This window comes from Leptospira mtsangambouensis (assembly GCF_004770475.1).
In the GTDB taxonomy this organism is placed as follows: domain Bacteria; phylum Spirochaetota; class Leptospiria; order Leptospirales; family Leptospiraceae; genus Leptospira_A; species Leptospira_A mtsangambouensis.
In genome coordinates this window covers 1211101-1268771 of the sequence record NZ_RQHK01000017.1, presented here as the reverse complement: position 1 = coordinate 1268771, position 57671 = coordinate 1211101, and the positions used below count along the sequence as shown (strand labels likewise).

Here is a 57671-nt window from a genome sequence, read left to right as displayed (position 1 = left end):
TTCCGCCGTCACAGGATCATAAGTTTTCAGTTGAGAAACAAGGCCATACCTAGGTTCTTGTTTTTCTTCACAAAAAGTTCCAAAGAGACGATCCCAAAATATAAACACTCCTCCATAGTTTCTATCAATATATTCTGGATTCATTGCGTGGTGGACCCTATGATGAGATGGTGTCACAAATATAAATTCAAACCACTTGTTGAGTTTTTTAATGGTGCGAGTATGAACCCAGAATTGGTATGTACGATTTAATGCATCAATGATCAAATAAGACTCAACTGGAAAACCAAGAAGCGCAAGTGGCAAATAAAAAAGTCCGATTCCTATATTACGAACAAATGACTGCCTAAGAGCAACAGACAAATTAAATTCTTCACTTGAATGATGCACTACATGAGAGGCCCACAATACTTTGATTTCATGGCTATATCGATGAGCCCAATAAAACAAAAAATCAAGGATTATAAAAAGGAGAATCCAATGCAAAGGAGAAGAAGTTGATAAAAAGATTTTTGAAAGAAAAGTTTCTCCCCAAGAAATTTTGTATAACTCACTGTATACAAAAACCAAACCCAGTAGGATTACACCGTCAAATATTCGGCTGAGAACTCCCAAACTCAAGTCCACCAAAGAATCTTCGTAAAAATAATAATCCTGCTTTTTAAAACGAGTATAAAGTACCTCGAGTAGCAGAAGTAGAATATAAAATGGTGCAATCGATTCGATGAGTCTCATAGTACGTCCTTTAAGATCTTACTATTGACACTAGTTTTAATAGAAAAGCAACCTCCTTTCCGATATGTATTTTGTATCTTTTAAAGAAAAAAATACAGTAAAGAAGAACTGTTACTTTATGAGGTATTTGAATTCTAAACTCATTTTAACCGAGTGCTTAGATCAGCATTCAACTCATTAAATGTATTGGTAAGACCAAGATTCCAACCAAGGACCAAAGCTTCGGGATCTTTTTTTTCAATGAGTTGGATTTGTTTGTAAGTTTTTCTGAACACTGGTGTAGAAATTGAATCCTTATCTTCATATACCACAATCTCAAACTCTAGAACCGCTTTTGGTTCTTTGGTACGAAAGTCTCCATACATTTGAGAAAGGTTTAGTTCAATAAAATGTGTAACATTGATTCTGGTGTTCATACTCGCATCCCATTCAAAGTTACCGGATTTTAAAAGAGAACGAACAAACTCTTCTTTAAAGTTATGGGCCGGAGGGATAAAAAAAACATTATAAAAATCGGATTCGTAAACAGCATTTTCTTTGCGATATACAAATTCTTTTCCTTCAAATCTTTGAGAAATAAAAACCTTTCGAACGACAAAAGTCCTTGGTTTCGGAACAGCAAACAATTGTTTGATTTCACCAACTTCGATTAAAAAAAATCTTTTTTCAGGAAATGTTTTACTAACTCCAAAACACTGGGCGAAAACAAATGTGAATCCAATTAAAATGAAAAAACGGGTCAAAGCTTTCATACTTTTATTTCCAAAGTTTAGACTTGTTTGGTGCTTCTCCGAAAAGAAACTGAGAAGGATATTTTTTCGCATTCGAAGTTACTTCTTTTAAATCTTCTGAAGCGATTCTTAAATTTTCAATTGATGTAGATATATCACCTTGATTCGAAGCAAGAAGTGTATCCAATCGTTTTAATGTAGTTTGTAACTGCGTCACTGATGCATCTAATTTTTTAGGCAAACCTTGCGTTTCAGGACTAGCGATGAGTGCTTTTACTTCTGCATTTGTTTTACGTAGGTCAACGAGAAGCCCAGTGGATTCACGTGCCAAATCTCCCAACTTTGCTTCCTGGATGGTTTGGTTTAGATTTCGAATGAGTTCACCCACACCTAATAGAATTTTATCAACATCTGCTTTTTCTACTTTGTCGAAAAACTTATCTACGGATGCAGTGAAACGAGAGATGGTACTTGGGGCCGAAGGGATATAAATTGTTTTTGGTTCCCATTCAATTGACAAAGGAGGATTTTTTTCAGGATTTAAATAGTCAACTTCAAGGTATGCTGTTCCAGTTAATCCTTGTGAGGCGAGGCGAACACGAAGACCACTTTGAATCATTCTCTGAACGGTTTTTTTTAAATCATTCCCGTATACACCCTTTACAAAATCAGGAACAGACATTTTAATCAAAACATATCTTCCATAACGAAGTTCTGTATCTTCTGTGAGTTTATCCGAATATTCATTTTGAACAAAAGTAATCTCTTGGACTGTCCCAACTTTTACGCCACGGTGTTTCACTGGAGAACCAATGTCCAAACCTTGGACCGATTCATCGAAATACGTCTCAAGGCTAACTGATCTTTGAAAGATATTCCCAGCAGTGAAAACAATTAAAAACAAAATCAGTGTAAAAAAACTAACTAGGACAAAAACCCCAACTTTGAAATATATTTTATTCGATTGGTTCATAATTGAGAACTCTCCTGAGGGATACGATTGAAGAATTGTTTTACAAAAGGGTCTTTTGATTTTTCTTTTAAATCTTTCGGTTTGCCTTCTGCAATGATTCCTTTTTTGCTTTTGTCTAAAACAATCACTCGATCTGCCATAGTAAAAACAGAGGGAAGTTCATGAGTTACGATCACAAAAGTAACTCCTAATGTTCTCGACAAACGAATGATTAGGTGGTCTAACTCCACACTAGTGATAGGATCTAGACCTGCACTCGGTTCATCCAAAAAAAGAATTTCTGGATCCATTGCCATAGCACGGGCAATGGCTGCACGTTTTTTCATACCGCCCGAAAGTTCAGCAGGATACAGATGAGCAAAAGGGAAAAGCCCAACCATTTTTAATTTGGTCATAGCTATTTCATTCATGATAGCCAAAGGAAGTTTTGTAAATTCTTCTAAAGGAAGTCGAATATTTTCTAATAAGGACATGGAACCAAACAAAGCACTTTGTTGGTACATCACTCCAATTCGATTCCAGATTTCTATTTTTTTCTTTCCTTCTGCCAAAACGATGTCATCTTCATCAATCCATATACGGCCGCTAAATGGTGAAGTGAGACCAATCATATTTTTTAATACAGTAGATTTACCGCAGCCGGAACCACCGAGAATTCCAAATATTTCGCCTCGGTTCACTTCAAAGGAGATATCTTCCATAATGACTGTATGGCCGTATCCCGTTGTTAAATGTTCCACTCGAATGATTGGTTTTTCTTTCATATTCGTAGATAAAAGTATAAGACGGAAAAAATTCCATCTAAGATGGAAACAAGTATGATGGAACCAACAACGGCTGAGGTAGTAGATTCCCCAACAGCCCCTGCACCTGATGCTGTTTTTAGACCTCGGTAACAACCAATGGATGCAATGATCATCCCAAAAAAATAAGATTTTAAGAGCCCACCTAAGATATCGGACAAACCCACAGCCAAATTCACTTGGTTGATGAAAGTAATGAGTGGAAAACCAAAACTAATCAACACTACTGCCCCACCGATCAGTCCGAATAAATTAAAAACAATGGTGAGGAGAGGAGTCATAAGTAAGGACGCCACCAAACGAGGGATAATGAGAAATTGAACAGGAGGAAGACCCATCGTAGTCAGTGCATCAATTTCTTCAGAAACCTTCATGGTGCCGAGTTCCGCAGCAAAAGCAGAACCAGACCTTCCCGAAAGAATAAAAGCTGTCATCAGCGGACCAAGCTCCCGAAACAAAGAAAGGCCCACAAGATTGGCGACAAAAATTTCTGCTCCAAACCTTCGCATCGGAATTGCAGATTGAAAGGACATGATAAGACCAAGTAAAAATCCAATCATCGCTATGATAGGGAATGCATTGACTCCCATGGATTCCGCTACACGAAAGGTGTCTTTCCATCGGATTTTTGAAGGATGCAAAAAAGAACGCCAAAAAGAAACCGTAAGTTCACCAGTGAATGTAATCAGATATTTGAATTCTAACAAAGAATCAATGGTTAGTTTCCCGATTTTTTCTGACCTTCTTAAAGAATTAGAATGTGTTTCCTTATTCTTTTTGCTATCGTCTTCGGAAACACTTAGGCGGTATCGAAATTGCTCACCTAATCCATACAAGGCGAACTGGATTTTTCTTTGTTCACATTCCAATCGAATTAATTTTAAAAATGAAATCCCTGAAGAATCTGCTTCCTCCAAATTACCTGCATGTACAACGATTGTGCGAGGGGGATTTTTTTTTAAGATATCGAAAAAGGCAGTCCAATCTTTTCCCGTTTCCGAAGCAGTAAGAACCGCCGGGAGATGGATTTCTAAGTTGCTTCCTTCCCAAAGAAAGGAGGATTGTCGATGAATGGTATCCACGTTTCAAACGTAATTCTATTTCAGAACGAACCCGAGGCAAGTGATTTTATTTTACAATCCAATCGATTGATTCAAATATGAACCACAATGTGGAATATCACAAGTCATTTGATTGTTTTTTCTGCCGGACTTTCCCTGCTCTTTGCCTGGGGAGAATTTCTTAGAAAAAACTCGAGTGGGCAAACCAAAGTGCAAGGGTTATTATTTCTCTTTGCCGCAATGTTCCAAGCGCATACCTTTTTGACAACCAGTGGACTTTACCAATTTTTTCCGCATTTTTATTTGGTCCATTTGCCTTTCACGGCTTGCATTGGTGCCCTTCTCAAACGATATTTTTCAGAACTTTGGGACGAAAGCCCAAACAGGAATCAATTTTCCTTTTGGGAACTGGTGCCCGCTGTCATTGTGACCATTCTATTAACTCCTTTTTACCTTTCTTCTGCTTCCGAAAAAATTGCTCTGCATACAAAATATTTGTTAGAAGGAGTTCCACTTAAGTTTCAAATCACAATTCTTTTCGCAGTTTTACCTATATTTTATGCTGCTTTTTATGTTTTTACACAAATGGCAAAATACATTCGTTTGGAACGATTTAAAAGTTCGGCTCATCTTCATTTGGTGGGAATTGTCGTCGGGATTGGAGCTTTTTCGAGTTTAGTGGGAGTGTATACTTTATTTTTCCACCAAAGGCATGGATTAGAACTTGTTTCGACACTCATCGCGTTCCTTCTCATTGGCATATATCTTTTGCGACAAAAAAGCCCAGAATTATGGGGTGAAGTTCAGAAGATAGTCATCGAAGAAAAAAAATACCAAACCTCCCAATTAGGCGGTTTCAATTTAGAGACTCTTCAAAACCAACTTCTCCGTTTGATGGCAGAAGAAAAAATCTATCGGGATGACAGTATCAATTTAGAAAAATTAGCCAAAGAGATGAACCTTTCAGAACACCAACTATCCGAGTATTTGAACCTACACCAAAAGAAAAATTTTTTTCAATTGGTCAATCACTACCGCATCAAAGAAGCCAAAGAATTGTTTGCCTCCCATCCAGAAAGGAACATACTCACGATTGCTTACGACGTTGGGTTCCCTTCCAAATCCACTTTCTATGATGCCTTCAAACGGGAAGTAGGTACAAGTCCTAGCGAATTTAGAAAATTGCTTGGGAAATGATCCGGATGGACCCGCTCGGAATCTTTTTTTATTCCGACTTTACCGATCCGGTCGATTTGGGTTTTGTTTTTTGTTAGAATGGTTTCATTCTCAGGGCAAAGGGTTAGGAGAGTTCTATGTTTGGTGGACCAGTTGAGTGTGATTTAGTTTTAGATTGTGTTACCAAAATTGGTTTTACGCAAGGTGTTTTAAATTTCTTACGTTATTACCCAATTGCAGGGTTAGCATTTCTATTATTCTATGTTTGGCGAAAGGATTTTTTTGAAACCTATCGCATCCAAAAAGTTTATCCCAAGGCTGAAAAAGTTTGGAAAGAGTTTCGTCAATCCGCAGTGACATTACTTGTTTTCACATTAGTGGCAGTCACAAATATCACCTTGATGAAAGCAAAAATTGTCCCAAGTGCAGTGTACTTTGGGCCAGTTACCAGTTGGTCAGGAATCGGATATATTTTCCTTAGTTTCGCACTTTTTACGATTTGGCATGAAACTTGGTTCTATTGGATGCATAGGTTCGCTCATATCAAAAAAGTTTACCCACATGTCCATTCGGAACACCACCAATCAGTCAATCCTTCTCCACTTGCTGCTTACCGGTTCCAAGCCACTGAAGCATTTTTAGAAGCTATCTACATTGTTCCTTTTGTTATGTTTGTTCCTGTCCATTTTTATGTAGTCTTATTCCATACTTTTTATGCGATGATCCTGAATATTTGGTGGCATTTAGGATATGAGTTTTTCCCAAAAGGTTGGGCATCTCACCCCATAACCAAATGGATCAATACATCCACTCACCATAACCTCCACCACCAAAAATTCCAAGGCAACTACTCTCTATATTTTAATGTATGGGATCGTCTCATGGGAACCAACTTTCCTTACTATGAAACTTATTATGAACAAGTCACAGAAGAAAGAGATAGAAAACGAAAAGAACAAAAACCAAAGAAAAAAGCCGGAGCTGAAGTTTTAGTTTCTTAAAACAAATTCGGGGTCGTTTGTTTATTCAAGAGATAACTCTCGACCCATCTATTTTGAACTTTTTTTTACAATTACCTCAATGGAAACTGGTATGGATGAGATTTTTTTCAAATCCATGTCCCCATTTCCAAAATGGAAACGTTATTCATTTGAGGTAAAAAATGAAAGAGTTCACATTAATTTTTCGAAATAGCAACCAAGAGGGAGAAAGACCATCCCCTGACCAAATGCAAAAAGTCTTACAAGAATGGATGGCTTGGATGGCAAATTTATCGGCTAAGGAACAATTGGCTGACAAAGGAAACCGTTTGGCGATTTCAGATGCAAAAACAGTTCGTCCGGGCAATTTGGTGACAGATGGACCTTACACAGAAATCAAAGAATTCATCAATGGTTATATCGTTGTTAGGTCAGAATCACTCACTGGTGCTGTTGAAATTGCGAAAGGTTGTCCAATTCTAAAAATCGGAGGGAATGTCGAAGTTAGAAAAGTCGTAACTCCTGATGACCATAGTTAATCAAGAAACCAAAATCCTATCGGATTTGTTTCGTAGAGAACAAGTAAAGATGACGGCCGTTTTGTGCCGTCATTTTAGTTTGAAAGACATTGATGTAGTTGAGGACATTATTGCAGAAACATTTTTACGAGCTACCGAAGTTTGGCCACAAAATGGAATCCCAGAAAATCCTTCTGCATGGCTTTACACTGTTGCCAAAAATATCGCAAAAGATGGTTTTAGAAAAAAAATATCTGAAACGAAAAAAATAAATCATGTTCTAAACTCAAATTTTGAAGAACCACAAGACATTAGTTTTGAAGAAAGTTTAATTTCCGACAGTCACCTCGCAATGATCTTTGCAGTTTGCGAAAATACGATTTCTCCAAAAAGTAGAGTTTGTTTAAGTTTACAAATTTTATGCGGCTTTAGTGTTGAAGAAATAGGATTTGCTCTTCATTCAAACAAAGAAGCTGTAAAAAAAATTTTATTCCGCGCACGCGAACAATTACGCCAATCAAAATTTGAAATCAAAGATCTTACAATTGATGAAATTAAATTGAGGATGGACTCAGTCCTTTTAACAGTTTATCTTCTTTTTAACGAAGGTTATTCGTCAAAAACAAAAGATTCAGTGATTCGTATCGATTTAATCAAACAAGCGATGAACCTGGGACTCTCCTTAACTCTTACAAAATCGACTAAAACACCTGAATTGTTAGCACTCATGTCTCTTTTTTGTTTTCAGGCATCTCGACTCGACTCTCGCACAAATACGCAAGGGTCAGTTGTGATTTTTACTGACCAAGATAAATCTAAATGGGACCAAAACTTGATTCAGAAAGGAAACGAATATTTTTTAGAGGCATTTAGTACAACCTCACGATCAAGATACCATTATGAAGCTGCCATTGCCTATTGGCATACGCAAGAAGAGTCCTTAGAAAAATGGAAATACATCTTAAACATATATGATAACTTTTTGGAAATTTACCAATCTCCGTCTGTTTTTTTAAATCGAGTTTTCGCCTATTCAAAAGTTAACGGAAAACAAAAAGCATTGGATGAAATGGAAAATTATAAAGATTATAAAAATCGTGATTACCATTCATTACTTGGATATTTATATTCTAATTCCAATAGCGAATTGGCTTCTCTACATTATCAGAAGGCAATTCAAAAAACAAAATCCAAAAAAGAAATCGCACTCTTAGAACAAAAAATCAAAGAATTAAACTAAGAAATATTTCGAGAGTAGAAACCTACTTATATAACTTGCGTTCTTCTTGTATCCATTGTAATCATTTTCCCTTTTCTTTTTTTAGATCTATAAAGAAACAAACTCGCCTTTTGGTTCTTTTTGAATAAGAAGTTGACTATTGATCTAAACCATTACCCTAACAGGACAGAAGGTGTCATATGGCTTATCATCTACAAGATAAAGTAGTTCTCATCACAGGTGCAGCCGGCGGAATTGGAACCGCTTGCGCAAAAGAACTGTATGCAGAAGGTGCCAAACTTGTATTAACAGATGTATCTCAAAAATCAGTGGATACATTGGCAGCTGAGTTTGCAAAAGAACGAGTATTAGCAAAAGCAATGGATGTTACTGATTGGAAATCCATAAAAAAAGTAACCAATCTATCCGTTTCTACTTTTGGGAAAATTGATATAGTTTTTGCCAATGCAGGAATTTCTTGGAAAGAATCCGCTTATACTGTTTTTAATAGTGATGAATCTGAATTTGAAAAAATTTTGGAAGTGGATCTGTTAGGTGTTTGGCGCACAGTCAAATCATCTTTACCTGAAATTGTAAAAAACCAAGGACAAGTGGTTGTTACCTCTTCCATCTATGCTTTCACAAATGGAATGTGCAATGCACCTTATGCCACTTCCAAAGCGGGGATTGAAATGTTTGTCCGTTCTCTTCGGGCAGAACTTGCAGGCAAGTCTGCAAGTGCCAGTGTATTGTATCCTGGTTGGATTACGACTCCACTGACAGAGGGTGTTTTTGGAGGAGATCATTTAACAACAACCATGCGAGAGATCGGATTTCCACCTATTTTAAGAAAAGCCATTCCTCCTGAAAAAGTGGCAAAGGCATTGGTGCATGGTTTGAAACAGCGAAAACCAAGAATCATCGTACCGGCTCGTTGGGTTCCCATCCAACTCTTCCGAGGGATTGTTGGGATTTTTTCTGATTGGTATCTCTCAAAACACTCCCGCGTCCAGTCCTTACTTTTGGAGTTAGAAAATAGAACTAAAAAATAAACATAGAGAAATTGATTCAAACAGAGAATTGGATGGCTAGATCGAATGGGTTTCGATTGGCACTCGGTGGATAAGGAAAGTGACTTACTTTTTTCAGTGATTTTCATTCGACAGTCACTTACCTTTTTCAATGACTTTCAAATTCCATTCACATCCTGAAATTACCTGATTCCAGAATCTTTCAACGGGATCTCTCCTTCCATCCCAATAAATAAACGCAACAAAGTTGCATTTATTTATTGCAACACAATTGCGTTTACGGAAATTGGCAAACGGAGGGTATTATGTTTAAATATTTTGTAAGTTTCCTTTTGGTGTTTGGTGTGGTTCGTTGCGGCACTGATAAAAATGAAGAGGGGAAAGATTTTTTCTTAGGCTTAGCTCTTATCTCTGCTTTTTCCAATTATGGAACGATTGCTTTTGCTTTTGATCCAGATAAAGATGATGAAATTTATCTTTATGGCCTAAAAGAAAATCGAACCATCAATGTAACAGAAAATGTTGGTAGAGATTTAGCTCCTCGTTGGAGCCCCAACGGTAAGAATCTTGCCTTTAATAGTCGCCGAACGGTTCATGGGCACAATCGACCAGAAATCTACACGATGGATTTTCCCTCTCGCGAAGTAAGGCGTATCACTAACACTTCTGCCCCGGATGAAAACCAACGAGCCGCTTGGTTTCCCGATTCCTCCTCAATTGTTTTTCAACGAGGAACCTATTTTGCTCCCTCCAAACTTAGATTGATGAAACATGATTTGAAAACTGGAACAGAGACTACTCTCTATGAAGCAGGAGATAAATTACATGCTGCTCCCGGGATTTCACCTAACGGAAAATATATGGTATTTCAATCGAATCAAGATTTTGCGGGAACCTTTCCCTCTCGATTGTACATGATGAATTTATCCAATTCCCAAATTTCAAATTTTGTGCATCCAAGTGTGGACTTAGGATCTGATGCCGATCCCAAGTGGTCACCCGATGGAAAATGGATAACCTTTACCTCAGCAAGAAATGGTTCAGGTGAATACAGTCATATCTACACTGTGAACTTTGAAACCAATGAAGTTTCACAAATCACATTTGGTAACTATTCTGATTCTTCCCCTGACTTTTCCCCCAACGGAAAAGAAATCGTATTTCAATCGAATCGATATAGAGAGTATGGCCTCCATATTGTTTCCTTAGAAACAAAGGAAATACGATACTTACGAGAAGGAAGGACTCCCGTTTGGTCCTCCCAATCCCTCCAAGAACTCGGATTTTAGTTCCATAACCTGCGGCAGGGATCGAGCGGAAATCCCTCCCCAGAACCTTGGGGAGGATTGGAGGGAGAGCCCGACCCTTCCTGCTTCTCCGTTTGGTTTTAGAAACCATTGGGGCCGCCCCAAAAAAATCAATGGAGGCGACATAAAATGCTTTAGGGGGAAGAAAAACCGACCGAAGGGGAATGTAGAGAGGAAGAGAAATATGTTTGAAGCAACACATTTCATGAAAACTCAAGACCTTTTGGAACGTGGCCTTGGTGCGGCGACCCAGAGGCGTAAAGTGATTACAGATAATATTGCCAATGCGGATGTTCCTAATTTTAAACGTTCGGAAGTGGTGTTTGAGTCTATGCTGAAACGCGCCATCGAATCAGAAAAAATTGAAAAGGACAAAGCAGTTCCGACTAAAATCACTAACGATCGTCATATTGAATTTTTTAAACCGCTAGATTATCGGGATGCCAAACCCAAAACCAATTTGGATTACCTCACAACGATGAGACCCGATGGAAACAACGTAGACATTGAAAAAGAAGTGGTAGAAGCAAACCAAAACCAAATGAGTTACAGCCTTATGATTGATCGCCTCAACCAAAACAACCGCCTTCTCAACATTGTGATGAGAACCAACTAAGGAGTAAGTTATGGGAATGTTTGATTCGATTAATATATCTGCCACTGGCCTTTCTGCCCAAAGACTCCGAATGGATGTTATTTCGAATAACATCGCCAACTCGACAACCACGAGAAATACTAATGGAGATGGCCCTTTCCGTAGAGATCGCGTCATCCTAACACCGATTAACCTAAGAACTAATTGGAAAAGCCCTGTGTATCCTTTTGGAGTCGCTCCCGGCGAAGGCAAAGGGGTAAAGGTAATGAAAATCGAAAAGGATATGAGTCCTTTACGACTCACTTATGACCCAACCCATCCCGATGCCATCCAAACTGGCCCGAAAAAAGGATACGTGGAACTTCCGAACATCAATATCGTCACGGAGATGACAGATATGATTTCTGCTTCTCGGTCCTATGAGGCCAATGTCCAACTCATCAATGGGTCCAAAGCCATGATGAATAAGGCAATGGAAATCGGTCGGGCGTAAAACCCGTCCAAATCCTCCGTGATTTTCCTTTTTTTTAATGTGACATAATTTTTTTATTTAGGTTTTCTGAATTTGGTCGATGTTTAGAGTGAGGAAAGACCCAATGTCCATTGATCGCATTTCCAATAGTAGTTCCCAAACTTACAAACCACATTCCCTACTCCCACAAGGTGACAAGGTAGGAATCTTTCGCTCTAACGAACGTCACTATGGCAAAACCAATGAAGCCAAGTCTCCCGATGAAGTGGCTGGAACATTTGGAGATGCCTTAAAAAAAGCATTCGAACAAGTGAATGACCAACAAGTAGAAGCAGATGAACTCACTCAAAAAATTGTTTTTGATCCAAATTCTGTAGAACTTCATGATGTGATGATTGCAGCAGAGAAGGCTCGGATCTCATTGACATTTGCAAAAACAATGTCTGATGGATTTGTCAGAGCTTACAGAGAACTCACAACGCTTAGATAAAATTTAAAGCACTGGACCAATCGATATTGGCTCGATGGTTTTTTTTGTTAAAATCGTTTCGATCAAAACATTGGACTATGAGGTAGGACGACCAAATACACGTTCGACTGCCTCATACCGAATTTCAATTTTATCACTGGGGCTGACACGCACTCCCCGTTTCATTTGGACCCCATCAATTTTTTCTTCATTCACATAAATCACCCAACCTTCTGACCAAGAATTGGATTTTCCATTCACTTCCATAATTTCTTCGGTTCTGTTGGTAGAAATAAAACGCATTGCTGGATCTTCTTTTTTAGATAACTCAGCAAGAATCAAAAGTAAATCCTTTGATTCAAACAAAGACGAAGGAATCGATTTGGTTTCTTCATACTCATCTGAAATAAATTGGATTTGGATTTGAGGTTCCTTGGATTTTTTCGATTTGGTTGCCAAAGAACATTGAACACCAAAAAAAATCAAAAAGGAAACTAAGTTGATAAAAATGAAAGGCGATAAAAATAAATGAATCCACCCATTCCTTGATTTATATAGATTCTGGTTCATTTGATTCAGTATATAATTATGTTGGTATTTATACTTTGGGTTGTTTCTTTTCAAAGGCATACACTAACCCTTGTGCATTCAAATTTACATCTAGATGTAGTAACTTCCAATCAGACTGAGTCAGTGTGATGGAATTATTGTTTGCTAAAGTTTGGATCATGGCTTTCACTTTTGATTCCATAAAAATGAGACGTTCTTCCTTGGGAATTGTCTCTAAAACCTGAATGGCTTCACTGCATAAAGTCAGTCCTAACTTCAAGTCCTCTGCATTCTTTTTTAAATCACCAATCGGGCCAAAGTGAGTGAGGTAAGCTACCTCAGCTCCCGTATCCAAAATTAGATTTAACGAGTGAATCGCTTCCGCAAAATCAAAGTCAGTGGGTGTTGTGGTAGGAAAAATAAATCGTTTTCCATTTTCTAATTGAGGATAAGAAATTCCAAAAGAATCCCCAGTATAGATCCCATTTGTTTTTTGATCATATATACAAAAGTGGTGGTTCGCATGTCCTTTGGTGTAAATAAACTGAAAGGAATGGTCTTTCCAACTAAGCCACTCTCCATCTTCCATCACTCGCACCCTATCTTTCGGAATGGGTTTGATTTCGCCATATAAGGAAACAAAGTTTTCTTTTCCATAGACGGACGTGGCACTTTTGATGAGTAAACTTGGATCTATCAAGTGTTTGGCGGTTTTGGGATGAGCGAGGAGGATCGCATTCGGACAGGCTTCGAGGAGTGCCCAGGCCCCACCAGCATGATCTAGGTGCACATGGGTCACAATCACATAGTCGAGGTTCTCAGGCTTGACACCTTCGGAATCCATGACCTTCAGAATTTTTGGGATGGCATGGGTGGTATTGGTTTCCACAACCACTCCATAACCTTCCTCCTCCAAAAGATAAGCCGAAGCCACCTCCGAGAAGTTTGCATACTCCGTATCAATCGTGATCACTTTGCCCATACCAAAATAGTACATGGGTAAAGTGATCTTTGTCAGCCGAAAATTATAAAACGGGAAAAATCACACAGGTAATTTTAAAGTTTTGTAAATTGATTCTGTTTCTTTCTTTTTTGTTTCTTCTGACCAGTTCCATTCCAAAGCAGCTGTGTCAATGATCGCTTTCATAATTTCATCAGAGAGAATCCCGAGTGTTCCAAGACCTGTTCTTCTTAAGAAAATATCTGAAAGGGATTTTGCCATTTCGTAACGAATCACATAGACAACTTCTGCCAATAATTCTCCATCCGCATTCAAAACAGCTGCCAAGTTTTTAGTCTTTCTTGCAAACTCCAAAATGATCTCATATTGTAACCCATAATGACGGACCAAATAATCGATTGTCTTTTCAGAGAATTCTGTGTTTTGTTTCTGAGCCCCTTGGATGAAAATTTCAATATTGGGAATTTGAGAAGCGTATAAGTATTGTTTTGCGGAAATATTCTCTGTTGATTTTTTCTCAAGTTTCTTTTTGATCCTTTTAAAAATCGATTCAGCAAAATTCCGACTTGTGGTGTATTTTCCACCTGCTGCGGTGATCAGACCTTGGATTCCATCCCTGGCATGATCATAAAGTTCTGACCTTCTCGAAGCAGAATAAGTATCATCCGAACTTTCAATGAGTGGACGAAGACCACCGTAAGCAAAAATCACATCATCCATCGACAACTTCTCTTTAATATGAGATGTTTCGTTGATATAGTCGATAAACTCGGAGATACTTTCTTTGGTCAGTTTCCAATCTTCCACATTGCCAAAATATGATTTTTCAGTTGGGCCAATCATTGAATGTCCACGCCAAGGGGCAAAACTGAAATGACCTTTGTCTCCCACATAAAGAGTCATTAGGTTTGTTAACTTTTTAGTGATGATATAGATCCCTTCCGATCTTTTTTTCGGCATGGGTTGTTTTGTTTTAGGAGATTTGGAAAGTATATTGTGAGTCCAAGGACCCGATGCATTGATAGTAACCTTAGAACGAATTTCGTATTTTTTATCGGAAAGTGCATCTCGCACTTGGATTCCGACCACTGCATTGTCTTTCCAAATCAAATCATCAACCACTGTATAGTTTGCAATTTTGGCACCATAGGAAGCAGCAGATTTTAAAAAACTGAGGGTTAACCTCTCTGGGCTCAAACAAATGGCATCATAAAAATATGCTGCATCTTCAAAATCACCCAAGTTCTTTTGGAGCAGTTCTTTTCGTTTGAGGTATTTATGGTTGGGAATTTGTTTGGATTCATCCCAAGTCCATTTGCTATCAAAAGAAAGAAGATCATATACAAAAAGTCCAATCCTTGCTATGAGTCCAGGTTTTGGAAGTACCATTGGATAGGGATAAACTAAATTGGGAGCGATGTTAGAAAGAATCCTTCTTTCTTTTAAGGCCTCTCTCACAAGTCCGATTTCAAATTGTTTTAAATAACGAAGCCCACCATGAATCAACTTTCCAGTGGCCGCAGAAGTGGCTCCGCCAAAATCTTTTTTTTCAAGCAAGGCAACCGTATAACCACGACTAGCCACTTCATAAGCTAAAGTGGCGCCTGTAATCCCTCCACCAATGATAGTGACATCAAATTCTTCACCATTGTAAGAATCGATAAAACGATCTAACTTTAAATTCATACTTTACCACCATTTGCCACCAAACGAGTGATTTGTGCTTTTAGACTCTCTCTTTCACTCTCGATATTCCATAGGCCCAAACGAAGAATGAGTGCCGGAAGTCTCCAAGCAGAAATTTGGGCATCGGTCATTCCACTTAAGCTTTTATATACCTTTAAATACCCACTAAGGATAAACTTTCGGATGATTGTATAAAAGATGATTTTTAATTTTGGTGTCCCAGGCCATAGTTCCCCATCAGTAAACAAAAGAAAGGTGAAAGCAACATCTGCAGCCGGATTTCCTTTTGCCGCAGTCATCCAATCAATGATGATCTCATCTTTCCCTTCTACGATCACGTTTTCTGGATGAAAATCCAAATGAAGAATGGAATTTCCATTGGGTAAGCCGGCAATATAGGATTTAGCAATTTCTTTTTCACCAGCGTCCAAAAAAGAAAGTGGTTTTGAATCCAAACAATGTTTCAGAATTTCCTTAATATCTTTAAAACGTTCCGATTCAATTTGATGGATACCGTAGTGTAGGCGCGCTAATTTGCCGGCGATACGAAAGAGTTCCAATGGATTTTTATCAGGAAGTTTTGTGAGTGAAATTCCATTCAGACGATCGAAAATAATTCCGAATCGATTTTCTACTTTGGCTTTTCCATAACATCGCATCCTGGATGCGCCCTTTCTGTTTGCCTCAACAGTATTTTCTACTTCTAAATCGATTTCCGATTCTTTTGCTTCTGGAAAAAAAAGTTTTAGAATTTTATTCTCAGGCAAAGCAAATAGATCTGCCGATCTACCAATCGCAAAAGGTTTCCCCAAACTTTTCATACTATATTCTTTGTTTTGTTTATCCATTTCCTATTCCCGAACTTATGTATTTAAAATTGCAAAATTGTTTTGATTCACTTTGTAGAGGTTTTGAAAGACCTTAAAGTTTTTATCGTAAATCGCTTTATGATTTGGATTGGGAGTCCATTTGTCTTGGATGGGGATCATTGATTTGATCTCTTCAAATTTTTGAATTTTTCCAATTCCAAAAGCAACAATGGCAGCAGCTCCCATCGCGCCAACGTTTTCCGGATGAACTACCCTTTCAATGGTTTTTCCCGTGATATCAGCTAACAACTGACAGATAAAAGCAGACCTTGCTACACCACCCACAAATCGAATTGTATTGGAAGTGGGTATCTTACGATGAGACAATTCCAAAATCCAACGTTTATGAAAAAGAATTCCTTCCACTACAGCTCGGATGAGAGTTCTTTTGCCTGTGTTCAAACTGATGTTAAAGAATATCCCTCTTGCTTTTGGGTCTTCGAAAGGACAACGATTCCCATGAAGCCACGGTGTAAAAATCACTCCATGAGATCCAGGTTCGGTATCTTTGATCGAATCAAACATAAACTCGAATAAACTTTCATACACGGCATCAGGACCATCGGTGATTTTCTTTTTTTCTAAATATAAATCTATTTCATCTAAGGCCAAATGGTCTCTTACCCATTGCAAACATTTGCCAGATGTTTCTTGTTCTCCAAAATAATTATAATACCCTTCTCTTGCTCCAACTATCGAGGCGATCCTTGCTCCAATATCCACTGTTCTCTTTTTTGTGACCGTTGATATCCACCCGGAAGTTCCTGCATAGATATGAGTGTCACCTTCACTCACTGCCCCAGCTCCCACACCAATCAGAGAGGCATCACCACCACCACCAAACACGGATATGTTTTCTTTGAGTCCCAAAAAATCTGCAGCTTCTTTTGTAAGTCCTCCCACTCGGTCAGAAGAATTGACTATCTTTGGCAAATGATCCAACCGAACACCGAACAATTTACATAAAAGGGGACTCCAATTTCCTTTTCCTACTCTGGAGTTATATAAAAAAGTAGCAAAAGCAGAATCTCTCGTCATAACGGCTTCGTTTGTAGAGCGTGCGATTAGATATTCTTTTACATCAAACCACCACTTTACTTTCGAAAATTTTTCTGGTTCATTTTTTTCGACCCATTTGTATTTCCAAATAGGATCCTTTACACTGGCAGCCACTGCTCCCGTGATCCAAAGAGATAACAAGAGTTTAATGGCGTTGATTCCTTCAATTTTAAAACCGTGTACAATCCCTTTTTTCATTTCTTGGGATGCTCTTTGGTCCATATAACTCATCGCTGGTCGGACCACTTGGAACTTTGCATCGGTAAGGACAAGGCCTTGCATCTGTGAACAAAAAGAAATTCCTTGGATGGAGTCTGGATGAATTTTGGATTGGGATAATATTTCTGTTGTGGTATCCTTCATTGAGGACCACCAGTCATCTGGATTTTGTTCTGCTCCTCCATTTTCTAAAAGATGGATCGAATATTCTTTTGTGGCAGATTGCACCAGTTCCAGCGCCTTCGAGATCCGGAAGAGACAAGTTTTGACTCCTGTCGTGCCAATATCATAAGTCAGTATATATCCAGATTCCATGTAAACTCCATCGGTTCGCTTCTGCACATCCCCCGGCCTATCTACCACTTACGGAGAACCGAACAGATGGGCGTTTCGTTTTTCTCCTGGAAATGGAAAAAAGTGAGTGATGACTCACAAAGATTTAGAATCATCGGCTCGGATGGCAAATCATTTTCCTTCGGGATTTCTCTGTGAGAGAATTTATTCCGAACAAATGGTTAAAAGTAAATTCCATCCATTGCAAAAAAGGGAGTCAAAATGAGCCAAAACCCTCCAAAACTATATTCTTACCGCTGGGTCGTTCTTTTCGCCTACATCGTCATCACCGCAACCATTTGTTTGCAATGGTTGACTTATGCTCCCATTGCACGCGATGCCAAAGAATTTTATCATGTAAGCCCACTCCAAATTGATTTACTCTCCCTTGTATTCCTCGGAGTTTTTGTTTTCATCGCCATTCCCGCATCTTATGTAATTGATACTTATGGGATTAAAAAAGGAGTTGGGTTTGGGGCCATACTAACAGGTGTTTGTGGTTTACTCAAAGGGATTTATGCCGCAGATTATACCATTGTGCTCTTCTGCCAAATTGGACTAGCCATAGCCCAACCGTTTTTACTGAATGCCGTCACAAAAATCAGTGTCTTATGGTTTCCCATCCAAGAAAGAGCCACTGCCGTTGCCCTGGGAACTCTCGCACAATTTCTCGGAATCATTCTTGTGATGATCCTCACCCCCATCTTACTCCAATCAGGAAATTCCATTCCAGGAGTGATGATGATTTACGGTTTTGTTTCTGTAGCTTCAGCCGTTCTTTTTCTTTTGCTCATCAAAGAAAAACCTCCCACATCTCCAAGCACTCACGGAGAAGACCATGAACTCCCTTTTTTGGAAGGACTTCGTTTTTTATGGAAACAGAAGGACATGAGAAAAATCCTATTTTTGTTTCTCATCGGACTTGGAGTCTTCAATGCGGTCAGCACTTGTATTGATCAAATTTGCGAAATCAAAGGACTGAATATCGACGAATCAGGACTTGTGGGCGGAGTGATGCTCATCTCTGGAATCATTGGAGGGATCATCATTCCTCCGTTATCCGATAAATTGCAAAAAAGAAAATTATTTCTCATCATTGCGATGGCAGGATTTCTCTTGGGCCTTAGTTTATTTACCTTATTCCAAGGATTTATTTTCCTACTCACAGGTTCCGTGATCATTGGATTTTTTCTTCTCGGCATTGGAGCCCCTATCGGATTTCAATACTGTGCGGAGATCACATCCCCCGCACCAGAATCGACTTCCCAAGGATTGTTACTTCTAGTCGGACAAGTATCGGGGATTCTATTTATCTTGGGATTAAACTTTTTTGGGATGATATCGTTTCTTTATATCCTTCTCTTCCTATCACTGATTAATTTTGTGATGGTGTTTTGGTTAAAAGAATCACCGTTTATGGAAAGTTAGGGGAAGAATTTCTAACACAAGAACTTGTTTGTGTAATAAAAATAGGTATAGTCCATATAGCCTTGAAAAAGACTTCCGAAGGAATAACTTTTAGAAAGGTTTTTGGATAAAGTGGTACCGAGTTTGGTTACGTATTTTACAAGACTTGCGTATGCTTCTTGGATGTCTCCGATTTGGAGTTGTTTTTTGTATGCATTTACATAATCATTCAAATCTTTCATTGGGCAATCTTCTCCTTCTCTTACTGTTTTGTTTGCTATCGTTATCGCATACAAGAATGCAAAACACACAAACTAACGATCGCTCTCTATAAGAACCCGTATTGATTGATTAAATACTCTTCCAATTCCAAAAAATTTCGAACGAATGGGATTTCCCCAGTTTGAAAATAAGAAAGATGCCTATCATCATGTGCGATCCCGAGGAAATGGAATCCAAAACCATCAGCAGATTCATAATCAGCAGGCGAATCACCTATATAGATGACCTCATTCTTACTTATATTCTTATTTTTTAATAATCCATAGATTGGTTCAAAGACATTTGGATTCGGTTTGTGAACAGCAGTATGATCAGAGGTTTGGATCTGCAAAAATAAATTCGTATCAACTTCAAGTTCATTCAGTTCGCGAATGACAACTTTTTCACTGGATGATGTGACAATTCCAAATTTTACAAAGTTTTTATATTTATCGATAAAATCAAAAGCATTCAAATGAGGAATGTTTAAATCTTTTTTTGAAAACTCTATATAGATAGACCAAAGATAATGAATGTCTGAAGAAAATCGTCCAAAGAGTTTCAGTAAAAATTCTTCCGCAGGAAGTCCCCAAGCCGCATCAATTTCTTTTTCAGTGATTTTCGTTTTAAAAAGTTCTTCCGATAGTTTGTATATCGTATTGTAACGAGTCTTTCTTGTTTGGACTAAAGTATCATCGTAATCGAATAGGATAGCCTTTATCATATCATTTATGTTATTGTTTGATCCAAACCTGACTCACAGTCGATAACTTAAAAGAAGGTTATGTTATCTAACCGCCCAGTGCCCTGCGAATCACTCGCATGACTCCCGTCACAACGTCTTCGTCCTTATCAAAAATATCTTCACCCAAATAGATCTTCATTCTTTCTTTATAATACACTGTGGAATAGGAAAACTGAAGTGTCATAAAAATATTATCGAGTAAAAAAGCAGATAGGTTACTATCCACATCGGATGCGATCGTTCCTTCTTTTTTCGCAAGGTTTATCATTTCAATATAACATTTAGCAGATAACGATTCTAACTCACCTGACAAACGAGTGATGAGTTCATAATTACTTTCTGTTGTCATTTCATTATAGAGGCGAATGATGTCTTGGTTGATCCGCGAATGGGTTTGGATGATACGAATGATTTTTTCAATTTTACCAAACATATCCAGATCCATGGAAAGAATAGACTCTAAGGTTTTTTCTAATTGGGTGATTCCATGGTCCACTACCGTGAGAAAAAAATCCTCTTTGGTTTCAAAGTATTTATAGAGAGATCCAACACTGATCCCCGCTTTTTGAGCAATGGTATTGGTATTAGCACTCGTAAACCCACGGTTGGCAAATTCAGAAATGGCTGTCGATAAAATCCGATTTCTCTTTTCTTCGGAAATTCGTTCAAAACTATCATTAAAATGCTTCGTTACCATATCTATCCCCGTCCAATAAACGAAAAAGGCTGGATTTCTCCAGGAAATTTATGCAATTTTCCAAAGAATCCGTCATTCTCGATCAAATTTATGAATTCCTTCTTGACAATGAGTGATAACTCACTCATTGTCAAGAAAAAAGACCCGGAAGAGGAAAGATTATATGGCCCAAGGCTTTTCCATGAACGAATACCCGAACGTAGACCAGATTTACAAAGACCTAAGGAAATTAATTTCCCTTCCGATCCGCTCCATTCGTAAAGACGCGATGGAGGACATCATTCATAATTACTTCGATAAAAAATGCAGTAAGTCCAAAGCCATGATCACGAAGGCTTCGGAATACATTCCTGGCGGGGTCCAACACAACCTTTCCTTCAACCATCCATTCCCTCTTGTATTCACAGAAGCATCAGGTGCTTATCTCTATGATTTAGACGGAAACAAATACATCGATTTTTTACAAGCAGGTGGGCCGACCGTTCTTGGTAGTAATCCAAACATTGTCCGTAAAAAAGTCATCGAACTTCTCAATACAACAGGCCCAGTGACTGGTCTTTTTCATGAATACGAATATAAGTTAGCCGAAAAAATTGTAGAGTTAGTTCCTTCTGTGGAAATGTTTCGAATGCTTGGTTCGGGAACAGAAGCTTGTATGGCATCCATTCGTGTGGCAAGGCTTGCGACAAAGAAAAAGAACATCGTGAAGATGGGTGGTGCTTATCACGGTTGGAGCGATCAACTTGCTTATGGACTTCGGATTCCTGGCACAAGACATTTCGAAGCCAATGGAGTTCCTAAATCCATTTTCAAATACACACAAGAATTTTATCCGAACGATTTGAACGCTTTAGAGTCAGTACTCAAACGAAATCGTTTCTGCGGAGGCACGGCTGCCGTTCTCATTGAACCAGTAGGACCAGAAAGTGGAACAAGACCTCTTGACTTTGATTTCAACAAAGGAGTGAGAGAACTTTGTGATAAATATGGTGCTCTTCTGATTTTTGATGAAGTGGTGACTGCCTTCCGCATTGGTCTTAGCGGTGCCCAAGGGTATTTCGGTGTGAGCCCTGACCTAACCATCTTTGGAAAAGTAGTAGCGGGTGGATATCCTTCGGCTGGTGGACTTGGTGGTAAAAAAGAATACATGAAGTATGTATCTGCTGGATTACAAACGGGCACCAAAAAGGCGTTAATCGGTGGAACGATGGCCGCAAACCCACTCAGTTCTGCTGCTGGTTACTTTACACTTTGTGAAATGGAAAAAACAGGAGCTCTTGAAAAATCAGGTAGGGCAGGAGATCGCCTAACCAAAGGATTACAAAAACTCATCAAAAAGTATGACCTTCCTTTTGTTGCCTTCAACCAAGGTTCCATTTGCCATTTAGAAACCGTTGGTACTATGTTACTCGATATCAATATCAAGAAGTTCTGGACCATCAAAAAAACAATCGCAGAAGCACATAAACGAAAACATGCGATGGAAGAAATGGGAGCTGCTTATATGTCGGAAGGTCTTGTGACTCTTGCCGGAAGTAGACTTTATACCAGTGCTTCCGATACAGATGCGGTGATTGACGATGCCCTCAAACGATTTGATCGTGTGTTCCAAAAAGTGGAAGGTGTCGCTTAAGGAATTTGGTTTAAGAGTCGTAAAAGAAAGTTTCAGTCTAATCGACTAACATTTCTTTTATGACTTTTTTAATTTTCTGAATGGTTTTAGAATCTGCTGTCCCTAGTTTTTGGACTAACCTGGATTTATCAACGGTTCTGATTTGGTCTAAAACGACAGAACCGCTTTTCCCCTGAAAGGTTAGCGCCACTCTTGTGGGATAACTTTTAGAAGCGGTTCTCATCGGCGCAATCATCACAGTTCCAATGAACTGATTCATTTCATTAGGCGAGATCACAATACAAGGTCTAGATTTTTGAATTTCAAACCCAACGGTTGGATCTAAATTGATTAAGTAGATTTCGTATTGATTGATTACCATTCCCAATCCTGTGAATTCAAATCAATAGAATCTGGAATGAGTAACTCATCCTCGTTTTCTTTTGCCATCGCTTTGAATTGCTCTTCCCAACCCATTCGCGGTTTGCTTTTATGAGGGGTGATGATGATTTTATTGTCCTCTACCAGTAGATCGACTTCATCTTCTATCTGACATTCCGCTAAAACTGTTTTGGGAATTCGGATTCCTTTCGAATTTCCGATTTGTATGACTGCCGCTTTCATTGTAATTACAATGTAATCACACAAAAAAGATGTCAATGCGAATCCCAACCGAAATCCCCCTTAATTTCCGCCTACTCCCGAAAAGTACTTGTACATTTCGGATTTGCCGAGAGATTATGTCTCAAATCTCGACGAGGCCCGTACTATGCCTGAACCACTGCAAAAGATCATCGATAATCTCAAAGAGTTGTTAAACAAACTCGATAAAACCAAAAAAATGATTTTGGGTGGTGTGCTCGCCGTTGTGGTGGTGGCAGTCATCATCTTATCCAATGTCTCGTCACAACGAAACCGAGTGGTTCTCTTTAAGGATTTGGATTCCAAAGACTTTTCAGAAGTAACCAAAAAACTAGATGCTCTCGGTTATTCTTATGGTTCGAGTGATACAAGTCTCATCACTGTAGATCCCGAACAAAGACAAGAAATCGTCACAAAACTTGCGCAAGAAAATTTGATTCCTGCTGGTGTCACAGGTTGGGAACTATTCGACATTGAAAAATTCACTGAGACCCAATTCGACAAAGACATTAAAAAGTACAGAGCTCTCAAAGGTGCGATTGAAAAATCACTCAATACCTTAAGACCGATTGAAAGATCCGATGTCAATATCGCCATCCCAGAGGGAGATCTTTTTGAATCCAATTCTTATCCAGTCAAAGCCAGTGTGATATTACACTTCAAACCTGGTGTGGAAGGAATGAGTAAAAAAGAAATCAAAGGGATTGTGAACTTAGTCGCACGTGCTGTTCCTAAGTTAAAACCAGAAAACGTAAGTGTTGCCGATCCCGATGGAAAAATCATTTCTGACTTTGAAGAAGATTTAGAAAAAGAAAGATTAGAACTTCGTATCGTCCAAGAAAAACTGAGAATCGAAGAAGAAGAACGAGTCAAAAGACTCATCGACATTCGCAATACCCTTCGTTGGTATTTGGGTGGTGAAGACCGTGTTGATATCACACGTTTTGAATATTCTTTTAACTGGGATCAAGAATCCTTAACAGAAAATGAAGTATTACCCGTTGTTGCGGAAGAAGATAACCCTGATACACCATATAACGAAAGAAAGTTGGTGGATGGATATTCCTTAAAAGTATCTTCCAAAGAAACAAAAGAGTCTTTTAAGGGACGTGGGTTCACTCCCGATGGTCCTGCTGGTACAGAACCAAACCTTCCTCCTGGTTATAAAGATACAGACTACCAAAAAGCAGAATATTCCAAAGACGAAAATATCAATAACTACGAATTCAACAAACGTGTGAAAGATATCAAACGCCAACCTTGGAAAATTGAAAAGATTGGACTCTCTGTTGTTGTAGATGGTGTTTGGGAACGAAAAGAAAGAGAAGATGGAATGGGATATGATAGAAAATACATTCCTGTTGCGGAAAGTGATTTAAAACTCGTTCGTAAAAACTTAGAAGCTGCGATTGGTTATACAAGATCACGTGGTGACCAAATCAGTGTCATTACCATTCCGAAAGATAGAACCGAACAATTTCGTTTAGAAGATGAAGAGTTTCAAAAACAACGTGCCATCCGCAATATGGTGATTGCTTCACTTGTAATTCTTATCTTACTCATCCTTGCGATCTTAGTTTACCGTGCGATCAAAAAAGAAATCGCAAGAAGAAGAAGACTCAGAGAAGAAGAACTAGCGGCTCAACAACAAATGATGAGGGAAGCTGCTCTTCGAGTGATGGACGAAGGGGGAGCAGAAGTCGAACTCTCCCTCGACGAAAAACTGAGACGCGAACTTTTAGAAAACGCAATCAACCTGGCAAAAGAAAAACCAGAAGATGTGGCACAGCTACTACGCACTTGGCTTGCCGAGGAAGAACAAACTTAAAGAAACTTAAGTTAAGATTCTTTTTTCCAACGGATATTGGCACCATGAGTGATCCGGGAATACACTTCCCGGAAATACTGGTTAGGTGCCTTTCCATCCGGATCTTGCGAATAACGAGGTCTTAGGCGGTGGACAAAATACATATCCAAATCCCCTTTATTTTTTCCGTGAATTTTCCCTCGGTATTCGGTAACAAAAAAATACTTCACTAACTCATAGGTTTCTTTGGAAACATTGATTTTACCTGTTTCTCCGCCAGACTCCATTCGTGAGGCAGTGTTCACTGTATCTCCCCAAATGTCATAAGCAAACTTAAATCGTCCAACAACTCCCGCCACAACCGGTCCAGTATGAATCCCTAAACGAAGTTCCCAAAATGGTAAGTTCAGTGTCGTTTTAATTTCCTTCAATTGGTTCATAAAACTTTGGACTTCTAATGCCGCCAAACAAGCGTCAATGGCACTAGTTCTCGTTTCGACAGGCACACCACCGGCACACATATAACTATCACCAATGGTTTTTAATTTTTCTAAATTGTTTCTAAGAATGATTTCATCGAACTGAGTGAAACAGGCATCAAGTTCTTCAATTAGGCTTTGTTCATCCATCCCTTCGGCGACTTTCGTAAATCCTTTGAAGTCAGTAAAAAGGACTGTGACGTTTTCAATCCGAGAAGGTGTCACACTTCCCTTTTGTTTTAATTCCTGTGCAACTTTATAAGGCAAAATATTGAGTAATAATTTTTCGGATTCTTCTCTAGCTTCTTCTGCTTTGTCCTGGGCAATCAAAGCTTTTTCCCTTTCTTCATCTGCTTTTTGTTTTTCTAAATCTAACAAAAAATAGCTGATGTCGAGTTCTTCTGCCAAAGGACGAGACATGATGTAAACCACAAGGTAGTTAAACAATACAAGTGGGATGACAATCATGGTCAAATGAAATGCAGATTCTCCTACACCGTATTGTTCACGGATCATAGGAAAATACAAAATGGCTGCAATGGCCATGGTGATGAGACCTAAATTGGCAAGCCTTTGGCTAAGTTGGATGGTTCTTCCTTCCAAAGACAAGGCCCCATGTCGGAGGACCGCATAACCGAGTAAAAATGCGGGTATAAATTGAAAATCCGCCAATGGATAGATGGGAAATCCATGACTTGGCAAAAGAGCAGCTAACAATAAAACAGCGGATAATAAAAAAGATCCAATGATCCATTTGGATGCAAAGTTTATATAACCTTTGTTTCTTAAAAAAGTAATTAACACTAAAACTAGAGCAATGGCACCGTTGATTCCCACAAGAAGTTCTGCAGGTCCTCCATGATGAACTCTTGACCAAGGGTAATCAAAATATCCGACAAATAAATAAGGCGAAGGAGCAAGGATGGCTGCACTCACACAGAGTAAATCAATCCCTTGTACCCATCTGGGAGATTTTTGACCGATGGCTTCAAATACTAAACGCACCATAATGCTTGGTGCAAAAGCAAAAGCCACAAAGGTCATTTGCGAAATCCGAAGTTGCACAACATAGGATATGTTTAATTTCAAAGGAACCGACTGAATGACATAAAATCCAGTGAGGATGAGGGCAAAAGCACAGAGTTGGTTGATCCTTGCTGATGGATTGGCTCCCGCAACAATGATGGAAAGAAATACGGCACCAAACACGGATACTACGGGAGGAATTCCCCAAGGATACCATTTAGCTGACTCGTAAGCTTCTGGAGAGAGACCAAAGGAAACACCAAAAGAAATAAAAATCAAAACAAAGGATAAAAGCGCAAATAGAAAATAGAACATCCCATTCTTTTGAAACAAAAGTTCATTTACATCAAAAAAATCAGAACGAAATACTCCATAAGCCACAAGTAACATTGGAATGAATAAAAAGAATCCACCTGGGTACACTTTGAATCCAAGAATACTCGGTGCATTCATCGTTGTGAGTAAAAAAAGTAAATTCACACCATGAAATAACGTTAGGTGATAATGTTTACGAATGTATTGGTAGTGTTTGATAAAAGATGGTAATATTAATAAGAAATACCCTAGTGGTGCCAAAATCCCCCAAGGCCGAACAAAAGAACTTCCTCTCGGATACTTACCAAAAGTGAATTCGAAAACCGTAGTTTCAAATCCTTTCCCAATCAAAACACCAAAGTATAATACAAAACTTGCGAACCAACAAAGATAGGAATAATATAACAGGAGTTTACTTTGTTTGCCAGTCATATGGTAGGCCAAATAAAAAGCCGTTGGTGCGAGTGGAGCGACTAAAAAGTAAAGTAGGTCATTCCAAAAGACTAATGTATGTACATCTTGAATCCAAGCTCTAGTCGTAAGGACAAGCCCCACCGATCCAAAACTAATAAATGAAATGGTAAGGTTTAAATGAAAAATTTTATTATCAACATCTGATTTACGAAACTTTTGAAAGGCAAAATAACTAAGAAATACCCCTACAAAAAAAGTAAGGATACCAGGTGCTCCATAGGGAATCTGATGCCAAAAATATTCCCAATCCGAAAGAGTGCCTTCCGGTTTTACAAAATAGATGAGAGGGTATGATTCCATCCCTTTAAAGATCGGCTTTCGGGAAATGAGAAAGTAGCAAATTCTTCTATTTGACTCACTTCCTCTTTTGTTGTTCTATGTCGGATATGGTTGATCTAAACTTTCCAAAAAAGAACGCTACTGAATGGTTAGCGGCTGGTAAATTTTTCGAATATAAGAAGTTTCAAATCTTCTTTATCCAAGAAGGAAGAGGACAAAACTTAATTCTACTTCACGGATTCCCCACTTCTTCTTGGGACTATTCCAAAATCTTCAATGGACTTTCGCGTTACTTCAATACAATCGCAATTGATTTTTTAGGATTCGGATATTCTTCCAAACCCAAAAAACATAAATATACCTTAATCGAACAAACAGATATTATAGAGAACTTTATTGAAAAGAATGCACTTCGAAGAGTGAAATTTGTTTTTCATGATTATGCAGTTAGTGTGGGCCAAGAAATTTTAGCAAGGCACTTAGAAAGAAGTGATCGTAAATATGAAATAGATGGTGCTGTATTTATGAATGGAGGACTTTTCCCTCACCTCCACAGACCCACGTTCAAACAAAAACTCCTCGCCACACCTATATTAGGTGCTATTTTATCCAGGTTTTATGATGAAAAAAAATTTGGAGTGGCATTCGCACAAGTATTTGGAAAAAACACAAAACCAAGTGACAAAGAAATTTCTGTTCTTTGGAAACTCATCACTTATCCAAACAAGGTTTTGATCCCACATAAACTTCTGAAATACATCAAAGAAAGAAGGATCCATGGGGAAAGATGGAAAAATGCCCTCTTGCAAACAGAAGTTCCTCTTCTTTTTATCAATGGAGGAGAAGATCCGGTGAGTGGTCGTCACCTAGCTGATGAAATTGAAAAACTCCCGATCAAAAATAAAAAACTCATTCGTTGGGATTCGATTGGCCATTACCCACAATGGGAAAATCCAGAAGAAAGTTTTAAAGAGATTTATGAATTTTTAAAATAAAGACTAAGATCTGTCGGAAGGAACGGATCCCGGACCTTCCATTCCAGTCCCATCCTCCGTTGGATCGGGATTTGGATTTTGTTCCTTTACCTTGTAACGGATCTCGATTTTTTCTGGGCTAATTTGTAAAATTTCAATCCCTTTTAAATCTTTGTTTTTAATGATCCGAACCTTAGCAACTTGCGGTTGTAATTCGGGGATGATTTTATTTTTGATAGGATCAAAGATATAATTACAAGGAACTTGAGCGGTAATCCCGGTAAGGATTTGCGCTGATCGAATTGGTTTTAAAGAAAAATACCGAATCGCAACTTGTTCTTCTGAAAGTTCTGCATCCAACCGAATGTCTTGTCCAGAGCAAACAATAGGAATTCCTGCAGCAGTTTGTTCCCCAGTTTTATACGACAAAGGAATGATATTTACATTCACAGTAACATCCCGAGACCCAAGGACATTCACACCTTTAGGGAGATCTGGGATCCGAACTGTTTTCGCAAATGGTTCTTTTTTATCGGTGAGAGAAATTTCTGGCAATACGACCTTTGTGATTTTTTCCAAATCTTGTGGTTTTCCACTGAGTGTGATTTTTTGAGGACTCACAATTTGAGTCAACTTTTCGAAGTTAGCTGGTGGTGCTCCTTCAAATACTACTTCTATAGGAACAATTTTTAATCCACGAGATTCAATTTCAACTGGAACTGTTTTTTTCAGTTTGGTGACTTTTACCCCACTTGGGACACCTACGATTTTTTTGATTGGCACTTCCGTTACGCCCAACTGAACGTCTTCTGGATCAATCACGGCTTTCATAAATTGGGAATAATAATTGACCACATCCTTCAATCCTTCCACTCGAACGGGAATTGTTTTTTCAGGATTTTTAGAATAGTTTAAATTGCCAGATAACTTCGGATAGTCGACAGGAACATTGATTGTTTTAATTAAAACTTTGGAGTTTTGAAGATTCACATAAAAAATACTAGCGATGATTAGCGAAACAAGTTTTGCCTTCCAATTTCGGACTATTTTTCCAAAAAGTTTTACGATCATATACTCACACCAGTATCTTTCTCTTTTGGTTTACGAAGAGAATCGTCTTTCGACCTACGAGTTCCACTCATAAGCCCACTCACTAGCGCTTTGAGTTCGAGAGGTTTGACTGGGTGCAACATTTCCCCTTCAAAACAAATGGTAATGTCGCCCGTTTCCTCTGATGTAACAATAATAATAGCATCTGTTTCTTCAGAAAGTCCTAAAGCGGAACGGTGCCTTGCACCTAGTGTGGCAATTTCTACTGAACTACTCATTGGCAAATAAGAGGCAGCACAAACAATACGATTTTGTTCGATGATGACAGCTCCATCATGCAGGGGAGAATTTTTAAAGAAAATAGTTTGTAATATTTCCGACGTGACTTGTGCATCCATCGGCACGGCATTTTCAGATATATCTTTTAAACTTATATCTTTGACGAGAACAATGATGGATCCTGTTTTTTCTTGCGACATGATCCGAACTGCTTCCACAATCGGATCTAAATCAAAGGTTGGTTTGAGAAAAAACAATCGAAGGAGTCGGATCCTTGCTAAGTCGCCTGTCAAACGGCGAAGTTCTGGCTGCAGAAGAACAATGATTGCAAATACCAAAGCTGGACGAATGTTTGTGAGAATCCATTCCAGAAGTTCAAACCCTAAGTATTCCGCAAGGCTCCCTGAAATCCAAATGATCCCCACACCTAGCAAAAGTTGGATCCCGCGTGTTCTACGAAGTGTTGTATACGTTTTATAAATTAAAAATGCGACGATTAATACATCTAAGGATATGGAGATATAATTTTTACTCCATGGAATGATGTATAATCCTCGAAAAAAATCCAATTTATATTCCTAACACATCAAACATATTATAAAGGCCTTTGGACTTTCCGTGTAAAAATTCCGCTGCTTTTACTGCACCAGTAGCAAATGTTTTGCGGTCTTGTGCTTTGTGAGTGATTTCAATTCTCTCTTCTGGACTTAAAAAATATACTGTATGTTCGCCAACCACTTCACCGGCGCGCATCGTATGCATAGCAATTTCTTTTTGGTCTCTTTCTGAATACATTCCATGACGACCATAAATGACATTCTCTTCAGAACGTTTGGTGGCATTCAGTAACACTTCTTTCAAATACATGGCAGTTCCAGAAGGAGCATCTTTTTTGTGTCTATGATGAATGTCGAGAACTTCGACATCAAAATCTTCATCTAACACTTTTGCTGCAATCTCTGTGAGTTTAAATAAAAGATTCACACCCACAGACATGTTTGGTGAAAACACAATGGGAATTGAAGTTGCAGCCGACTGGATGAGAGCTTTATCCGAATCCGTAAGTCCAGTGGTTCCAATCACCAAAGGTTTCTTATTGGCTAAAGCCGTATTCAAAATGGATTCAAATCCGGTATGTGTACTAAAATCAATTAGGACATCCGACGACTCACATGCTTTTTGTAAGTCGGTCGAAAGTAAAATTCCAGTTTCTTTGATTCCAGCATGGTTACCCGAATCAAATCCAGCATACACGGCACCTTCTCTCACGACCGCAGCACTTAACTCTGATTTTTTGGAAAGGGAAAGCACTTGGATGATGGCCTTTCCCATCCTTCCCCCAGCACCGATGACACCAACTTTGATTTTAGACAATGCCTTCCTCTTTTAATTGGAATACAGTTTTTTTGAAAGCATCGGCCGCCGAACCTTCGGATAAAGAAGTCATAGGAAGACGAAGTTCATTTTCGCAATAACCAAACCAACTCATTGCTGCTTTGATGGGAATAGGATTGGTTTCAATGAAGGCATTGATAAACACAGGAAGAAGTTTGTAATAAATCTTTTTAGATGCTTCTAAGTCGCCACGTAAATAGAGAGAAACCATATCCACACAAGCGCGCGGAAAAAGATTGGATACAACAGATACAACTCCCTTCCCTCCAATGGATAAAACAGGAAGTGTTAGGTTGTCATCACCAGACAACAAATCAAAGTCAGGTGGTGTAGCCGCAATTACCTTTGCCATCTGTCCTAAATCACCAGTTGCTTCTTTGATGGCAGCAATTTTTGGATGTGCTGCAAGTCTTGCTACTGTTTCTGGAAGTAAATTGACATTGGTTCTTCCTGGAATATTGTACAACATCACCGGTTTGGAAGATACATTGGCAATTTCTGTAAAATGACGAAACATTCCCTCTTGCGTGGGTTTGTTGTAGTATGGGTTGACCGTTAAAATTCCGTCCACTCCGTCCGCACAAGCAGACTCCGTCAGTTCGATGGCTTCTTTTGTAGAATTGGAACCAGTGCCCGCAATGACTTGGATTTTCCCTGCCACAACTTTGACTGTCTTTTGGATGAGTTCCTTATGTTCTTCATAAGAAAGGGTGGGAGATTCCCCCGTTGTCCCACAAGGAACCACACCCGCCACTCCGGACCGAATCTGGTTTTCTAGGATTTTAAAATAACTATCATAATCGATTTTCCCCTGGCGGAAGGGGGTGATGACCGCTGTATAAACGCCCTGAAACATAAATTAAACATCGAAGAGGGACGGAATTTTGCAATAAAAAACTGCCAAAAGACCCCGTACCGATAAACTTTGCGAAAATGGTCTCTTTTTTACCACTTACGATTGGCATTCTTGCGATTCTCAGCCTGATTTTGCATACATTCTATGTTTATTCCCGCTTTGGGGTCAAAGATGTGCCAAACGAACGTAGCCTCCACGAGGTGGTCACAAAAAAATCGGGCGGGATGTTTTTTATTCCGGTTTTCCTTCTCACATCCCTCTTCCTCCTTTTTTACCCAAATGCAGGAGATTTACTTTCCCAAAAAGAGAACTTATCGCAAACATTTGACATCTATCTTTTGTTATCTGGTGTATTCGTCTTTTGTATTTTAGGATTCATTGATGATTTGTATCATCTCAGTCCCAAACTTCGTTTGTTTCTGGAACTTGGTGCAGTGGCCGTGTTTTTGATTTGGACAAACCCAGAAGTCACTTATTTTGGAATGATGACGATTCCCAAACCAGTGCAAGTGATCGTTCTTACCATCTTTATAGTCTTTGCAGTGAATCTCGTAAACTTTATGGATGGAATGGATTGGTATTTAGTCACCACACTCTCTTTCTCCTTCTTTTCTTTAGTAACAATCGCCCCTCAGTTTTATGGAATCGGAAATCCTGGTTATCATTTTTATACAATTTTGTTAGTTTCTATGTTTGGATTTATCTTCTATAATTTTCCAAGAGCCAAACTTTTTATGGGAGATAGTGGATCGTTGGCCTTAGGTTTTTTTGTAATGGCCTTACCTTTGTTTGTTGGGAAGTGGGGAAAACCAAATGCACCCGTTTGGGATGCCACTGATTATTTTTATTTGTTTCCTTACTTTTGGTTGGATGGGGTTTTTATTCTAATCAAACGATTTTTCCAAAAGAAACATTTGTTCTCTGCGCATAGAGAACATCTCTACCAAAGGATCACTGAAACTAAGTTAGGAAAAATTGGATCTCTCTGTATTTTTTCCATTTTAAATCTTTCGGTTGTTTGTATTCATTTTGTCTTAAAAACCTATTTGGTTCCAAACATCATTATCCTTTTCATCGTTTTTTTATATTCTGTCGTTAGTTATGGAATCCTTTGGTTTTTTGTTCCTAGAAAAAACCTTGCATAAAGTCTTTGGACTCCCATCCTTTCCTTTATGCCTCTATCGAAAAAAGAAATTTTATTCTGCCTTCTCAATGGCTTTCTCATCGGGATTGCCAACCTCATTCCTGGTGTTTCCGGAGGGACTTTTGCACTCATCCTCGGGCTTTATGATAGGCTCATCACAGCCATCACTTCTCTAAATTTAGATACCATCAAAGCATCGTTAGCTTTGGTATTCGGGTTCTGGAAAGAAGATGTAAGAAAACGTTTTGCTTTGGAAATGAAACGGATTGATTTTTGGTTCCTTGTGTTTTTGGGAATTGGTTTATTGTTATCGGTGATCTCTGGAGCCAAACTCATCCAGTTTTTACTCCAAAACCACCCGCAAGCAACACTAGCACTTTTTATTGGACTGATTTTTCCTTCTTTAGCAGTCCCTTACAAACTGATCGAAAAACATAGTTTAGTTGTATGGTTATTCCTCATTCCAGGAATCCTTCTTACCATTGTCCCAAGTTTTTTTATGGGAGATACCACTGGTTCTGAAAATCCTTTAATTGCTTTTCTGACTGGAGCCATTGCTATTTCTGCGATGATTTTACCAGGAATCTCTGGATCTTACATCATGCTCGTGTTAGGTGAATACCAGATTGTGATTGGAAAACTTTCTACCATTCTCGAACCAAGTTCGATTGTTTTCCTGGGAGCCTTTGGAATTGGATGTTTACTGGGGCTTTTGATTTTTACTCATTTTGTAAAATGGTTATTTGTAAAATACAAATCCCATACAATGACCTTTTTACTTGGACTCATCCTCGGATCTTTCTTTATCCTTTGGCCTTTCAAAGACTATGCACATGGTCAGGCAATTGTGGGTAGATCGGGTGAAGTGAAACGAGACATTCAAATTGCCACAGCAAAGAATGTATTACCTAATGATTTTGGTGAAACACAAATCCCACTCGCAGCCCTAGTGTTTGGACTGGTTCTTGGATTTGGACTGAACAAATTGGAATCATTACAAGAGAAAACGTAACCTCATCCCAAACCTTCCCTTCCTTTTTATGTCTGGATTTTACAGTCCAGACTTCTTCTCTCTCTCTCTCTTAAAATCACAGCAAACAATTCCCTAAGCACATTCTTTCTATCGCAGAGAATCGAAACATGGTTAGATAATGAAATCACTTCCGATGATGAAAGGGATCAGTGTAAAACTTGAATTCGGGGGATGAACGTTTTTAGTGAAACTTAATTTCGAAGAAGGATGATTTGAGGAGAAAACCGGGGAACATTCCCCGGTCCATTTTAGATCTTAAACAAAAAACACAAAAGTAATTAGGATAAACACAGGAACTAAAATTCCCATAGAGTATGCTAAATATCCACCAAAGGATGGCATCTTTACTTTGTTTTCTTCGGCAACAGATTTCACCATAAAGTTTGGAGCATTACCAATATAAGTATTCGCACCCATAAACACAGCACCCACCGAAATGGCTTTTAGAATTTCTTCGGCTTGGACATTTCCAATGAACTGACCCAGAGTGAGTGGAGCTACAGCACCCGCTGGAGTGAGAAGACCAGAAGCTAACGATCCAAAGGTGAGGTAAGTTGGCGCATTGTCTAAGACAGAAGAGAAAGCCCCTGTTGCCCAGAAAAACTGCCAGTTCTCAGTGATTCCCAATTCCTTACCATGTGCTTCCAATAACACAAGGGCTGGAATCATCGTAATAAAAATCCCGATGAAAAGGTAGGCCACTTCTTGGATTGGATGAAGGGTAAAGTTGTTAAACTTACGATTTTCTTCTTTGGAAGTAAACTTAGAAAGACCAATGAGAACCAGTAAAACTGCTTCACGGATAAATCCAAGTGTAGGTGTTTCGTTGATTTGTTGGATGTAGTTACTGTTTAAAAAAGCAACCGCCAAAATCACACCAAGTAACCAGATAAAGTTTACTTGCCCACCAATAGAAAAAGGAGTGGCGAGTTTATCGTCTTTTTTAATATCCTTTTTGGTTTCTTTTTTGTAAGCGAGAGTGTCCCAAACAAAATAAACAGCAAGTAAGATCACCGTAGCAAATAACATCTCAGGTAATAGTTTGAATGTCCATGTGAAAGGAACTCCTTTCAAATACCCAAGGAATAGTGGAGGATCACCAAGCGGTGTTAAAGACCCACCAATGTTAGAAACAAGGAAGATAAAAAACACAACTGTGTGAACCACATGTTTTCTTTCGCTATTTGTTTTCAACAAAGGACGAATGAGTAACATAGAAGCCCCTGTGGTTCCAATAAAGGAAGCAAGGCCCGCACCAATTAACAAGTACAATGTGTTGTTGAGTGGTGTTGCATGAATGTCTCCCTTGATCACAATCCCACCGGAAATATAAAACAAAGATCCGAGTAAAATGATAAAAGGGATATAATCAAAGAAAACCGTGTGCACAATATTATGGCTGTAACCATAAATAAGGAGAACCACAAAAGAAATGGCTCCCAGTCCCACAGCAAGGATCAATTTGTTATTATTGTCTTCCCACCAATGAGAAGTTTTGTGAGAGGCAACCGGTAAGATTGCAATGGAAAGTAATATAGCAACAAAAGGCAAAACCGACCAATACGGTAGTTCCTGATGTACTGATTCGCCGTGTGACGAATGTCCTGTTTCTTCCTGAGTGGTTGTCTGCGCTTGAACCGGAGTTGGGTCCTCAGCAAATAAACCTGCTGATGTCACAGACAAACAAACTAGGAATACTATCGTTGTGAGAAGCTTCTTCAACATGCTCACCATCCTATTTTTTTAGGACAGCTTACCTGAAATCGAAACCTCTTGGAACTAAAAAAACCGAGATTCTCCAATTTTTAAAGGAACCAATCGATCTTCGGAGATTCCCGATCGTTTTAGCTCTTCTTTGGTGCGGGGCACAGGAGAATCTAGTTTTTCATCGGAAAGAACAAAGGTCATGTAGTGCATTGGCACCATATACTTTGCTTTCAGATCGGAAAAGGCTTGGACTGCTTCTTTTGGATCCACATGAACTGCCTCCATCATCCAACGTGGTTCTGTGGCTCCAATTGGCAAAATCGCAACATCAATTTCTCCCAACCGTTCTGCCACTTCTCGGAAATGGGTATAATAACCGGTATCTCCTCCAAAGTAGACTTTTTCTGTTTTGCCAGAAATGAGATAACTCCCCCAGAGAGATTCATTTCGATCAAAAAGACCTCTTCCGCTGAAGTGTTGGGTAGGAGTAAAAGTAATATCGATTTCCTTCCAATTTGTTTTTTCCCACCAGTCCATCTCCCTAACATTTTTCATTCCTTCACCTAACAATAATTTCTTGTTACCTAGACCAGTGAGCACAAGTGGATGAAATTTTTCCTCTATTTGTTTGAGGGTTGGTAAATCCGTATGGTCGTAATGGTTATGTGATAAAACCACTATGTCAATGGGAGGTAAGTCTTCAATTTTGATCCCTGGAGGTGTATAACGTTTTGGACCTATAAAACCAACTGGAGAACATCTTTCGCTCCAAATCGGATCTGTTAGAATATTCACTCCATCAATTTGGATGAGAGTGGTGGCATGCCCCACCCAAGTCACAGAAAGTTTGGAAACGTTGGCATTCAGTTCCTTTCCATCATTTCCTACCACAGGAAAAGGAGGATAATCTGCGGGATCCAAACTTGTCTGTAACTGGAACCTTTGGAATTGCCAAACCAAAAGATCAGAGAGGCCTTTTGCTTGGATGTTGGGGTTGGGATTTTGGAATCCATTTTTTGTGTGGTGAGATTTGCGAACACTAGCGTCTGCAAAACAGGACAAAACAAAAAAAAGAAGAAGGAGGAAAGGTAAGGATAGGAACTTCACGAGGATTAGACCGAAACAAACTTCGTATGTTTGGAATTTTCGATTGCGTTTTTTGGAAAGAAGAACGATCATTCTTTTACTATGTTTAGGTATGATGAGACAAAAGATCTGATGATTGCCTATGCGAAATGGCGAGATACAGTGGACCGCACGGAGGGAAGCGAAACCGTGTTTGGTGCCAATGCAGAAGTCTCGGAAATTGCTCGGGACCTCCGAGAAGACGCGGAATTCGAACTGAGAATTTTAATCCAAGATTTAAAAAAACAAAATCCAGCTGCGATCAAAGAATGGGTGGAAGTCACCAAACAATACTTACATAAAGTTGAATCCTCTATCCCGGAAGAACAAATCCAACAGAGAAAACAAATTGCACGTGATTGGAAGTATTCTCGCTCTCCCCTGGGAATTTCAGTTCGTTATCCACACCCGTCTCAGTATTGGGGGAGTGGGATTGGTTTCTTAGGCCCCGAATTCGACTGGTAAGAATCAGAAGGTTTCCGAATCCTATTACCAATGGATTCTATCTTTTTTACCCTTTCCAAACTCGCAACGGTTCTCCTCTATCCTCTTCCTTTCTTTTTCCTATTGGCCCTGTTCACACTACTAAAAACTAAATCAGGACATGGGAAGTTTCGACTCTTCCAAATCATTTTATTTTTATACTTAACATCCAATGCTTATGTTGCCAACTACCTTCTCCAAACTTTAGAAAAAGACTACCCACCTGTAAAAATTTCCGATCTTCCAAAATCGGATGTAGCAATTGTGTTAGGTGGAATGATCCAAACGATCTCGTCCCACCCTGGTAGACCGGAACTCACGGATTCTGCAGATCGACTAACAGATGCTGTGCGAATCTATAAAGCTGGGAAGGTAAAAAAGATTTTGTTTACAGGAGGATCTGGACTCCTTTTTGCCGATACCTACCGCGAAGCAGATCTTGCCAAAGAGATATTCATAGACCTAGGGGTTCCTGAAAAAGATTTAATTTGGGAAAACCAGTCTCGAAACACCTATGAAAATGCAGTGGAAACAAAGAAATTACTCCAGGAAAAAAAATTAGAAAAAACAATCCTCATCACCTCTGCCTTCCATATGAAACGTGCTGCGGGTTGTTTTGAAAAACAAAAAATTCCATTTGTTCCCTATCCAACAGACTATCGTTCCACCAATTTGAACTCAGGTGCTTTTGAACTTTACATTCCGTCGGCAAGTTTTTTAGACCAAACCTCTCTTGCCGTCAAGGAGTGGGTGGGATATTTCGTTTATCGCTACAAATCCTTTTTATAACAGATGCAATTCCTTTGTTTTTTTAAGACCTTTTTGTTTGACCGAAACTTGCAATCAGAGAGGCTAGAGGAAAGACGGGAATTCGTCTAAAGAATGGATTATGAATCGTAAGTTTTTAACTCTTTTGTTTCTCATCGGGCTCTCTCTTGGCGGGATTGCTTATTTTTCCTCACAGGAAACTTCCTATCTCCTTTTGGATGCTTCGGAACTGGCAGCCAACCAAACCAAATACTCAGACCAAAACCTACGTGTCAGAGGATTTGTGCGGGTGGGGAGTCTTGTCCGCGAGGGGAAAAAAGCCAAATTCGATTTGGAACTCAATGATCAAATCATCCCTGTCTTATTTACGGGTGCTACACTTTTACCTGACGCCTTCAAAGAAGGAGCACGAGCCCGAGTGGATGGGAAATTAGACCACGGGGTACTTGTTGCTACTCATGTAGAAGCAAAATGTGCTTCCAAATATGAAGCGGGATACGCCGAGGAACAATGAACAATTTAGGAACCATCCTTCTCTCCGCCTCTCTTGCCATTTTAATTTTTTCCGCATTACAAACCATCTACGGAATCTATAAACAAGAACGAAAAGCCATCGAACTAGGTCGTTTGGCTCTCATGACAAATCCTTTTGTCATCATCTTAACCTTTACGGTTTTACTCACACAACTTGTAAGATCAGACTATAGCAACTATTATGTGGTCATGCATTCCAGTGAACACTTACCGCTATTTTACAAAATGACATCCATCTGGTCAGGATCTTCGGGAAGTTTATTATTTTGGAATTTAATTCTAAACGTTTTTACTTTCATTGTTTTATGGCAAACACGTAAGTCCATTGAAGATAGAATCCCGATGATGAATCTCATCCTTGCGGTTCTTTCTGGATTTTTTTCTTTCCTTGCGGTTTTTTACGGCGATGCACAACCTTTCCGTGAATTTGTTCCTGAAGCGGCTGCAGGTCGTGGATTAAATCCCCTCCTCCAACATTGGGCGATGATCATCCACCCTCCCATCCTTTACATTGGTTATGTGAGTATCTCCATTCCTTTTGCGATTGCTATGTCGGCTCTTGTATCGGGACAACTCTCAGAAGATTGGATGAAGTTCATTCGCAAATGGACTTTGTTTTCTTGGTTTTTTCTTGGAACAGGAATTTTACTCGGATCCAAGTGGGCCTATGAAGAGTTAGGTTGGGGTGGATACTGGGCTTGGGATCCTGTTGAAAATGCATCCCTTATGCCTTGGTTACTCACCAGTGCTTTTGTCCATTCTGTTGTCATCCAAGAACGCAGAGGGATGTTAAAGTTTTGGAATATGTTACTTGTGATCTTAGCTTTCCACTTTAGTTTGCTTGGAACTTGGATCACTCGTTCGGGTGTCTTAGAAGGGCCACATAGTTTTTCCAAATCAACCATTGGGACTCCTTTTATCATTTATATCATTGCAAGTTTTTTATTTTTTACAGGTTTTGTTGTGTATCGAAGAAAGCACCTAACACCTGAAAGAAATCTGGAAGCCATTACTTCTAAAGAAGGAAGTTTCCTTTTAAACAACTTTTTACTTGTTCTATCCACCGCAGCTATTTTGCTCGGTGTCTTTTCTCCTCTTTTGTATGGAAAAGAATTCAAAGCTCCTTGGTTTAATTCTTGGGGAGTACCTGCAGGGATTTTTCTTTTGCTTCTGATGGGAGCAGCACCTCTTCTGGCATGGAGAAAAGGCGCAGGAGCTGTGTTTTTTTCCACTCTCTTCAAACCTTTAATTGCAGGGGTAATTGGTGGTGGACTCTACATTCTTTTTTATTCTCAAAACTTTACCAAACCAGACAGTAAGTATGGAGATGTTTTGGCAGAAGTGTATTCTGTATTAACAGTTACTATCGGTATATTCACTATTTCTGGAATCATCCAAGAATACTATCGAGGGATCAAAGCACGAAGAGAAGAATACAAAAACGAAAACATCTTTGTTGCCGGATACAGAATGCTACTCAAAAACAAACGGCGGTATGGTGGATATTTAGTACACTTTTCACTCGTTTTAATTTTTATTGGGTATGCGGGTAATGCTTTCAAAATCAATACTTCGGTTCGTTTCTTTTATGAACTGCAACCACCAACATCGGAAGAGATTGTTTACCAATCCATCGACAAAGCAATGATTGGTGGGTACCAAATCGAAGCCTCCACTCTCAAACTAAAACCAGTTCTCATTTCTGGACTCGGTGGGGAACCAAACATCCAAAACGTGATTGTCTCACAAGAAGGAACTTACGGAATCTTTCGAGGCACAAACAAATTAAGTGATTTAACAACAGAACGTAGGTTTTATCCTCAAATTTCTCACCTAACAGGTGATTTCGAAACCCATATTCCTACAAGTGAACCTGCCATTCTTTCCATGACCAAAGAAGACTTTTATATCCAACTTGGAGCCATTGAAACCTCGGATTTAAAATCAGAAAATCCTGATCTTCCGTTGATGTTTATGCAGTATTATTTCACTCCTGGTTCAGAGACGGATAAACTAAAATTTTTCCTCAACTTTCCAAGACAAATTGTAGCAAACCTGGAAGTTTGGGTGAACCCACTGGTCAAACTGATTTGGATTGGTTCCCTACTCTATTTTTTATCAGGAATATTCTTATTATTACCTGCGGGCGAAAACAAAAAGAAAACGGTAGGATAAAAATGAAGATTTCTGATCAAAAGAAAATCCAATTGGCAAACGATACATCCTATTTTTCAAATGTTTGGTTCCATTCCAAAACAAAATCAAAACTTTTGTTCCTTGGATTTTGTTTGTTATTTCCTAGTTTCCTTCTAGCACAAAAAACAACTACTAACCTCAAAGAAGAAGCGCAGATCCAAACTTTTCTAAAAGTGACAGAACAAATTCGTTGTATTTGTTTGCCAAGTCTCCCCATCCAATCTTGTTCGTTTAACATGTGTGCGGCGTCCAGTTATCTCAAAACCTTTATTGAAAACCGAATCAAAGACGGGATGAAAGAAGAAGAAATCGTTTCTAAAATGGAAAATGGATTTGGAACTTCTGTGTTACAAGACCCGATTGTTGTGATGTTTCAGGAAAGTGGAAACCAAGGGATGGTGGATTCCATTGTTTATGGATTTGGACCAAAAATTCTTGCACAACCTGATGGTACCTGGATCAACTTTACCTTGTTTGCCATTGGAGTTCTTGGACTTTTTGGAATCTACAAATATGGAACAAAAAAGAAAAAAGACCAAACAGAAACAAAGGCAAAACTAACATCAAGTGACTTAAAATCCACCACAGAACAAATCAAAAACAAAATCCGTAAATTCGAAGAAGAAACTTAAAAAAAACGAATTTCGAAACAAAAAAAACATTAGCCGGTTAGAGGGAATTCCATTTTTCTCTAACCCGGACGAGTTCCTCTACCAAAACCTGAATATCATTTAACGTTAATTTGGCGTTCAAACTAATGCGTAACCTAGGTGTTGGAACTGTGGGTGGACGGATGGCTCGAACATCCAAACCTCTTTCTTGTAGACTGTTTGCATAAAACAAAGCTTCTTTCTCTGTTTCTAATAGGAGAGGGACAATATGCGAAGTAGATTCCGTTATGGAAAATCCATTTTGTTTTAGGGAATTTTTTAGAGCATTTGCTAAGGAAAGTAAATCGACTCTTTCTTTATCCATAGAACCAAGAAATGATAAGGCAAACGAAGCCAGTTCCGAAATCATCGGTAGGGGCGCTGTCGAAAAAATGAAGGATCGCATAACATTTACCAAATGGTCACGGCCGATCTTTTTTGTAACGATGATCCCACCTTCAAGCCCCAAAGATTTTCCCAAAGTATACACCCGATAATCGATGGATTTAATTTCTGATAAAGTTAAATCTCGGAACACAAGCCCTTTCCCGGAAGGACCATAAATCCCCAAAGCATGAGCCTCATCTAAAACCAAAACAAATCCAAATTCCCTCTTTAACTCAAGTAAGGTTTTTAAATCGGGTGAATCGCCATCCATACTGAATAAGGTTTCAGTCACAACGATTCGTTTTTTCTTTTGATCTGGATCTTCCAAATTCACCTTTTCCAATAAAGTGCGTAGATGGTTTAAATCCAAGTGATCGTAGTATTTTTTCTTTGCACCGGAAATTCGGATTCCATCTAAAATAGAAGCGTGGTTGAGTCGGTCGCTAAACACATAACAGTCGGGAGCGGCAATGGAATCAATGAGTCCAAAATTTGCAGTAAACCCTGTAGATACCAGAAGAGCCGCTTCGCCTTCCACAAATTGAGCAAACTCAGATTCAAACTGGTCCATCGAAGATCGATTCCCACGGACTAAACGAGAAGCGGTGGATCCAAATGGATAAATCTCTCTCTTTGATTGGAAAAACTCCAACATACTTGGATTAGTTGCAAGTCCCATATAATCGTTGGAACAAAAATCGATTCCTTGGTAAACCTTGGTCTCCCGGAACAATTGTTTCTCGTGAATGGAATCTATTTTTTTTTGGACTTCTTCCCAGTGATTGGCCATTGACTACCAGTTTTCTTTTTCTAGATTTTTTTCCGATTTAATTTTTTACCCAATTTGTTAGAATGATCCCATAAATGAGTCTTCTTCCTCCCGATCTCATCCATAGAATTCGTTCGGCAAAGAATGTTTTGTTTCTGACGGGAGCAGGTATCTCCAGTGAAAGTGGGATTCCGACCTTTCGAGGGGACGGTGGGTACTGGAAAAAATTCAAAGCCGAAGAACTTGCCACTCCAGAAGCCTTCGCCTCTCATCCTGAGGTGGTATGGGATTGGTATGATTACAGAAGAAATATTTGTTTCGAAGCAAAACCCAATGATGGACACCTAACAATCGCAAAATGGCAATTACATTCTAAAACTGTGAACCTGATCACACAAAATGTGGATGGGCTCCACCCGAGGGCTGGTAGTCAAAATCTCCTTGAAATTCATGGCAATATCTTTCGTGCAAGATGTACGGGATGTGGAGAGAAATTTGCCTTAGGGGAAAACGGAATTTACCAACCAGGCCTAAAGTATTGTCCAAATTGTGAATCCCTATTACGACCGGACATTGTATGGTTTGGAGAAAGTTATGATAACCGGTTATTGACAAAAGCTTGGGAACAAAGTAAACAAACTCATGTTGTGTTTGTGATAGGAACCAGTGCCAATGTTTCTGTCCCAGCAAATTTGGCTCTTACCGCGATCCGCAATGGTGCCCTTGGGATCGAAATCAATCCAGAATCCACAAGCCTCACTCCTTCGATGCAACTTCATTTTGGAGGAAAATCGGGCGAAATACTTCCTGAAATTTTTAAGGAAGTATTTCCGGATACATAACAAAACAAAAATTTTGTTTATGTTTGTAGTTACCAAAATATCTAATCAATCATTTATACATTTTTCATTTAAAAATAACAAATAAGAGAACTTTATGTTAACCATCTTTTTACTCGTACTATCCAATATCTTTATGACCTTTGCTTGGTATGGCCATTTAAAATTTGCAAAGTCAAACAATATGTTTTATATCATTTTGTTTTCTTGGGGGATTGCTTTTTTTGAATATGTACTGATGGTCCCTGCCAACCGCATTGGATATACCGTATATAAATTTGAAGGGTTTCAACTTAAGATCATCCAAGAAGTGGTGACCATTTTTGTATTTATAGTCTTTGCTACAGTTTTTTTGGGAGAAAAAATCAAATGGAACTATATCGTTAGTTTTGGACTGATTCTTCTTGCAGGATATTTTGCTTTTGGGTTTGGATCTAAATCAAACGGACACTAAAAAGGAAACTAGTTCTTCTGCAATTTTCTCTTTGGGGAGTGGCCCAATTTCTTTTTCTAAACCACTAACACCAAATATACGAACTGTAGAATCGACTTCACCAAAACCTTTTCCTGAGCCAACATAATTTCCAACAATAAACGTAAGACCCTTTCGAACCAGTTTGTCTTTAGCATGTCGCTCCAATTCTCTGGTTTCGGCCGCAAATCCGACACGCAGAGAATTTAAAATTTTATGTTCTGCGACATACTCAGTTACTTGTTGTAACACATCAGGATTTTCTTCTAACTCGAGAAGAAGTCCCTTCGTACCTTCCGAAGTTTTTTCTTTTTTGATTTTATGTTCTGCAGTCATAATCGGACGAAAGTCTGCGGGCGCAGCTGCCATCACAAGCAAACTATCGTTTGTGATTTCTGATAGAACGGCATCTCTTAATTGGATTGTGGTTTCTACTTCGATGTTCCGAATGGCTCCTGTAACATGGGAATAACGTTCCAAGGTATTGCCATGAATATACACAACTTCCACAGGATATTTCAAAAAGGAAGTGGCAATTTCATAACCCATCTTTCCCGAAGAAGCATTGGAAATATAACGCACTGGATCAATCCATTCCCGAGTGGGTCCAGAGGTGACGATGACTCGTTTGAATTTTAGATTCATGAATTGGCTATATGGAGTTTGATGATTTGTTCCATAATGGATTCAACCGTAGCCAGTTTGCCGTATCCCTCATCCCCACAAACCACAATCCCTTTATCGGGAGAGACGATGTTCACTCCATCCGATGTTAGGGTTTTTAAATTTCTTTGGACAGCAGGGTGTAAATACATTCCAGGATTCATAGAAGGAGCAACTAACACGGGGGAGGTGCAAGCTAAGTAAGTTGAAGTGACTAAATCATCGGCGATCCCATTTGCCATTTTTCCAATGATATTTGCCGAAGCAGGAACCACAGCAAAAACTGAGGCAATGTTTTTGATTTCGATATGAGCCATACCTGTATCAAACTCATCCACTCGGACTGGTTTTCCCGTCAGTGCTTCAAATGTAATTTTCCCAACAAATTTGGTGGCATTGGAAGTCATGATCACACGAACTGGATATCCTTGTTTGGTAAGTCCTCTTACCAAATCACAAGCCTTGTAAGAAGCAATGGATCCAGAGACAGCAATCACAATTTCTTTCATTTATCTGTCCTCGTAGGAAAGTTCACGTTCCAATTCGGAATCGTTATCTTCTTCCAATTTAGGAGTAAATAGAATGGAGATGATTTTATTTCCTTCCATTTTTTTTACTTTCAGGCTTCCTTTTTTGATTTGAACAATGCTACCTTCTTTGGGCATATCTTCGTTCTTTTCCATAAAGTAACCTGCAATGGTTCGCACCTCTTCCATATCAGAAGGTTCTTCCCCTTCCAAAATTCCAGACAAACTAGAAAGTTCCGTTTCTCCATCAAGAGTGATTGCTTTAGTTTTTTTGTTCTTCGAGGTTACATCCACTTCATCGGTGTCGGTTTCATCTCGAATTTCACCAAAAAATTCTTCGATAATATCTTCTAACGTAAGTAAGCCGGAAACTCCACCGTATTCATCAATCACAATTGCCATGTGTTGTTTTTTCTCACGGAGTTTTGTCATCACTCGTTCGATGGACATAGATTCTGGTACTTTCACAAAATCTTTTTCCATAATGACTGTGGTTTTTTCTTTTTTGCCTTTGGCAGAAAGATGGGCAGCTTGCCATTTTAAATATTTTTGAACGTGAACAATCCCAACAATTCGATCTAAGGTTTGGTCATAAACGGGATATCTTGAAAAACTATGTTCGGCGATGAGTGGGAGCATTTTATCAATTGTTGATTCTTGTGAAATCCCAATGATCGAAAGCCTATGTGTCATTACATCTTTAGCAGTATGTTCTGAAAAATCAAAAGTCTTTTGGATGAGTTGCATCTCTGCATTGTCAATCCGACCTTGTTTTCTTTGTTCCTCAATGATGATCATGAGCTCTTCTGCTGAATGAACATATTTGTCACCAGTTCGTTGCAAACGAAAGAGTGTAAGAATCCCTCCTGCCAAACGATTCATCACAAATGTTACAGGAAAGAACAAATAATAAAACAACCACATGGGACCGGAAACACCGAGTGCAATGGCCTCTGTGTTTTGGATGGCTAAGGTTTTTGGAACAAGCTCACCCAAAATCACATGCAAAAGGGTAATGAGAGTAAAGGAAACTCCAATCGAGATGCTATGGATGGTCACAAGATCCAATTCAATTTGGAACATATGAAGGAAACCAGAAACAACACTAGCAAACAAAGCTTCTCCAATCCATCCGAGAAGTAGGCTTGCGACAGTGATTCCGACTTGGCAAACCGACAACATATCGTCGATTTTAGAGACGGCTTTTTTAGTAAGAAGAGCCATGGCTCTGTTTTCTTTGACAAGCTCCTCAAGACGAGAAGGCCGGATGGAAACCATGGCAAATTCGGCAGCGACGAAGAAACCATTGACAAAGACGAGGAGGAAGATGAGAAAGATGCCGATTATTTCCATAGAAACTCGAACACCACTAAAGTATTATGATCAGGGTCCATTGGTATGAGGAATAGAATTAAGTATTTTGGACCGATCTCCCAGTGTCGCCTACATTTTGGCTCATTTTTGCCAGAAATGAACAGGATCTAGGGATTTCGTCCAAAGGATTTTACAATGATTATGTCGCTTTTATTGGACTGTTGCCTGGATCCAAACTCCCTCTTCTCGGTATTTAGATGGGTCTGCTAGACCTGAGACAGAACCTGAATCTAAAACAGGTAGTGTTGGCATGTATCCAATTTTTTTTGTCCCAGAACGAAACCAAAAATGCAACCATTGGTAGTGCCAAGAATAATCTGACCAAGATTTCCCAATGACACGTTCCGTATACACAACCATACGAGGAACTGTTCGATAGTCGATTCTGCGGAATAGTTTTAAAAAAGGAATCTCTTCTACATTCCCCGAATCCGATTTACAAGACCAGGAAAGGTTAGTAACCTGATTCATAGAACTTGTGTTTGCTGGAAAATCCCAAAGGTGTAGCCTTTCTTTTTCTTTTAAAATTCTGGATCCTTCAAAATAGGCTGTATCGACAAGGTTCATCCCTTTTCCTTCCAGAGAACGCATGTTTTGTGGACATTTCCAAGAAAATACACCAAGAGATTTGTGAGGGTCAGAACCTGGCAAGAGTGAAAAGAAAAATACTATTTGAGTTTCTCTCATTTCTTTTTTGAGAGATCGCATTAAACTTGCACCTGACTCATTTAAATAAATTTGTACAGAATCGTTATCTTTGTTTGTATTGATAAGATCTTTCACTGAATCGATGACTTCTGAATTGTCCGGCCTTTGCGAATGGATGACTTTCCAACTTAATTGGTTTCGTTTGGATTCTTTGGGATTAAATGTAAAAAGATAAAAATCTTCTTTATACGGTAACAAAATGACCGTTGGTATTTTTGCGGATTCTAAGTTCCTTACCGATTCTTCTTCGTTTTTTCTTTGAAACTGACTTTCGGTTTCTCTGCTATCGGCATAAGTAGAATCAAAAAATTTTGATTCTCTCGTTGTTGAAAATCCCGAGAGGTATTGGAATTGTTTGTCAACAAACTGAATTTGGAACAATGAATGTGGACTTCCTTTTAAACTCCGAGTCCACTTGACGGAATTGTATTTGTAGAGAGAATCCAAAAGACCCCAAACGTCTCCATCATCTCGCAAATGGCTAAGCGCATATTCAAAAAATAAATCCGTTGAAAAAGCAAGTGGTCTATAGTTGCGAATATAATACAGATCTTCATAGAGATTATTTTGTAGATAATCAGAAACTCCATCACGAATGTTTCCATTCACTGGGCCTTTTTTTCCGGAAGCAGTATGTGCAAAAACAAAACCAAAGTTACGAAGAAACTCTGCCGCATAAAACGCATTTTCTTCATCCAAAATTCCCCTACTCTTTGTTAGTTCAATGGTGGATTTACGAAATTCCTTTCGATAAATTTGGTTGTAGCCTTGTAAAATAGTGGCTGCATATTCCAATCTCCTCCATTTTTTTTCCTGCGCCATGTAGATGATTTCATCTGTCATTCGAGAGGATAATTCAGGATTTTGGTCCATTAACATCTGAGAAATTCTAAGTTTAGGCCAAATATCAGCTTCGCTTAATTTTTCAGGATCTTTGATTTTTTGGAGCGCTTTCAATGCAGCTTCTGATCCACTCACTTTGTATAAAGATACAGAAATTAAATCTTTCACTCCGGTGATAGACATAGGTTCATTCAAAAAAGGATGATGGATGTCTGCCGACCAATTGTTTAAATCCAATTTTAAATAATAATCTAAAGATTTTTTATAATCTTTTTGAAAATAAGCAAGAGCACCTAACTTAACATAAACTCGATTTAGAATGGATGTTTTTTTTCCTTTGGCTGATCTTAAAAAGTTTAACAGTGATTCTTCCGCTGCTGGATAATCACCCAAAAGAATTTGGAAAAAAGCCATTCTTTCGTTTGAATTTTCGCTAATGGATCCATCTGTGATTTTTTCCAAATCCATCATCATTTTTTGCAAATGAATTCCTTCTCTGACAAAACCAAGAAAGGAAAGTTTGGCGGGAAGGTCTTCATCCACTCGGTCAAGGAGTGGAATCCATTCCAAATTGGGATCTTCAAAAAAAGGCGAACTAACCCGCATGATGTTCACAAAATGTTTATGCATGTCCTTCTCTTTCCCGGAAGGAAGGTCAATGTAATACTGCAATCGAAAAACGCGGCATAAAGAATAGTAAGGTTTGTTCTTTTGGCAATCCATTCGGATCATGGATTTTTTTTCATCTTCCCCAGTTTGGAAAAGATTGGTTCGCATATTTTTGGCTAGGTTACGAAAGTATAGATTGGGTTCTTTTTGAATGTAAGTATCCAGGACTTTGATTGCCTGAACTTCCTCACCTTGCGACTGTTTCCAAAGAGATGTCAGTAAAAAATCAGCAAAAGAGTATTCCCCTTTTTTGGTTCTTAAATCATAAAGAATGTTGGCTATCCCCACTTTATCTTTTTTGCGAAGATAGTATTCCCCTAACATAAGATAGTAATCGATCTCCTGGATTTGAGACATCCCTTCCGGGTTCTTAAATCGAAATTCATCCCGAGCATTTAATATTTCTTTTCCTTGGATGAGAAGTTTGGTGGTTGTTCCCGCTACGACCCATCCATGATTTCTTAGGGATTGGCTCATCAAATTTCCAGAAAAGAAGAAGGAAATACCGTAGAGAAAAATAGAAAGTGACAGGCGATTCATCATCGTATCCATTATTCTTTAGGACCAATCGTTTTGGTCAAGTGACATAACAATTCATGGCAGAAAGTTTCAACTACCAATCCATTGTGGAGAGTTTTGACGAATTCCTAATTTACCTAGATCCCTTTTTAGAAATTCAATTTTCACGCACTTCCCCCAATCTTTATCTGCCACCAGATTCCATATCCACTGGGAAACATATCAACGACCTTCATATCACTCCAAGAGATGCCCTGATCCTTGCCAATCTTTGCCAAGAAACACTAGCAAGAAGAACACCTTTCCAATTCACAACAACCCTTCTAGGAAATCCGTTTCGAATTTCGGGCCGTTATCTAGAATCCAAAAACCTACCAGGGGTGATCCTTCGTGGAGAACCAAACTTCAGCATTGAAAATGTAATTTTGGATAGTGGTCCTTATGTTATTTTTCGTTTTAAATTTGATACGGAGTTTTTGACAACTTATGTGTCTCCGAACGTTTCACTGAACCTAGGTTATCAAACCGGTGATTTCAAAAAAGGGATGTTAAAACCTGATGATCTCATCCATCCAGATGACAAAGAAAAGGCGATCCAAGAAGAAAAAGATTATATAAAAAACAAATCAAGAACTTACCAAAGAGAATTTCGATTTCAGAAACAAGACGGAAAATATATTTATGTTTCCGTTTATAGCGTAGTGAGTTATTTCAATTCCATTCCTACCGAAAAAATTTCTTATCTTATCGATATCACGGAACGTAAAGACAAAGAATTAGAAATTTTAAGACAAAGAGATGAACTTGCTCGAATCAAACTTTTGTTTGAAGAAACCAATGCAGCAGCCAACGTAGGATCTTGGGATGTTGATTTAACCACGAACACTCTTTTTTGGGCAAAAGAAACAAAACGCATTCATGAAGTACCAGAAGATTACGTCCCAAAATTAGAAACCGCTTTTGATTTTTATCCATTAGAGAACCACAAAAAAATGTTACTGGATGCATTTGACAAGGCAGTAACTAAAGGAACATCCTATGATTTAGTTTTGCAAATCAAAACAAGATTGGGAAAATTAAAGTGGGCACGAGCCATTGGACATTCTGTATTTAAGGATGGAAAATGTATCCGAGTTTTTGGAAGTTTCCAGGACATTACAAGAAGTGTTCACTTGGACATACAAAAAGAAGATGCCCTATCTAAACTAGAAACTATTTTAGATGCAACGACCCATGTAACCATCATAGGTGCAGACATAACTGGGATCATTACCCACTTCAACAAAGGTGCCGAATACCATTTACAGTATGATTCAGAAGAGGTTGTTGGAAAAACAACTCCAGCCATATTTCATAGACAAGAAGAAATAGAAGCCCGTTCGACCATTTTATCACATGAATTTGGAATTCCCATTGTTGGGTTTGATACCTTTATCCACAAAGCGAAGTTAGGTGAATATGATTCTCACGAATGGACATATGTCCGCAAGGACAAAACGGAATTCCCCGTCCAACTCGTCGTCACTGCCACAAAAAATAAAAATGGAGAAATCACGGGATATTTAGGAATTGGAATTGATATCTCCGCCCACAAAGCCACCGAAGAAGCGTTACGTGCCAGTGAAAGTCGATGGCAATTTGCCTTAGAAGGATCCGGAGATGGAATTTGGGATTGGAATTCCCAAACGAACAAAGTGTTCTTTTCCAATCAATGGAAAAATATGTTAGGTTATTCAGAAGATGAAATTGGAACAGATATCTCTGAATGGGAATCCAGAGTCCATCCGGAAGATAAACCAAACTATTTTGCCGACTTAGACAAACATTTTAGTGGAATAACATCCGTATATTTCAACGAACATCGGATGTTATGCAAAAATGGATCTTACAAATGGATTTTAGATCGTGGGAAAGTAATCGAATGGACAGAAGATGGGAAACCACTTCGTATGATCGGCACACATACTGATATCACCGAACGAAAAGTACTGGAAAAAGCACTTATTGTTGCTAGGGAAAACGCAGAAAAAGCCTCTCAGGCAAAATCAGATTTTCTTGCCAATATGAGTCATGAAATCCGGACCCCTCTCAATGGAGTGATTGGTTTCTCAGACTTACTTATGCGAACTGAACTCAACCAAGTGCAGAAAAAATACATGGAGACAGTCTATCTTTCTGCCAGCTCCTTACTCGATTTAATCAACGACATATTAGATTTTTCTAAAATTGAATCTGGAAAAATGGAACTTTATAAGGAGAGAATCAACATTTATGATTTACTCCACCAAATTGCAGAAATCGTAAAACACAAAGCATACGAAAAAGGTTTGGAACTTATTCTCAACATATCACCAAAAGTTCCAAGAAATATATTCGTCGATTCTTTAAGATTAAGACAAATCCTTTTGAATTTGATAGGCAATGCTTTGAAGTTCACCTTAAAAGGGGAAATCCAAATCAAAATTTCCGCAGAACCAAAGGAAAACAACGAATATGAATTTTTATTTGAAGTGATTGATACCGGAATTGGAATTAGCCCCGAAAACCAAGATAAAATCTTTGAAGTGTTTTCCCAAGCAGATACATCCACAACCAGACAATTCGGCGGAACAGGCCTTGGTCTTTCTATCTCCAGTAAATTATTAAATCTCTTCGACTCTAAGATGCAATTAGAATCTGAAAGAGACAAAGGATCTCGATTTTATTTTAAATTTACTACTCTTGCTGATAATGAAAGAAACACTGAACCGGAATTAGGTGAAATTAAATCAGTAATGGTCCTTGATGATAACGAAACTAATTTATTTGTAATACATGAAATGTTAAGTTACAAAGGGATTCGTGTAGATGGTTTTCGATCACCCAAAGAAGCACTAGAAGTCATTCATTCTGGAACATTTTATGATGTAATCATTTCCGACTTCAATATGCCAGAAATGAATGGTTTAGATTTTATCGAGAATCTTTTAAAAACCATCGAATCGAAAAAACTAAAAAAACCTTACTTGTCTCTTCATACATCTTCAAATGATGAAAACATTTACAGAAGATGCAAAGAACTTGGAGTTCAATCCATTCTTTTAAAACCCATCCAAACAAATATTTTATATGAAAGTTTGGAAAAATTGGTTTCAGGAAAAAACCAAGAGGTGGTCACTCCCAATTATGAACCGGTCCACCAAATCCAAACAAACGAAAAAATTAAGATCATGATTGTCGAAGACAATCCTGTGAATATGATGTTAACAAAAGCAATTGTACAAAAATCTTTACCAGGCACCATCATCATTGAAGCGGAAAACGGCGCACTCGCAGTGGAGAATTTTATCCAAACAGAACCACAGCTTGTTTTTATGGATGTACAAATGCCAGAGATGAATGGTTATGATGCCACAAAAGCCATACGTAAGTTGACTAACGGTAAAATGGTTCCGATCATTGCCCTTACCGCAGGTACTCTGTCAGGTGAAGAGGAAAGATGTTTAGATTGCGGAATGAACGATTATATCTCCAAACCAGTTGTTCTGAAAACAATCTCCGAAAAAATGAAACATTGGCTCCAAATCCAATAAGCCGCCATTCAACTGGACGAAATGTACAATATACCAAACAAAACTTAATCCTATTTTAAGACCGAACTTCGATTCTCGTATTCGATATCGAAAACAATCACGACGATAAATGATCCATTTCCAAAAAAGAGGTCATTTATGGCAGAACAAACCCAACACGCCTTGGGAGACTTAGCCGCACGCCAACTGGCAAATACGGTAAAAACGAATGCACAGTATGGTGCGATTACTCCACGTTTTTTAGTTAGGTTACTCGACTGGAAACCTTTAGAAGCCGGAGTCCTTCGTGTCAACCGAGTGAAATCCAATACACAAGTGGATGTACTTTGTGGGCAAAAAGGAGAACAGGAACTTCCTGAAACTTTTGTTAACTACGAAGAAAAACCACGTGAATACACCCTTAGTTTAATTTCGACTATCCTTGATGTACAAACTAGAGTTTCTGATTTGTATAGTTCTCCCCATGAACAAATCAATGAACAACTTCGTTTGGCAATTGAAAGTGTAAAAGAAAAACAAGAATTAGAACTTATCAATAATGAAGATTATGGATTATTAAAAAATGTTCCGGCTCACCAAAGAATCAGTACTCGCAAAGGACCTCCTACTCCTGATGATTTGGATGATTTAATTACTAAGGTTTGGAAAGAACCATCTTTCTTTTTAGCACACCCACTTGCGATTGCTGCCTTTGGTCGTGAATGCACAAGAAGAGGAGTTCCACCGGCCACCGTCACATTGTTTGGTGCACAATTTCTCACATGGAGAGGACTACCGCTCATTCCTACAGACAAACTTCTTGTGAATGGAGAAACAAATCCGAAATCAGCGAAAGGAACATCTAGTATTTTACTCTTAAGAGTTGGTGAAAAAAAACAAGGTGTTGTGGGTTTATACCAATCCAATTTACCTGGTGAACAAACTCCTGGACTTTCCGTTCGATTTATGGGGATTAACCGATCTGCCATTGGATCCTATTTGATTTCTCTTTACTGCTCGGCAGCCATACTCACTGACGATGCCATTGCGGCACTAGACAATGTAGATGTGGGAAATTATTATGAATACCAATGATCCGAGTTTTTTAAAACTAAAGCCGGACTCAATAGGGAATGTACCATCCTCTCAGTTCCCCGATGAAAAAACACTAGAAAAAATGGCGAAGGAAATGTTTGGAGTTTTGCAATCGTTTGGTGGTAGTAACGTTCCCACAGCGGGGTTTCCATCAAATGACTCGCTATCGCAAAATTTACCAAATGAGTCCTTACCTTACTTAGAAGACTTAAAATTAACAGACACAGGTTTTTCCTATTCTGATTTTTTGTCTTTTCCAAGTATCGGTTTACCTCAGTCAGGTGGTGGGAATCTCGCATCCGCAAGGAGAGATTTTCCGATCCTTACAGGAACTGTGAATGGGAAACCTTTGGTATGGCTTGATAATGCAGCCACCACACAAAAACCAACTTCGGTGATCGAAAGGTTATCTCAGTTTTATCTCCATGAAAATTCGAATATCCATCGTGCAGCTCATACTCTGGCAGCAAGATCTACAGATGCCTATGAAAAAGCAAGGTCTCTTGTCCAAGGATTTATTGGAGCTGGGAGTGTTGAAGAAATTGTTTTTGTGAGAGGAACCACGGAAGGAATCAATCTCCTTTCGAATGTACTCTCCGACAAACAGATCCAAGCTGGTGATGAAATTTTAATCACTCACTTAGAACACCACGCCAACATTGTTCCTTGGCAAATGGTCTGTGCTAAAAAAGGTGCTAAGTTAAAAGTGGCGCCTGTGGATGACTCCGGGCAAATCATCCTAAGTGAATACGAACGTCTGTTAAACTCCAAAACAAAGATTGTTTCCATCACGCAAGTTTCGAATGCACTAGGAACCGTTGTGCCGGTAGAAGAGATGACAAGGTCGGCTCATCGAGTGGGAGCCCTTGTGATTGTGGATGGAGCTCAATCTGTTTCTCATATGCCAGTGAATGTACAAGAAATTGATTGTGACTTCTTTGTGTTTAGTGGGCACAAACTTTTTGCACCCACTGGGATCGGTGTGGTTTACGGAAAAAAAGCAATCCTCGACAGTTTGCCTCCTTGGCAAGGTGGAGGGAATATGATTAAAGATGTCAACTTTGATCATACAACCTTCCAAGAGGCACCGTTTCGATTTGAAGCTGGAACAGGTAACATTGCGGATGCGGTTGGCCTTGGAGCAGCGATTGAATACCTGAACCGATTTGGGATGAAACAAATTTCAACCTTTGAACATGATCTATTGGAATACGGCACCAAAGAATTGTTAAAGGTTCCAGGCCTCCATTTGATCGGGACTGCTAAGGAGAAAGCGGGAGTGTTGTCCTTTGTTGTAGATGGATTCAAAACAGAAGAGATTGGAAAAAAACTCGCAGAAGAAGGAATTGCCGTACGTGCAGGCCACCACTGTGCCCAACCGATCTTAAGAAGGTTTGGATTGGAATCTACAGTTAGGCCATCACTTGCCTTTTACAATTCTTGTGAGGACATTGATGCACTCATCCGAGTGTTGTATGGGTTAGGAAGTCGGAACAGGATTGGTCTTTAGTTCAAATGGTGAAATCCAAACCTTGGATTTCATTTGCACTTCGGACTCTCACTTCTGATTTTTGATACACAACGGAATAAGGAGGGATACTTTGAGTGATCCAAGCATTCCCTCCGATGATCGACTGTTTGCCGATAACAGTTTCCCCACCGAGGATAGTGCCTCCTGCATAAATCACAACACCTTCTTCTATGCTAGGATGGCGTTTTTGTTTCGCCAAAGACTTGTTTACCGAAAGTGCTCCAAGAGTCACACCTTGGTAAATTTTTACATTGTCTGCAATACGCGTGGTTTCTCCGATCACGATTCCTGTTCCATGATCCATAAAAAATGCCCTACCAATTTCGGCACCAGGATGGATATCAATCCCAGTTGCTTCATGTGCGACACGAGATAAAAGTTTTGGAAAAATAGGCAAATCAGACTTAAAAAAATAATTGGCCACTCTGTGCACGGCACCGGCATAAAACCCTGAATAGGCGAGAACCACTTCGTGGATACTTTCGGCAGCCGGATCACCTAAAAAAGCAGCTTCCGCATCTTCCCACATCCACTGGTACAAACCAGGCAGTTTGGCAATGAAGTTGTGTAAAATATCATCCAAAGGAATGATCCTTCCAAACTCCCTATCCGCATAAGCAGAGTAAGGTTCTAATAAGTTTTTCCAACGGATACGAAAAAGTTCCAACTGGTCGATGATTTGATCTTTAGAAGTAAAGTTACGTTCGGAATGGTATCCAGAAAAAAGAATCGAAAACAATTCTTCTAAAAACCGACTGGCCACTTGTTTGCCACCAACCACAGTTTCAGGGATGGATTGCCGACCGAGGATCGAACTATAAAACTCATCTTGTCCATTCGATAACATATATGCTAGTAAGTCCAAGGTAGGAAATAGGGAGAATGCGAAAAATCCGAAGGACTTAAAATCCAAGACAAAGTCGATAAATCAGATGTACATTCATAACAAAATATTGAATACGATTGTCCGAATGAGCCTATTTCCATCTCATGGACATTGTGCTAGTCTCCGTATCCAAACTTTCCAAAACCATTGGCGAAAAAAAACTTTTTTCAAATCTCGACTTCTCAATTAGTGAAGGAGAAAAACTCGCCATTGTGGGGATTAATGGATCGGGTAAGTCCACTCTCCTTCGTGCTCTTCTTGGAAAAGAAGAAACCGATTCCGGACAAATCATCAAAAACAATAACCTTAAAATTTCTATCCTCGATCAAAATCCCATCTTTGATCCAAAGGAAACCATCCTCGATCATATTTATAAAGGTGATAACAAATTAGTCAAAACCATCCGCAAATATGAAGACATCTGTGAACGAATGAGCGAAGGTGAGGAAGGATTAGATGATGAGTTTACCAATGCCTCACAAGAAATGGACAGGCTTTCTGCTTGGGATTACGAACAACAGATTAAGTCCATATTAAAAGAGTTAGGTGTCGAAAAATTAGAAAGAAAAATGTCTGAGTTGTCTGGAGGGATGTTAAAGAAAGTAGAACTTGCCAAATCCCTCATTGATGAAAGTAATTTACTGATCTTAGATGAACCAACAAACCACTTAGATGTAAAATCTATTTTATGGTTAGAAGAATATCTGGCGGGACTCGACAAGGCAATTATACTTATCACTCACGACCGGTATTTTTTGGATCGGATTGTTACCAAAATTTTGGAACTGGATCGCGGTAGTCATTTTTTATATGAAGGTAACTATTCAATATATTTAGAACGCAAAGTAGAAAGAGAAGAAACCCTTCAAAAACAAGAAGATAAAATCAAACAATTTCTCAAACAAGAAGTGAAGTGGTTGAAACGCCAACCCAAAGCACGTTCCACCAAACAAAAAGCAAGGATTGATCGTGCCAGTGATCTCCAGAACAGAGAAAAACGAGAAATACAAAAAGACTTAGAACTGAGTGTGGCCGCCAAACGCCAAGGAAAAACCATTTTAGAAATTCATAATCTAAAAAAAGGAATCGCAGACAAATTACTCATCAACGATTTCACTTATACTTTTAAAGCGAAAGAACGACTCGGAATCATT

General features: G+C 38.9%; 54 protein-coding genes (2 of these 54 only partly in view). 26 read left to right on the top strand and 28 right to left on the bottom strand.

Annotation, left to right across the window (positions count from 1 at the left end):
* From EHR01_RS18490 to EHR01_RS18470, 5 genes are all read right to left on the bottom strand, one after another.
* A protein-coding gene (locus EHR01_RS18490; RefSeq protein WP_135697091.1) for a sterol desaturase family protein crosses the window boundary here: on the bottom strand, positions 1-735 show its 5' portion. The gene continues 450 nt to the left of window position 1, outside the view; the window shows 735 of its 1185 coding nt (coding positions 1-735); it begins with the start codon at positions 733-735; its stop codon lies off the left edge, out of view.
* A gap of 140 nt (positions 736-875) precedes the next feature.
* On the bottom strand, positions 876-1487 hold the full coding sequence (locus EHR01_RS18485; RefSeq protein WP_135697089.1) for an ABC-type transport auxiliary lipoprotein, LBF_0736 family: 612 nt from the start codon (positions 1485-1487) through the stop codon (positions 876-878).
* 4 nt (positions 1488-1491) lie between these two features.
* Positions 1492-2439, bottom strand: a complete 948-nt coding sequence (locus EHR01_RS18480) for an MlaD family protein (protein ID WP_135697087.1) — start codon at positions 2437-2439, stop codon at positions 1492-1494.
* Positions 2436-3203 (bottom strand): ABC transporter ATP-binding protein, encoded by a 768-nt coding sequence (locus EHR01_RS18475; RefSeq protein ID WP_135697085.1) that lies wholly within the window; start codon positions 3201-3203, stop codon positions 2436-2438. The genes EHR01_RS18480 and EHR01_RS18475 overlap by 4 nt, the downstream gene beginning before the upstream one ends.
* Positions 3200-4324 carry an ABC transporter permease gene (locus EHR01_RS18470; protein WP_135697082.1) on the bottom strand — a complete coding sequence of 375 codons (1125 nt, stop codon included), beginning with the start codon at positions 4322-4324 and terminating at the stop codon, positions 3200-3202. The genes EHR01_RS18475 and EHR01_RS18470 overlap by 4 nt, the downstream gene beginning before the upstream one ends.
* 87 nt (positions 4325-4411) lie before the next feature.
* Here EHR01_RS18470 and EHR01_RS18465 point away from each other — a divergent pair, with 87 nt between their 5' ends.
* From EHR01_RS18465 to fliE, 9 genes are all read left to right on the top strand, one after another.
* Positions 4412-5500 (top strand): AraC family transcriptional regulator, encoded by a 1089-nt coding sequence (locus EHR01_RS18465; RefSeq protein WP_135697080.1) that lies wholly within the window; start codon positions 4412-4414, stop codon positions 5498-5500.
* Between the two features lie 116 nt (positions 5501-5616).
* Positions 5617-6480 (top strand): sterol desaturase family protein, encoded by an 864-nt coding sequence (locus EHR01_RS18460; RefSeq protein WP_135697078.1) that lies wholly within the window; start codon positions 5617-5619, stop codon positions 6478-6480.
* Between the two features lie 161 nt (positions 6481-6641).
* On the top strand, positions 6642-6998 hold the full coding sequence (locus EHR01_RS18455; RefSeq protein ID WP_135697076.1) for a YciI family protein: 357 nt from the start codon (positions 6642-6644) through the stop codon (positions 6996-6998).
* Entirely contained in the window at positions 6985-8217 is a 1233-nt protein-coding gene (locus EHR01_RS18450; RefSeq protein WP_135697074.1) for an RNA polymerase sigma factor, read from the top strand. The genes EHR01_RS18455 and EHR01_RS18450 overlap by 14 nt, the downstream gene beginning before the upstream one ends.
* A gap of 179 nt (positions 8218-8396) precedes the next feature.
* Positions 8397-9248: an SDR family NAD(P)-dependent oxidoreductase gene (locus EHR01_RS18445; protein ID WP_135697072.1), complete on the top strand. Its 852-nt coding sequence runs from the start codon at positions 8397-8399 to the stop codon at positions 9246-9248.
* A 284-nt stretch (positions 9249-9532) separates the two neighbouring features.
* On the top strand, positions 9533-10516 hold the full coding sequence (locus EHR01_RS18440) for a PD40 domain-containing protein (RefSeq protein WP_135697070.1): 984 nt from the start codon (positions 9533-9535) through the stop codon (positions 10514-10516).
* A 202-nt stretch (positions 10517-10718) separates the two neighbouring features.
* Complete coding sequence (flgB, locus tag EHR01_RS18435) at positions 10719-11150, top strand: flagellar basal body rod protein FlgB (protein WP_002975016.1); 432 nt, start codon at positions 10719-10721, stop codon at positions 11148-11150.
* A 10-nt stretch (positions 11151-11160) separates the two neighbouring features.
* Entirely contained in the window at positions 11161-11622 is a 462-nt protein-coding gene (gene flgC / locus EHR01_RS18430; RefSeq protein WP_002975027.1) for a flagellar basal body rod protein FlgC, read from the top strand.
* 103 nt (positions 11623-11725) lie between these two features.
* Entirely contained in the window at positions 11726-12091 is a 366-nt protein-coding gene (gene fliE, locus EHR01_RS18425) for a flagellar hook-basal body complex protein FliE (protein ID WP_135697068.1), read from the top strand.
* A 75-nt stretch (positions 12092-12166) separates the two neighbouring features.
* Here fliE and EHR01_RS18420 read toward each other — a convergent pair whose 3' ends face one another.
* From EHR01_RS18420 to EHR01_RS18400, 5 genes are read right to left on the bottom strand one after another with little or no spacing between them, the layout of a single operon-like run.
* The gene (locus tag EHR01_RS18420; protein ID WP_244310186.1) at positions 12167-12640 is read right to left on the bottom strand and encodes a hypothetical protein; all 474 of its coding nucleotides are present in this window, start codon (positions 12638-12640) and stop codon (positions 12167-12169) included.
* 28 nt (positions 12641-12668) lie between these two features.
* Entirely contained in the window at positions 12669-13601 is a 933-nt protein-coding gene (locus tag EHR01_RS18415) for an MBL fold metallo-hydrolase (protein WP_135697461.1), read from the bottom strand.
* A 60-nt stretch (positions 13602-13661) separates the two neighbouring features.
* Positions 13662-15266, bottom strand: coding sequence for a glycerol-3-phosphate dehydrogenase/oxidase (locus EHR01_RS18410; protein ID WP_135697066.1), 1605 nt, complete (start codon positions 15264-15266; stop codon positions 13662-13664).
* Positions 15263-16114: an aminoglycoside phosphotransferase family protein gene (locus EHR01_RS18405; RefSeq protein WP_135697064.1), complete on the bottom strand. Its 852-nt coding sequence runs from the start codon at positions 16112-16114 to the stop codon at positions 15263-15265. The genes EHR01_RS18410 and EHR01_RS18405 overlap by 4 nt, the downstream gene beginning before the upstream one ends.
* Before the next feature lie 15 nt (positions 16115-16129).
* Entirely contained in the window at positions 16130-17728 is a 1599-nt protein-coding gene (locus tag EHR01_RS18400; RefSeq protein ID WP_135697459.1) for a xylulokinase, read from the bottom strand.
* A gap of 240 nt (positions 17729-17968) precedes the next feature.
* Between EHR01_RS18400 and EHR01_RS18390 the strand changes: the two genes are divergently transcribed.
* On the top strand, positions 17969-19174 hold the full coding sequence (locus EHR01_RS18390) for an MFS transporter (protein WP_135697062.1): 1206 nt from the start codon (positions 17969-17971) through the stop codon (positions 19172-19174).
* An 11-nt stretch (positions 19175-19185) separates the two neighbouring features.
* Here the strand turns inward: EHR01_RS18390 and EHR01_RS18385 are convergent, their stop codons facing one another.
* From EHR01_RS18385 to EHR01_RS18375, 3 genes are all read right to left on the bottom strand, one after another.
* Positions 19186-19395 (bottom strand): DUF7000 family protein, encoded by a 210-nt coding sequence (locus EHR01_RS18385; protein WP_244310185.1) that lies wholly within the window; start codon positions 19393-19395, stop codon positions 19186-19188.
* Between the two features lie 86 nt (positions 19396-19481).
* Entirely contained in the window at positions 19482-20138 is a 657-nt protein-coding gene (locus EHR01_RS18380) for an HAD-IA family hydrolase (protein ID WP_135697060.1), read from the bottom strand.
* Between the two features lie 67 nt (positions 20139-20205).
* Positions 20206-20856: a TetR/AcrR family transcriptional regulator gene (locus tag EHR01_RS18375; protein ID WP_135697058.1), complete on the bottom strand. Its 651-nt coding sequence runs from the start codon at positions 20854-20856 to the stop codon at positions 20206-20208.
* Between the two features lie 163 nt (positions 20857-21019).
* On the opposite strand from EHR01_RS18375, the gene EHR01_RS18370 reads away from it, so the two are divergent.
* Positions 21020-22489, top strand: coding sequence for an aspartate aminotransferase family protein (locus EHR01_RS18370; protein ID WP_135697056.1), 1470 nt, complete (start codon positions 21020-21022; stop codon positions 22487-22489).
* A gap of 37 nt (positions 22490-22526) precedes the next feature.
* Here the strand turns inward: EHR01_RS18370 and EHR01_RS18365 are convergent, their stop codons facing one another.
* The gene (locus EHR01_RS18365; protein WP_135697054.1) at positions 22527-22850 is read right to left on the bottom strand and encodes a type II toxin-antitoxin system PemK/MazF family toxin; all 324 of its coding nucleotides are present in this window, start codon (positions 22848-22850) and stop codon (positions 22527-22529) included.
* Entirely contained in the window at positions 22844-23092 is a 249-nt protein-coding gene (locus EHR01_RS18360) for an AbrB/MazE/SpoVT family DNA-binding domain-containing protein (RefSeq protein WP_135697457.1), read from the bottom strand. The genes EHR01_RS18365 and EHR01_RS18360 overlap by 7 nt, the downstream gene beginning before the upstream one ends.
* 145 nt (positions 23093-23237) lie before the next feature.
* Here EHR01_RS18360 and fliF point away from each other — a divergent pair, with 145 nt between their 5' ends.
* The gene (gene fliF, locus EHR01_RS18355) at positions 23238-24938 is read left to right on the top strand and encodes a flagellar basal-body MS-ring/collar protein FliF (protein WP_135697052.1); all 1701 of its coding nucleotides are present in this window, start codon (positions 23238-23240) and stop codon (positions 24936-24938) included.
* 11 nt (positions 24939-24949) lie between these two features.
* Here the strand turns inward: fliF and EHR01_RS18350 are convergent, their stop codons facing one another.
* Positions 24950-27511: an adenylate/guanylate cyclase domain-containing protein gene (locus tag EHR01_RS18350; protein ID WP_135697050.1), complete on the bottom strand. Its 2562-nt coding sequence runs from the start codon at positions 27509-27511 to the stop codon at positions 24950-24952.
* An 86-nt stretch (positions 27512-27597) separates the two neighbouring features.
* Between EHR01_RS18350 and EHR01_RS18345 the strand changes: the two genes are divergently transcribed.
* Complete coding sequence (locus EHR01_RS18345) at positions 27598-28485, top strand: alpha/beta fold hydrolase (protein ID WP_244310184.1); 888 nt, start codon at positions 27598-27600, stop codon at positions 28483-28485.
* 3 nt (positions 28486-28488) lie between these two features.
* Here EHR01_RS18345 and EHR01_RS18340 read toward each other — a convergent pair whose 3' ends face one another.
* From EHR01_RS18340 to dapA, 4 genes are read right to left on the bottom strand one after another with little or no spacing between them, the layout of a single operon-like run.
* Positions 28489-29535, bottom strand: a complete 1047-nt coding sequence (locus EHR01_RS18340) for a CdaR family protein (protein ID WP_135697045.1) — start codon at positions 29533-29535, stop codon at positions 28489-28491.
* Positions 29532-30362, bottom strand: coding sequence for a diadenylate cyclase CdaA (gene cdaA / locus EHR01_RS18335; protein WP_135697043.1), 831 nt, complete (start codon positions 30360-30362; stop codon positions 29532-29534). Before cdaA ends, EHR01_RS18340 begins: the two co-directional genes overlap by 4 nt.
* Position 30363: 1 nt before the next feature.
* A complete protein-coding gene (gene dapB, locus EHR01_RS18330) occupies positions 30364-31167 on the bottom strand; it encodes a 4-hydroxy-tetrahydrodipicolinate reductase (RefSeq protein WP_135697040.1) in 804 nt (267 codons plus the stop codon).
* Positions 31160-32044, bottom strand: a complete 885-nt coding sequence (dapA, locus tag EHR01_RS18325; RefSeq protein ID WP_135697038.1) for a 4-hydroxy-tetrahydrodipicolinate synthase — start codon at positions 32042-32044, stop codon at positions 31160-31162. The genes dapB and dapA overlap by 8 nt, the downstream gene beginning before the upstream one ends.
* A 77-nt stretch (positions 32045-32121) precedes the next feature.
* Here dapA and EHR01_RS18320 point away from each other — a divergent pair, with 77 nt between their 5' ends.
* Both EHR01_RS18320 and EHR01_RS18315 read left to right on the top strand, forming a co-directional pair.
* Positions 32122-33189, top strand: coding sequence for an MraY family glycosyltransferase (locus EHR01_RS18320; RefSeq protein ID WP_135697036.1), 1068 nt, complete (start codon positions 32122-32124; stop codon positions 33187-33189).
* Between the two features lie 27 nt (positions 33190-33216).
* Positions 33217-34200, top strand: a complete 984-nt coding sequence (locus EHR01_RS18315) for a DUF368 domain-containing protein (RefSeq protein WP_135697034.1) — start codon at positions 33217-33219, stop codon at positions 34198-34200.
* Between the two features lie 276 nt (positions 34201-34476).
* Here the strand turns inward: EHR01_RS18315 and EHR01_RS18310 are convergent, their stop codons facing one another.
* Entirely contained in the window at positions 34477-35946 is a 1470-nt protein-coding gene (locus EHR01_RS18310; protein WP_135697032.1) for a sodium:proton antiporter, read from the bottom strand.
* A gap of 54 nt (positions 35947-36000) precedes the next feature.
* Positions 36001-37107: an MBL fold metallo-hydrolase gene (locus tag EHR01_RS18305; RefSeq protein ID WP_244310183.1), complete on the bottom strand. Its 1107-nt coding sequence runs from the start codon at positions 37105-37107 to the stop codon at positions 36001-36003.
* Between the two features lie 9 nt (positions 37108-37116).
* Here EHR01_RS18305 and EHR01_RS18300 point away from each other — a divergent pair, with 9 nt between their 5' ends.
* The 5 genes from EHR01_RS18300 to EHR01_RS18280 all read left to right on the top strand — a co-directional run bounded on the left by EHR01_RS18300 (position 37117) and on the right by EHR01_RS18280 (position 41666).
* Positions 37117-37518 (top strand): hypothetical protein, encoded by a 402-nt coding sequence (locus EHR01_RS18300; protein WP_135697030.1) that lies wholly within the window; start codon positions 37117-37119, stop codon positions 37516-37518.
* A gap of 30 nt (positions 37519-37548) precedes the next feature.
* Entirely contained in the window at positions 37549-38325 is a 777-nt protein-coding gene (locus EHR01_RS18295) for a YdcF family protein (protein ID WP_135697027.1), read from the top strand.
* Between the two features lie 100 nt (positions 38326-38425).
* A complete protein-coding gene (locus EHR01_RS18290; RefSeq protein WP_004786637.1) occupies positions 38426-38818 on the top strand; it encodes a cytochrome c maturation protein CcmE domain-containing protein in 393 nt (130 codons plus the stop codon).
* Positions 38815-41013: a heme lyase CcmF/NrfE family subunit gene (locus tag EHR01_RS18285; RefSeq protein WP_135697025.1), complete on the top strand. Its 2199-nt coding sequence runs from the start codon at positions 38815-38817 to the stop codon at positions 41011-41013. The genes EHR01_RS18290 and EHR01_RS18285 overlap by 4 nt, the downstream gene beginning before the upstream one ends.
* Positions 41014-41015: 2 nt before the next feature.
* Positions 41016-41666 (top strand): cytochrome c-type biogenesis protein CcmH, encoded by a 651-nt coding sequence (locus EHR01_RS18280; protein WP_135697022.1) that lies wholly within the window; start codon positions 41016-41018, stop codon positions 41664-41666.
* A gap of 37 nt (positions 41667-41703) precedes the next feature.
* On the opposite strand, the gene EHR01_RS18275 is transcribed toward EHR01_RS18280, so the two are convergent.
* Positions 41704-42861, bottom strand: coding sequence for an aminotransferase class I/II-fold pyridoxal phosphate-dependent enzyme (locus tag EHR01_RS18275; protein WP_135697020.1), 1158 nt, complete (start codon positions 42859-42861; stop codon positions 41704-41706).
* Between the two features lie 74 nt (positions 42862-42935).
* Between EHR01_RS18275 and EHR01_RS18270 the strand changes: the two genes are divergently transcribed.
* Together EHR01_RS18270 and EHR01_RS18265 are read left to right on the top strand one after the other, a co-directional pair.
* On the top strand, positions 42936-43682 hold the full coding sequence (locus EHR01_RS18270) for an SIR2 family NAD-dependent protein deacylase (RefSeq protein WP_135697018.1): 747 nt from the start codon (positions 42936-42938) through the stop codon (positions 43680-43682).
* 94 nt (positions 43683-43776) lie between these two features.
* On the top strand, positions 43777-44133 hold the full coding sequence (locus EHR01_RS18265) for a DMT family protein (RefSeq protein WP_135697016.1): 357 nt from the start codon (positions 43777-43779) through the stop codon (positions 44131-44133).
* Here the strand turns inward: EHR01_RS18265 and EHR01_RS18260 are convergent.
* The 4 genes from EHR01_RS18260 to EHR01_RS18245 all read right to left on the bottom strand — a co-directional run bounded on the left by EHR01_RS18260 (position 44119) and on the right by EHR01_RS18245 (position 49475).
* Positions 44119-44796: a phosphopantothenoylcysteine decarboxylase domain-containing protein gene (locus EHR01_RS18260; protein ID WP_135697014.1), complete on the bottom strand. Its 678-nt coding sequence runs from the start codon at positions 44794-44796 to the stop codon at positions 44119-44121. The two genes, EHR01_RS18265 and EHR01_RS18260, sit on opposite strands and share 15 nt — an antisense overlap.
* Positions 44793-45323 (bottom strand): phosphopantothenoylcysteine decarboxylase, encoded by a 531-nt coding sequence (locus EHR01_RS18255; RefSeq protein WP_135697012.1) that lies wholly within the window; start codon positions 45321-45323, stop codon positions 44793-44795. Before EHR01_RS18255 ends, EHR01_RS18260 begins: the two co-directional genes overlap by 4 nt.
* Positions 45324-46694 carry a hemolysin family protein gene (locus EHR01_RS18250; protein ID WP_135697010.1) on the bottom strand — a complete coding sequence of 457 codons (1371 nt, stop codon included), beginning with the start codon at positions 46692-46694 and terminating at the stop codon, positions 45324-45326.
* 171 nt (positions 46695-46865) lie between these two features.
* Positions 46866-49475, bottom strand: coding sequence for a tetratricopeptide repeat protein (locus EHR01_RS18245; protein ID WP_135697008.1), 2610 nt, complete (start codon positions 49473-49475; stop codon positions 46866-46868).
* Between the two features lie 56 nt (positions 49476-49531).
* Here EHR01_RS18245 and EHR01_RS18240 point away from each other — a divergent pair, with 56 nt between their 5' ends.
* The 3 genes from EHR01_RS18240 to EHR01_RS18230 all read left to right on the top strand — a co-directional run bounded on the left by EHR01_RS18240 (position 49532) and on the right by EHR01_RS18230 (position 55610).
* Positions 49532-53026, top strand: a complete 3495-nt coding sequence (locus EHR01_RS18240) for a PAS domain-containing hybrid sensor histidine kinase/response regulator (protein ID WP_135697006.1) — start codon at positions 49532-49534, stop codon at positions 53024-53026.
* Positions 53027-53164: 138 nt separating this feature from the next.
* Positions 53165-54100, top strand: a complete 936-nt coding sequence (locus EHR01_RS18235; protein WP_135697005.1) for a family 2A encapsulin nanocompartment shell protein — start codon at positions 53165-53167, stop codon at positions 54098-54100.
* Positions 54087-55610, top strand: a complete 1524-nt coding sequence (locus EHR01_RS18230; RefSeq protein ID WP_135697003.1) for a family 2A encapsulin nanocompartment cargo protein cysteine desulfurase — start codon at positions 54087-54089, stop codon at positions 55608-55610. The genes EHR01_RS18235 and EHR01_RS18230 overlap by 14 nt, the downstream gene beginning before the upstream one ends.
* Before the next feature lies 1 nt (position 55611).
* Here the strand turns inward: EHR01_RS18230 and EHR01_RS18225 are convergent, their stop codons facing one another.
* Positions 55612-56478 carry a serine O-acetyltransferase gene (locus EHR01_RS18225; protein WP_135697002.1) on the bottom strand — a complete coding sequence of 289 codons (867 nt, stop codon included), beginning with the start codon at positions 56476-56478 and terminating at the stop codon, positions 55612-55614.
* 143 nt (positions 56479-56621) lie between these two features.
* Here EHR01_RS18225 and EHR01_RS18220 point away from each other — a divergent pair, with 143 nt between their 5' ends.
* A protein-coding gene (locus EHR01_RS18220) for an ABC-F family ATP-binding cassette domain-containing protein (protein WP_135697000.1) crosses the window boundary here: on the top strand, positions 56622-57671 show its 5' portion. 828 nt of this gene lie beyond the right edge of the window; the window shows 1050 of its 1878 coding nt (coding positions 1-1050); its start codon is at positions 56622-56624; its stop codon lies off the right edge, out of view.

Bases quoted from the DNA above. Each gene is read 5' to 3' on its own strand.
- EHR01_RS18270 (WP_135697018.1), top strand. From the start codon at position 42,936: ATGAGTCTTCTTCCTCCCGATCTCATCCATAGAATTCGTTCGGCAAAG.
- EHR01_RS18385 (WP_244310185.1), bottom strand. From the start codon at position 19,395: ATGAAAGATTTGAATGATTATGTAAATGCATACAAAAAACAACTCCAA.
- EHR01_RS18300 (WP_135697030.1), top strand. From the start codon at position 37,117: ATGTTTAGGTATGATGAGACAAAAGATCTGATGATTGCCTATGCGAAA.
- EHR01_RS18450 (WP_135697074.1), top strand. From the start codon at position 6,985: ATGACCATAGTTAATCAAGAAACCAAAATCCTATCGGATTTGTTTCGT.
- EHR01_RS18465 (WP_135697080.1), top strand. From the start codon at position 4,412: ATGTGGAATATCACAAGTCATTTGATTGTTTTTTCTGCCGGACTTTCC.
- EHR01_RS18440 (WP_135697070.1), top strand. From the start codon at position 9,533: ATGTTTAAATATTTTGTAAGTTTCCTTTTGGTGTTTGGTGTGGTTCGT.
- EHR01_RS18255 (WP_135697012.1), bottom strand. From the start codon at position 45,323: ATGAAAGAAATTGTGATTGCTGTCTCTGGATCCATTGCTTCTTACAAG.
- EHR01_RS18460 (WP_135697078.1), top strand. From the start codon at position 5,617: ATGTTTGGTGGACCAGTTGAGTGTGATTTAGTTTTAGATTGTGTTACC.
- EHR01_RS18375 (WP_135697058.1), bottom strand. From the start codon at position 20,856: ATGGTAACGAAGCATTTTAATGATAGTTTTGAACGAATTTCCGAAGAA.
- EHR01_RS18245 (WP_135697008.1), bottom strand. From the start codon at position 49,475: ATGAATCGCCTGTCACTTTCTATTTTTCTCTACGGTATTTCCTTCTTC.
- EHR01_RS18350 (WP_135697050.1), bottom strand. From the start codon at position 27,511: ATGGAATCATACCCTCTCATCTATTTTGTAAAACCGGAAGGCACTCTT.
- EHR01_RS18360 (WP_135697457.1), bottom strand. From the start codon at position 23,092: ATGAAAGCGGCAGTCATACAAATCGGAAATTCGAAAGGAATCCGAATT.
- EHR01_RS18285 (WP_135697025.1), top strand. From the start codon at position 38,815: ATGAACAATTTAGGAACCATCCTTCTCTCCGCCTCTCTTGCCATTTTA.
- flgB (WP_002975016.1), top strand. From the start codon at position 10,719: ATGTTTGAAGCAACACATTTCATGAAAACTCAAGACCTTTTGGAACGT.
- dapA (WP_135697038.1), bottom strand. From the start codon at position 32,044: ATGTTTCAGGGCGTTTATACAGCGGTCATCACCCCCTTCCGCCAGGGG.
- fliE (WP_135697068.1), top strand. From the start codon at position 11,726: ATGTCCATTGATCGCATTTCCAATAGTAGTTCCCAAACTTACAAACCA.
- EHR01_RS18260 (WP_135697014.1), bottom strand. From the start codon at position 44,796: ATGAATCTAAAATTCAAACGAGTCATCGTCACCTCTGGACCCACTCGG.
- EHR01_RS18240 (WP_135697006.1), top strand. From the start codon at position 49,532: ATGGCAGAAAGTTTCAACTACCAATCCATTGTGGAGAGTTTTGACGAA.
- EHR01_RS18410 (WP_135697066.1), bottom strand. From the start codon at position 15,266: ATGAATTTAAAGTTAGATCGTTTTATCGATTCTTACAATGGTGAAGAA.
- EHR01_RS18370 (WP_135697056.1), top strand. From the start codon at position 21,020: ATGGCCCAAGGCTTTTCCATGAACGAATACCCGAACGTAGACCAGATT.
- EHR01_RS18280 (WP_135697022.1), top strand. From the start codon at position 41,016: ATGAAGATTTCTGATCAAAAGAAAATCCAATTGGCAAACGATACATCC.
- EHR01_RS18290 (WP_004786637.1), top strand. From the start codon at position 38,426: ATGAATCGTAAGTTTTTAACTCTTTTGTTTCTCATCGGGCTCTCTCTT.
- EHR01_RS18445 (WP_135697072.1), top strand. From the start codon at position 8,397: ATGGCTTATCATCTACAAGATAAAGTAGTTCTCATCACAGGTGCAGCC.
- EHR01_RS18390 (WP_135697062.1), top strand. From the start codon at position 17,969: ATGAGCCAAAACCCTCCAAAACTATATTCTTACCGCTGGGTCGTTCTT.
- EHR01_RS18310 (WP_135697032.1), bottom strand. From the start codon at position 35,946: ATGTTGAAGAAGCTTCTCACAACGATAGTATTCCTAGTTTGTTTGTCT.
- EHR01_RS18415 (WP_135697461.1), bottom strand. From the start codon at position 13,601: ATGGGCAAAGTGATCACGATTGATACGGAGTATGCAAACTTCTCGGAG.
- EHR01_RS18480 (WP_135697087.1), bottom strand. From the start codon at position 2,439: ATGAACCAATCGAATAAAATATATTTCAAAGTTGGGGTTTTTGTCCTA.
- fliF (WP_135697052.1), top strand. From the start codon at position 23,238: ATGCCTGAACCACTGCAAAAGATCATCGATAATCTCAAAGAGTTGTTA.
- EHR01_RS18420 (WP_244310186.1), bottom strand. From the start codon at position 12,640: ATGAACCAGAATCTATATAAATCAAGGAATGGGTGGATTCATTTATTT.
- EHR01_RS18405 (WP_135697064.1), bottom strand. From the start codon at position 16,114: ATGGATAAACAAAACAAAGAATATAGTATGAAAAGTTTGGGGAAACCT.
- EHR01_RS18455 (WP_135697076.1), top strand. From the start codon at position 6,642: ATGAAAGAGTTCACATTAATTTTTCGAAATAGCAACCAAGAGGGAGAA.
- EHR01_RS18400 (WP_135697459.1), bottom strand. From the start codon at position 17,728: ATGGAATCTGGATATATACTGACTTATGATATTGGCACGACAGGAGTC.
- EHR01_RS18295 (WP_135697027.1), top strand. From the start codon at position 37,549: ATGGATTCTATCTTTTTTACCCTTTCCAAACTCGCAACGGTTCTCCTC.
- EHR01_RS18320 (WP_135697036.1), top strand. From the start codon at position 32,122: ATGGTCTCTTTTTTACCACTTACGATTGGCATTCTTGCGATTCTCAGC.
- EHR01_RS18475 (WP_135697085.1), bottom strand. From the start codon at position 3,203: ATGAAAGAAAAACCAATCATTCGAGTGGAACATTTAACAACGGGATAC.
- EHR01_RS18225 (WP_135697002.1), bottom strand. From the start codon at position 56,478: ATGTTATCGAATGGACAAGATGAGTTTTATAGTTCGATCCTCGGTCGG.
- EHR01_RS18235 (WP_135697005.1), top strand. From the start codon at position 53,165: ATGGCAGAACAAACCCAACACGCCTTGGGAGACTTAGCCGCACGCCAA.
- EHR01_RS18365 (WP_135697054.1), bottom strand. From the start codon at position 22,850: ATGGTAATCAATCAATACGAAATCTACTTAATCAATTTAGATCCAACC.
- EHR01_RS18485 (WP_135697089.1), bottom strand. From the start codon at position 1,487: ATGAAAGCTTTGACCCGTTTTTTCATTTTAATTGGATTCACATTTGTT.
- EHR01_RS18305 (WP_244310183.1), bottom strand. From the start codon at position 37,107: ATGATCGTTCTTCTTTCCAAAAAACGCAATCGAAAATTCCAAACATAC.
- EHR01_RS18265 (WP_135697016.1), top strand. From the start codon at position 43,777: ATGTTAACCATCTTTTTACTCGTACTATCCAATATCTTTATGACCTTT.
- EHR01_RS18345 (WP_244310184.1), top strand. From the start codon at position 27,598: ATGGTTGATCTAAACTTTCCAAAAAAGAACGCTACTGAATGGTTAGCG.
- flgC (WP_002975027.1), top strand. From the start codon at position 11,161: ATGGGAATGTTTGATTCGATTAATATATCTGCCACTGGCCTTTCTGCC.
- EHR01_RS18315 (WP_135697034.1), top strand. From the start codon at position 33,217: ATGCCTCTATCGAAAAAAGAAATTTTATTCTGCCTTCTCAATGGCTTT.
- EHR01_RS18250 (WP_135697010.1), bottom strand. From the start codon at position 46,694: ATGGAAATAATCGGCATCTTTCTCATCTTCCTCCTCGTCTTTGTCAAT.
- EHR01_RS18230 (WP_135697003.1), top strand. From the start codon at position 54,087: ATGAATACCAATGATCCGAGTTTTTTAAAACTAAAGCCGGACTCAATA.
- EHR01_RS18340 (WP_135697045.1), bottom strand. From the start codon at position 29,535: ATGATCGTAAAACTTTTTGGAAAAATAGTCCGAAATTGGAAGGCAAAA.
- EHR01_RS18275 (WP_135697020.1), bottom strand. From the start codon at position 42,861: ATGGCCAATCACTGGGAAGAAGTCCAAAAAAAAATAGATTCCATTCAC.
- EHR01_RS18380 (WP_135697060.1), bottom strand. From the start codon at position 20,138: ATGATAAAGGCTATCCTATTCGATTACGATGATACTTTAGTCCAAACA.